The organism is Shewanella sp. GD03713, assembly GCF_029843705.1.
Lineage (GTDB): Bacteria > Pseudomonadota > Gammaproteobacteria > Enterobacterales > Shewanellaceae > Shewanella.
This window is the reverse complement of the sequence record NZ_JAOCIW010000001.1, coordinates 4,611,043-4,668,464: the sequence shown is the minus strand read 5'-3', so window position 1 is coordinate 4,668,464 and position 57,422 is coordinate 4,611,043. Positions and strand designations below refer to the sequence as shown.

The following is a 57,422-nucleotide window of genomic DNA, read 5'->3' as shown; positions in this document are numbered from 1 at the left end:
GATCAACAACTCTATCTGGCGAAGCATCATGGCCGTAATCAAGTGGTTGGTGTCGATATCGAACCGGCGCAATAGTCTAGTTTGTGTGTCGAGTAAGGCTACTCGGCATGGTTAAACCCGTGGATAGTGAGTTATGAAAGCGCATTTGATCACCCGCCAAGGCTGGATGACCTTAGATAAAGAATTGAAATACCTGTGGAAGGAATATCGTCCGCAGATCACGCTTAAAGTGCAAGAGGCCGCCGCCCAGGGCGACCGAAGTGAAAACGCGGATTACACTTACAATAAAAGGCTTTTACGCCAAATCGATAGCCGTGTCAGATACTTAGTCAAACGCCTCGAAGAACTTAAAATCGTCGATTATTCTCCCCAACAAGAAGGCAAAATTTACTTTGGCGCTTGGTTCGAGCTTGAAAACGAAGCGGGCGAGCGCGTGCGTTATCGTATTGTCGGCAAGGATGAGCTCGACACTAAACTGGGCTATATCACCATAGACTCTCCCATGGCGCGGGCACTGATCGGCAAACAGGTCGATGATGAAGTGGTCGTGCAAACCCCCTCGGGTCCAAAGGAATGGTATATCAACGACATCCGCTATACCCCATTCGAGACGCCGCTCGAGGGCGAGCCAGAATAACCTTTAGTAGATCAAACTCTCGTCGATTTTCATGCTGAAATCGAGAGCATCATATGAAATAACGACTGCGCCTGTGGTATCTTGGGCGCAATTAGGATCAATCAAACCGTTAGGCACGATACTTTATTTATGCAGACTATTGCCCAAATTATTGCTCAGGAACTGAATGTTCAGGAGCATCAAGTCACTGCCACCATAGATTTGCTCGACAATGGTGCTACCGTTCCCTTCGTTGCCCGTTACCGTAAAGAAGCGACTGGGGGCTTAGATGACACCCAGTTACGTACGCTGCACACTCGTTTAGGTTATTTGCGCGAGCTGAATGACAGACGTCAGGTCATTTTATCCAGCATTCAAACCCAGGGTAAGTTAACGCCTGAATTGCAAAGGGAAATTGAAGGCGCCGACAGCAAGACCCGTCTCGAAGATCTGTACCTTCCCTTCAAGCCTAAGCGCCGTACTAAGGGGCAAATTGCGATTGAAGCGGGACTAGAGCCGCTTGTTGAAGCCGTGCTCGCTGATCGCAAGGCGGATATTGAAGCATTAGCTGCGGGTTATCTGAATCTCGAAGCGGGCTTTGCCGATACCAAAGCCGTGCTGGAAGGTGCTCGTTATATTCTGATGGAACGTTACGCCGAAGATGCGGAATTACTGCGTAAAGTCCGCGAACACCTGAGCCAAAACAGTGTGTTAGAGAGCCGCGTTATCGCCGGCAAAGAGAAGGAAGGCGCTAAGTTCCGCGACTATTTTGAGCACAGCGAACCTCTGGCGAAAGTGCCATCACACCGTGCCTTGGCGATGCTGCGTGGCCGCAATGAGGGCTTCCTGTCGTTATCGATGAATGCCGATCCTGCTGCCGAAGCGGGTCAGGGCAGTTATTGTGAAGTGATCATTAGCGAGCACTTAGGCCTAAAACTCGGCGATAGCCGTGTTGATCAATGGCTTAAGACCGTTGTGACCGCCACATGGCGGATTAAAATTGCCCTACAGATGGAAACCGAGTTTATCTCGCAAATGCGTGAGCGCGCCGAAGCAGAAGCCATTAAAGTGTTTGCCCGCAACTTAGGCGACTTACTTATGGCCGCACCAGCGGGCGCTAAGGCGACTATGGGTCTAGACCCGGGGCTACGCACAGGCGTTAAAGTGGCCGTGGTAGATAACACGGGTAAGCTGGTCGCACACACGACTATTTTCCCCCATGCGCCGCAGAATTTGTGGGACAAGTCGATTCGTACCTTAGCCAACTTAGCGCAAATGCATAAGGTGGAATTAATCGCGATTGGTAACGGCACTGCATCACGCGAAACTGACAAGTTAGCGGGTGAGTTGATTGCCAGCCTTAAGGATAGCCAACCGCAACTGACCAAGGTGATGGTGAGTGAAGCGGGTGCTTCCGTGTATTCCGCCTCGGAACTCGCCGCGCTGGAATTCCCTGAGCTTGACGTGTCTATTCGTGGTGCTGTTTCAATTGCTCGCCGTCTACAGGATCCCTTAGCGGAACTGGTGAAGATTGAGCCTAAATCTATCGGTGTGGGTCAATACCAGCACGATGTAAGCCAAAGCCAGCTGTCTAGCTCGCTCGAAGCCGTGGTCGAAGACTGCGTAAACGGTGTGGGCGTGGATTTAAACATGGCGTCAGTGCCTTTGCTGTCGCAGGTGGCGGGGTTAAACAAAACCTTAGCGAAAAACCTGGTCGACTACCGCGATACCAATGGCGCCTTCAAAAACCGTAAAGAATTGCTGAAAGTGCCACGCTTAGGCCCTAAAGCCTTTGAACAAGCTGCGGGCTTTTTGCGGATCCGTGATGGCGACAATCCATTGGATATGTCGGCGGTTCACCCCGAAGCCTATGCGCTGGTCGAAACCATTGCTAAGACTAAGCAAGTGGAGTTGGCGAGCCTTATCGGTAATTCTGAGCTGCTACGCAATATCAAGCCGCAGGAGTTTACGACCCCTGAGTTTGGTTTACCGACAGTGACCGACATCCTCAGCGAGCTGGATAAACCGGGTCGTGACCCCCGTGGTGAGTTTAAAACCGCCAAGTTTAAGGATGGGGTGGAGGAACTTAAGGATCTGAAACCTGAAATGATCCTCGAAGGCGTTGTCACCAACGTGACTAACTTTGGCGCCTTTGTGGATATCGGTGTGCATCAAGATGGTTTAGTGCATATCTCGTCATTAACCGACAAATTTATTACCGATCCCCATACAGTGGTCAAAGCGGGTGATGTAGTGAAAGTGAAGGTGATGGAGGTCGATGTCGAGCGTCGTCGTATCGGTTTGAGTATGCGTCTGGATGAGGCTATCGATCAGAGCAAGGCTCAAACTCGCGGCCCATCCCAAGGTAAGCCACAGGCTCATAAGGGCAATGCCCAGCATAAGTCTTCGCGCCCTGCGCCAAAAGCGGCACCTGTCAATGCGGCCATGGGCAATGCCTTTGCCGACGCTTTCGCAAAGCTGAAAAAGTAATCTGACTCAGGTCGACTCGGATACACACCTGTGTTCGAGTCGACATTTTTTACTTGTTAGCCACAAAATTGTTGCATATATGCTGTCCTAGGTAATATAAAGTCGGCATTTAATGCAACGTTAAGCAAAATCGGTTGTCATACCACAACTTTTTCACCGATTTTTTTCAAATTGACACTCCAAAGCTGAGTGGAAGTTTAATGTTTTGGGGTTATACATGCAGTCAGGTTCATCCGCTCGTGGACGCCAGTCCGCCCATGGGCCATTTCGCGTCATTCTTGTTTTCAGTCTGTTAGTTCTCGCTATTGCTACGGCAAGCCGTATCGGCTTAGGTCTGTGGCAGGGCGAACGTGTGGCCGCCGTTGACGGTTGGTCGCATCTGCTACTACAAGGTATTCGTGTCGATATCGCAACCCTGTGTTGGTTATGGGGCATCGCCGCCTTAGGTACGGCGTTGTTTTCGGGTGAACACCTGCTTGGCCGCATTTGGCAATGGGTGCTGCGCCTATGGCTAACCTTAGGCCTGTGGGCCATTGTGTTCCTTGAGGTTTCAACGCCAGCCTTTATTGAGGAATACGGCATTCGCCCGAACCGCTTGTATGTGGAATATTTGATTTACCCCAAAGAAGTGCTGTCGATGCTGTGGGCGGGACGCAAGCTGGAGCTGATTTTCTCTGTGCTGCTTACCCTAGCGACGCTGTGGGGCGGTTGGAAACTCAGTGGTAAGTTAACTAAAAATCTGCGTTTCCCCCGTTGGTATTGGCGTCCTGTGTTAGCTGTCATGGTGATCGTCGTGACCCTATTGGGCGCGCGCTCAACCTTAGGCCATCGTCCAATCAACCCCGCGATGGTGGCATTTGCCGACGATCCATTAGTGAACTCCCTCGTGATTAACTCTGCTTATTCGTTAGTGTTTGCAATCAAGCAAATGGGTAGCGAAGAAGACGCCTCTAAGGTGTATGGCTCATTAGATAGAGATGAGATCATCAAGACCATCAGACAAGAGAGTGGTCGCCCCGAGAGTGCCTTTACCTCGAGCGATATCCCTTCATTGAGTTTTAACCAAGCTAGCTACAGCGGTAAACCGAAAAACCTAGTCATCCTGTTACAGGAAAGCTTAGGCGCCCGTTTTGTGGGGAGCTTAGGCGGTATGCCCTTAACGCCGAATATCGATGCGCTCTCACAGGAAGGTTGGTATTTCGATAATCTTTACGCCACTGGCACACGTTCAGTGCGCGGAATCGAAGCGGTCACCACAGGTTTTACCCCAACGCCGGCCCGCGCCGTGGTGAAACTCGGTAAGAGCCAGACGGGCTTTTTCACTCTCGCCGAATTGCTGAAAAACCACGGTTACACCACCCAATTTATCTACGGTGGTGAGAGCCATTTCGACAACATGCGCAGTTTCTTCCTCGGTAATGGATTTAGCGACATTATCGACCAGAAGGATTATAAGTCTCCGGCCTTTGTTGGCTCTTGGGGCGCATCCGACGAAGATTTAATGCGTAAGGCGAATAGTGAGTTCGAGCGTCTTCACAGTGAGGGTAAGCCATTCTTTAGCTTGGTGTTTAGCTCGAGTAACCACGATCCATTCGAATTCCCCGATGGCCGCATTGAGCTGTATGAACAACCTAAGCAAACTCGCAATAACGCGGCCAAATATGCCGATTATGCGATTGGTGAGTTCTTCAAACTGGCGAAAAATGCCGACTACTGGAAGGACACTATTTTTATCGTGGTCGCCGACCACGATAGCCGCGTTGGTGGGGCCGATTTGGTGCCAGTATCGCGCTTCCGTATTCCGGGGTTAATCATTGGGGATAATGTTGCGCCAAAACGCGATCACCGTATTGTGAGTCAAATCGACTTGCCGCCAACCCTGTTATCTTTGATTGGTATTTCAGACTCTTACCCTATGTTAGGTCGTGACTTAACTCAGGTCAGCGAGGATTGGCCGGGTCGTGCGCTAATGCAATACGATAAAAACTTTGCCCTGATGGAAGGTAAAGATGTGGTTATCCTGCAGCCAGAGAAAGCAGCGCAGGGCTTCCAGTACGATGAAAAGACCGAGCACTTAACGCCTTATGCCCCTGCGGCGCAGGCGTTGGAGAAAAAGGCCTTAGGTTGGGCACTGTGGGGCAGCCTAGCCTACCAGCAAGAGCTGTATCGCTCGGGTAAATAACCGAATGAAAAATGCCGCTGATTAGCGGCATTTTTATTTTGAAACTTATCCTTAAACCAGCAGATTTTAAATCCAAGCCGACATAGCAGGTTCGGCTTCGGGCTGAGTTTGCTGCGCATAATATTGCCCAATACGCTGTCCAACTTGTTGATAAAACTGAGGGGATTCCCCTTGCATCGGCTGACGCGCCGCCGCAGTCGTGGTTTTCGCCGTGGTATTGGCTGGGCGGGGAGTATTTTGGCCGACCTTTAACCGAATATCCTTACGTTGCAGCGCAGCTGGGCCGCGCACTGGCACTTTAAGGGTTTTAGGGAGCGCACGATCGGCAGCAACTAGGGGCGCTTGTTTCTCTTGCTGTTGCTGGCTCTGCTGCTGTGAAGACTGCTGCTGTTGCTGTTTGTCTTGAACTTGTTGCTGATTTTGCTCGAGCAAACGTGCCTGTTGCTGAGTTTGATCTGCAGTACGCTCATTTTGCGGATTAAAGGCACGTTCTTCATGGCCCTTAGTCGCGGCCTGTGGCGGAATAACGACGGGCTTGAGCTGATTGTCGACCCGAGCCGAGTCCGTCGCGACATTTGTCGTCGCTATCGGAACTTGGGGGTAGTTACTGACAAGCAGCATGAAAAATTCCTTGTAGCCTTAATGGTTAAATACTAGCCATTTATTGCACAAAGATAAAGCACTAGTCCTTGAATTGCGCCAGCCAAGGTGTGATTGTCTGCAAGAATTCTTCCCTGTGGGACACAAACGGTGCGTGGGATGCCTTGGCAAGCATGACATCAGTGATATGACTGGCGGTGGGCATTTGAGGTTGAACGCGTTTGGGCACGAGTCCATCGAGTCGACCCCAGATCCGTAGCCAAGGTTGCTGTATCGCCGACAGCTGTGGCCTAAGATCGATTTGATTCAACATATCCAAACCTTGAGTTAAGGCCGCTGCATCGGGTAGCGGGCGTGCTAAGACTAAATCCCGCAGCTGCTTAATATCGTCTTTGGCGGTTTCGCTGCCCATGGCCTGAATCGCTAAAAAGCGCTCAATCGTTTTTGGTAAATTTTGCCCAAGCTGCTCGCCAAACATGCTGAGCACCTGCGGTGGAATGCCGGGCCATGCTTCTTCCTCCCTTGCCATAAAACAGGGCGAGGAGGCGATAGTCATTAATCCTCTGACATGGGATGGGTAGCTTATGGCGGCTTGGGTGGCTACTAATCCACCCAGTGACCAGCCAGCCCAAATCGCATTGGCGGGTAAGACATGAATTAGCGCATCCACCCAAGTCGATAAACCACCCGCGATTGGCTGGCTTAAGCCAAAGCCCGGCAGATCGACATAGTGGACTCTATACTCAGAAAGCTGCTCATGGAGCGGCGTGAAGACGGCGCTATTAACGCCCCAACCGTGAAGCATGACCAGATCCGGCCCTTGGCCTCGGGTGTCGATATGCAGTTGCGGATGATGGGCTGGCGTCGCAGAGTTCACTAAAATACCTCTAATAGGAAGTTGTATGTCGGGCGATAGCAAATGGACTTGGTCGCAACAGGGGGCGAAGCTGTTACGCATAGTTTCGCATTTGGGGCAGCGTTACTTGGCGGGCAGTTTACCTAACCGCTGCTTACTGTGCCACCAATCCCTCAATGCAAAGGAAGCCGGATTTTGTCAGGTATGCCTGCAAACGGGCTTATATCGCAGCCCAATTTGTTTAGGTTGTGGAAAATCCATGCCGCTTGAACTCGAATATTGTGGTGAGTGCCTAAGGCATCAACCGCGAAAAGTCATCGCACCTTGCAGTTATCATCAAGGCTTTGGTCCTTGGATAGCGGCCATTAAATATCAGGGGCAACTCGCCGCTCTACCCATATTGTGCCAAGCCTTAGCGGCGCGCATTGGTCAGCTCGAACAGCAAGGATTAATCACTCTTCCGCAGGCCATAGTGCCAGTCCCTTTACACCCTAATCGGCTGCGCCAACGTGGATTTAATCAAGCATGGTTAATTGCCCATGAATTATCGAAGCAGCTCTCGCTGCCACTGGTCAGTGACGGATTAATTCGGCGGCAGGATACCCGCCCACAAGCCGGACTCAATGGCGCACAGCGCCGGCGAAATCTACAGGATGCTTTTGAGTTAAATGCCGATTTTGCCTATCAACGGATTGCGCTGGTGGACGATGTGGTCACCACGGGGACCACAGTGGCAGAAATTGCCCGTTTGTTCGAGGCGCGATATATACAAGTGCAAATATGGTGCCTAGCCAGAGCCGAAGCACCGGGTTTATTGGATGATATTACAGGTGAAAACGACATGCCGCGTTAGCTATCCGTTAGTGATCTACAGGTTAAGTTGTTGCATTGAAAGCGTGATGGATTTTGCAAAATTCCAGAACTTGCTACCCTAGGGACTACAAAGCGCGTGTGAGTAGGAGTATCATACGCCTAATTCTTACTAAAACACTCAGGTATCCCCTGACGGAGCTGGTTTCCATGATTACTATTTCCGATGCGGCTCAGGCCCATTTTGTAAAGTTGTTAGCCGATCAACCTGAAGGCACTCATATTCGCGTATTTGTGATCAGTCCAGGTACCGCACAAGCCGAGTGTGGCGTGTCTTACTGCCCGCCTGACGCCGTTGAAAGCGATGATATTGAATTAGAATTCAATGGCTTTAGCGCTATGGTTGACGAGAAGAGTGCGCCTTTCTTAGAAGAAGCCTCAATCGACTTCGTGACCGATCAATTAGGTTCGCAATTAACCCTTAAAGCCCCTAACGCTAAAATGCGTAAAGTGGCTTCAGATGCGCCTTTAGCCGAGCGTGTTGAGTATGTGATCCAATCTGAAATCAACCCGCAACTGGCAAGCCATGGTGGTAACATCATGTTGGTTGAAATCACCCAAGAAGGCGTAGCGGTACTGCAGTTTGGTGGTGGTTGTAACGGTTGTTCGCAAGTTGATATCACCCTAAAAGATGGTATCGAGAAGCAACTACTCGATATGTTCCCAGGTGAACTCTCTGGTGTGAGCGATGTGACCGATCACCAACACGGCGCGCATTCTTACGCTTAAGCTGGTGTTGAACTGAATAAAAAACGCGACCTGTGAGTCGCGTTTTTTTATGGCGTTTTGTGGCTACAGTTGGGTTTTCAGATTGTCGGCTAAAAACTTATCGAGCGCCTTGAACGTAGTTAGCCTATGGTCATTGTTACTTAAGTAATGGTCGCCATTTTCGAGTTCAATATATTCGACGTTTTTCTTACGTGATTTCAGTTCATCGAACATTTCGCGGCTATGTTGCACCTTAACCACTCGATCCTTATCGCCATGCAGTAGTAATACCGGGATAGTAATCTTATCGGCTTTACTAACGGGTGAGCGTTCATAGAGGGCGCTAAAATCATCACCAATTTGTTCTTTAACGACTTCATAATTGGTGAAACGGCGACTGGATTTTACCAGGTAAGCCACGTCTGTTACGCCTGCCACACTGACCGCGCAGCGGTACAGATCAGGTGTCATCGCTGCGCCCATTAAGGCGGCATAACCACCATAACTCGCGCCGACGATACAGATACGTTGTGGATCGCTAATACCTTGATTGATTAAGTAACGTGTACCATCTTCCACATCGTTTTGCATTTCGAGTCCCCAGCTTTTGAGGCCAGCCTTCATAAACTCATAGCCGTAGCCCGCCGAGCCCCTAAAGTTCATTCGAAATACCGCGTAGCCACGATTAGCGAAAAACTGCGACCAATAATCGAAGTCGTTACTGTCGTAACTAATCGGTCCGCCGTGGGGGAAGATAATGGTGGGGAGTTGCTTGGCTTCGAGGCCCTTTGGCACTGTCAGGTAAGCATCGATTTTGAGTTTATCCCGCGCTTCGTAGCTCAGATATTGAGTGTCGGCGAGTTGCTCGCTGCTTAGCTGGCTATATCTATCGGCAATCGGAAACAGCGCCTTTTCATCCCTATCGCCAAAGTAATAGGTGCCAGGTTGAGTCGAACTGGTGGAGTAGACGATATAGCGGCGTTCATCCGCGCTAAATTGGGTGATGTAGTTATGGGCATTGGGCAATACCGCTTTCAACCCATTTTGCAGACCCGCATATTCAGGATCCCAAAAAGTATATTCTTCACCGTCGCCTTCACTAATCCCAATGACTTTTTTCTTGAGTTCTGAATAGATGAGACTGCCTTCAACATCGGTATCTTCGTTGGCGTACACCAGCTCTTTCGTGAGCTTAGGATCGGTTAAATTCACCTTGAAGATAGCTTCAAAGCCTTGGTGGTAGGCGCGTACAAATAAGATGTTGGGGTCGGCATCGAAGCCCAGTGGCCAGACGCTCTCGTCGGAGAAGGCTTTAAAGGTCCAGAGTAAGCGTGGCTCTGCCTTTTGTTCTGGTTGCTCGTAGATCCTATATTCAGTGTCATCGTTATAGATGGAGATACGGACCTTATGTTGCCTGTCGGTAATCCAGCCGATGATTTTACGTTTAGAGTTTTGAATAAACGCGGATTTTCCCTGCGAGAGATTGACTCTCAGCACGCTGTCTTCACCCACTTCTTCGCCCATACCATCGAGGGAGAGCAAGATATTATCGGGATCATCCGGCATCATATCGATAATCTGTCCCTGATGTTGGGGGATCCAACTGAGTCGGTCGATGACGCTACGGGCGAGTACGCTCGTGGTTTTTCGCGTAGTTAAATCGTACTTCACCAACCGAGTTTCGGTGGTCGGTGTACCGTAGCGGTTTGCCGGGAACTTAGCGCTGATCAGCAAAGTAGTGTCATTTGCCCACTGTAATGACAGCAGGACAAACTTCTGGTTATCGGTGTGAATCGCGTAGTCTTTGTTGCCCGTTTCTAAATCGAGAATACTGACCACAGTGCCCTTAAGTTTGGGCTGTTCGACCCGAACGATAGAGGCAATTTTTTTGCCATCGGGCGACAGTTGGACTGAGCTGACATCGGGAATACTGGCAAAAGCCTCGACCGGAAGCTGTGGTACCGTTTGAGCAAGCAGTGGCAGACTTAGCCACAGGAGTAACAAAGGTAAAATCCTTTTCATAGCGCATCACAATTTTATTACAATAATGCTGCGTATCTTAATGGGATAACCTTAAGTAAGCTACTGTCTTTACAGAACTAATTAAGAATAAATGCCTTGCTAAAGCGGTAATGTGTCGCTAGGGTGAGGCTGCGCGCTAGCATAAAGGCCGTCATGGCCGCCCACAGTGCATGGTTAGCTTGTTCGGAAGGCAACAGCGATTGCAGCAAATACCATGTCGGGAAGAAGGCGCCAAATGTGGCGATAATCATGCTATTGCGCATGACTTTGCCCTTAGCGGCGCCAATATAAACCCCATCAAACAGATAGGAACTAAAAGACCAAAGCGGCAGTAATATCAGCCAAGGCAGATAAATTTGCGCTGTGGTTCTCACCTCATCAATATTGGTTAGCAGCCCGATGATATGGTCTCCAAAAAGATAAAATATCAGGCTAAAACCTAGGGCTGTGATGGCTGACCAACACCAAGCGAGGAGTACTGCTTCGCGCAGTGACTGTGTGCGTTGTTGCCCGTAGGCTTTGCCCACTTCCGCCTCGGCATAATAGGCTATGCCATCGAGGGCGTAGGCGATTAATAACAGTAAATTCAATAAGACCGCATTGGCTGCGACCGTATTATCCCCAAGGCCTGCACCGTGAAAAGTCATAAAGGCGAAAGCGGCTTGCAGGCATAGGCTGCGGATAAAAATATCGGTATTGAGCCTGAGCAGCTGGCCGTAACCCGACAAGTTCAGGTGAACTCTAATATCGGCAAATTGGAATCGAGGTATTAACTTAAGCTGTTGTAATACAATGTAGAGCGCAACGCTAAAGGCGGTGATATCCGCACATACTGAGGCAAGTGCAGCTCCTTTGACTCCCCAGCCTAAACCTAAGACAAAGAGCACATCGAGGATAATATTGGCCAAATTGGCGAAGATGAGCTGCCACATGGCCGCCTTGGGCTGTTGTCTGCCAAGGAGCCAGCCTAGCATCACTAAATTGAGCAGGGCGAATGGCGTCGACCAGACTCGGACCTGAAAATATTCTCGGCAATAACGCTCCACTTCCACACTCGCCTCGGAGAGGCCGAGCGCTAAATTCAGTATCGGGATCTGTAATAGGATCACCGCGATACCCAGCCCAGTCGCCAACATGGCGCCTTGGACCAGCAACTTTAATTGGCGCGCGGTATCGTTTGCGCCATAGGCCTGTGCGACCAATCCGGTTGTCGCCATCCGTAAAAAGCCTAATAACCAAATGATTAATGTGATAATCGTTGACCCGAGTGCGACGCCCCCTAAATAATAGGCGTCACTTAAATGCCCGATGACGGCCGTATCTACCAATCCCAACAGCGGAACCGTGATATTGGAAAGGATCATCGGCAGGGCAAGCGCGAGCAGCTGGCGATTCTTGGTGCCATTCAACAGGAGCGCGAGTGCGGTGGATTTTGCGGTAGTCATTGATTTCAGAGGTATTCACATTATGGTTAAACGTGCGTTATTGGCACTCTTAGGGCTGATGACTTTCTCGGCCCATGCTGTGGTCATTTTACAGTATCACCATGTGTCAGAAACCACGCCGGCGGCGACGAGCGTCACGCCTGCACAATTTCGTGAGCAAATGCAGTTTCTGGCGGACGATGGTTTTAAGGTTATTCCCTTATCCCAAGTGGTTGAGGCGATCAAAAACAAGCAAGATTTACCCGCAAAAACGGTGGCGATCACCTTCGATGATGGTTATCGCAGCATTGCGACCACAGCGCACCCTATCCTAAAGGAATTTGGTTTTCCCTACACCCTATTTGTGGCGATTGAGCCGATTAAACAAAAGTTTACCGAGATGATGACCTGGGAAGATCTGATTAAGCTCTCCAAGGAAGGGGCCGACATTGCTAACCACAGCTGGGCTCATGAGCATCTGATCCGCAGGCTAGACAATGAATCCCAAAGCCAATGGCTGGCACGAATTAAAGCAAATATTCAGGACACCGAAAACGCGATTCGTGAGGCGACGGGGCAGAGCTTTAAAATGCTGGCCTATCCCTATGGCGAATACAATCAGGCGATTCAAGATATGTTGACCGAAAATGGCTTCGTTGCCTTTGGCCAGCAGTCAGGTGCGGCGGGGCCTTATTCGCCCCTCACGGCGCTGCCGCGCTTCCCGGTGGCGGGGCAATATGCGGATCTAAAAAGCCTAAAAGCCAAGTTATACAGCCTCAATATGCCAGTGCTTGAGCAAACGCCTAGCGATCCTGAGCTTAAGGGCGGACATTGGCGCCCCGAGCTTAAGGTTAAGCTCGATATGAGCGATATTTCGGCCAAGCAGGTCATGTGTTATATCCAAGGGCAAGGCGCTAAAACGCCGACTTGGAGCAGCGACAATGAGTTTAGTATTCAAGCAGATTTAGCCCTGCCAGCGGGGCGTTCACGCTACAATTGCACGGCGCCAAGCAAGACACGCAACGGCTATTACTGGTTTTCGCAGGCATGGGTGAGACCCAAAGACGACGGCACTTGGGTTAAAGAATAATGCCTTTGCGAAGCTATTTAGGTTTGTAGCTTTTGACGATTTTATCGAAGTCGCTGATCAAGGCGTCGTTGAGTACTTGAGGGGATTTACCTAAGGCTGCCGTGGGTTTAAACACTGCGACCCGCGTGCCTTGGGGAGAAACCAGTACATAGCCAGCACTATGATCGACTTGATAATTATCCCCTTCGCCGACCATGGCATAGGTGAGGCCTAGGCTGCGGGTGAGGGGGAAGATTTGGGTTTGCTCACCCGTCACTGCCTTAAACTCAGGATTAAAGAAATTCACATAGGTGAGGAGTTTCTCTGGGGTGTCCCGCTTCGGATCTACGGATAAAAACACGATTTGAATGGGCGCAATTTTTTTCAGCTCAGGATAGGCGGCGGCGAGTTTGTTTAAGGTGGTCGGACAGACATCGGGGCAATAGGTAAAGCCGATAAAGAATAGGCTCCATTGGTCCTTCAAATTGGCATTGGTAAAGGGTTTCTGCTGTTGATCGACAAGCTCAAAGGGCGCTAGCTCGAACGCCTCGGGAAACAAAAAACCACTCTCTAACTCAACGGGCTTAGGTGGATTGAACTTCACTGCAAATAGTCCACCCAATCCTATTAATAGAATCGCTATCACTAAGATCTTGTTGGAGATTCTTGTTTGCATATTTTGTCCTTTGACCATCGCTCGTTGCACATTAAGCCCAAAGATAGTGGTCGAGCAGTAATGCCATGAATAACAACATTAAATGATAAATAGAAAAACGAAACACCTGCATCGCCAGCCCTTCGCTGTCCTGATACTTTAACTGCCACGCTTTATAAATAAATCCCGTGCTGAGCAAGCTTGAACACACAAAGTAGAGTGGTCCACTCATCCCGACTAACACGGGCAATAGACAAGCAATCGCCAGCAAAATCGTATAGAGCAAGATACAGGTCTTAGTAAATTCTACCCCATGAGTCACGGGCAGCATGGGAATATCCACTTTGGCATATTCTGCGCGTCTGTGAATCGCCAGTGCCCAAAAATGCGGCGGCGTCCACAGGAATATGATGATGACGAGCAATAGAGCATGACCATGGAATTGATTCGTCACCGCCGTCCAACCCAAGAGCGGCGGCATCGCGCCCGCTAAACCGCCAATAACAATGTTTTGTGGCGTGGCCCGTTTTAAATAGGCGGTATAAATCAAGGCATAACCAATCAAGCTGGCAAAGGTCAGCCAAGCGGTGAGTGGATTAGTAAAAACATAGAGGATCACAAAACCTAGGCTGCCTAAGAGTGCCGCGAACAACAACGCCCTCGTCGCCGAGACTCGGCCCTTGGGCAGTGGTCGGTTATAGGTGCGTGCCATCATGCCGTCGATTCGCCTATCAATCAGATGGTTTAAGGCGGCGGCCGAACCCGCCATCATGGCGATGCCGAGTAAGCCTGCCACTAAAGGTTTGACTGGCAGTATGGTGGGCATGGCTAAACACATGCCGACTAAGACGGTGAGCAGCATTAAGGCCACTACCTTAGGTTTGGTCATCTCGAAATAGGCACGCCAAGCTAAGTGAACACTGGGGTGACTGCTGATAGAGAGTGGTTTTGCCATGATAAATCCCCCGATGATTAAGGTGCCCTGCGCCAAAGGAAATAGTTAATCGCGACTATGGTGAGTAGTAACAGCGCCGCGCCGCCGTTGTGGGAAACGGCAATCCCCAGTGGTAAATGCATCACCACGTTTGAAATCCCTAAACTGACCTGCAGTATCACTAAGGCGACCAACAATAGGCTTAGGGCCTTGAGCTGGGTGCTGAAAAATAACCGATAGGCGAGCAACAACAATAGACTGGCGGTAATGATGGCGCCGACGCGGTGGGCGATATGAATGGTCATGCGGGCATGGTAATCCAATACGCCAAATTCAAAGCTTGGGTGTTGCCCTTGGAAAGGGGAAAACGCATCGGCAATCGCGAGATTATCCATCCAATTTCCTTCGCAAATCGGCAGAGCCGTACAGGCGAGGGCGGCATAGTTGGAGGAGGTCCAAGCGCCGAGCATTATTTGACCTATCAGCACCACCAGACTCAGCAACGCCAGTTTCGGTAAGTGTTTACTCTGGCCGAGAAATTTAAGGCTCGTGCCTATCCGCGAACCATGGGCGCCATTAAATCCTACGCTCGCAACACGCTGATTGTGAATATCAGCGGTTTCGAAAATTCGCCTCGGACGCGTTCGCAGATACAGCAAGAGCAGGAGCGAGAGCAGGCTAAAGCCGCCAATTAAATGGGACATCACGACAATCGGCATTAACTTCATCGTCACAGTCCACATACCCAACGCCGCCTGAAAGATGATGAGTAACACTATGGCAAAGGGGAGCTTTTTTGGGGCTTGGGATGTTTTCAAGCAAAGGATCAAAATCAGTAATACGAGGATGCCCAAGGCGCCCGCGATATACCTGTGGATCATTTCGAGCCAGGCTTTTTCGGGATGGATATCGTGGTCTGGAAACAGGGTTTGGGCATGGGAGATCTCATGGTCGTGGGTGGGCACTTTGATATGGCCGTAACAACCGGGCCAATCTGGGCAGCCAAGTCCTGCGTCCGAGAGCCGAGTGTAAGCCCCCATTAAAATCACTAACAGGGTAAAGACTATAGTGACGCGTAGGAGCCAAGTCAGTTGCATTAGTCTACCCTCGATAGTTTTAATAACTTACGGAGATCCGCGACCAAGGCCTTACCCTGAGCTAAATGTGCCGTCTTGCCTTGCACTTGGGGATAACGCAGCACGAGTGCGCCGAGTGGATCGACAATAATCAGCTGCTGTTGGTCAAGCCATTGGTTGAGGCTTTGGCTGGCGGGCTGAGTGTTGAAGCTAAAGGTGCTTAATGCGCTTAAGTCACTGTCGGGATTCAGCAGAATAAGCGGTTCGACACGAGCCTGATCTGGCCCTAAGGCGGTATGACTCTGACGCAGGATATATAAGCGCTCGCGGCAAGCCTCATCGCACTTTGCGGGCAATAAATACAGCAGTTGCCATTCCTTAGGCTGAGGATTGTTAAGGCCAAGACTGGTATAACTGGTTTCTGGGCTGATGAGCTCACCGTGGTTGGTGGAGCCGCCTTGATACCAATGCATGCTCAGCACTAACTTAGCGATGACCACAGGCGCGATAAAGGCCAGTAGCAATAACCCCAATGCGCGGTATTTGGCTGTTTGTTGGGAGTCCATATTTGCTCCTCTTATTGTCCTTAATGCTTTGTTTTATTGTTTTTTATTAAAATCTTGCAGGTATCTGTTACTCGGTCTTAGTCGCTTCCTTATCGGCTTGATGCCGTTGTCGTGATTTTTTGAGGTATTTCATTGCTTGCCAACCCATCAGCCCCGCAAACACAGTTGCCATGGCAAACCATTGCAATGCATAACCCCAATGCTTTTGTGCCGAGAGGGGGAAAGGTTGCCAAGGGTGGGGCAAGGCCTGCGCTGGTTGTAATTGGGGTAAGGTATCGGGTTGTAACACCGCGGGCAGGATGGGATGCCCTAACATCTGTGCCATCTCGGGCAGATTGAGATTTTGAAACCGAATCCGTTCACCTTGTTCCGTGGTGAAGGGTTCTGCTAATAAGTGATGGCTCAAGGGATTAATCTGTTTTTGATAGAGGCGGCCTGTAAGAGTCAATTCACCAACTATGGGGCTGACTTCGGGCAAGGCATCTCGGTGGGATTTAGCGGCAATAAAGCCGAGTTCGAGTAACAGCCAAGGTTGCTCGCGATTATTTGCCAGATTTGCTGACGTTATTTGCAGCAATTGAAAGGCGAGATAGCCCACTTGTCCTTGATAGACCTGATTGTCGAGTAACCAGATTTGTGGATTAACGGGGCTGGCTTGAACCTCAAGGCGATAGCCAGTAACGCCACCTTTAGCTAATTCAGCTATGAGCTGTTCAGGATTGAGTGCGGCCGCGGATTGTCTTGCTTCCATTTGTGCGAGTAGTTCGGTTTTTTCAGCGGCCCTGTCCATTTGCCACAAACCCAGCTTGACCAAAATCACGAATACCACCACAGTCAATATCAGCAGTAACAACATTGCCCTATGCACCCAGATATATCTTGGCAACCCAATTAATTTGGTCAGCAAAACATAAGGATAGCGTATGAACATCCCGTTCATTTTTAAGTGTGTTTTAGTACTGCTGTTACTGTTTATCATTTTTAACCTAGGCAGAGCCTTAATCATTATGGTTAAAGGTGACGATCAAACCGCTGATCACCCTGTGCCTATGAGCCGCTATTTGGGCCGTAGGGTGATGTTTTCCGTACTGGTTATCCTGCTCTTGCTGGTGGCTTTAGGGACTGGACTGCTTGGTCTCAATCCCACGCCTTAAGCTTTCAACTAATTGTTTTAATGAATCTTTAAAGCACATAAACAAAGATAAACAGGCAGAGCCAGACTACGTCGACAAAGTGCCAGTACCAACTACCCGCTTGGAAGGCAAAATGCTTATCCGCACTAAAGTGGCCCTTTAACACTCTGAAAAACAAGACTAATAGAAAGATGGTGCCCAAGGTGACATGCATGCCGTGGAAACCCGTCAGCAGGAAAAAGGTGTTGCCATACACGCCCGAGGTGAGCGTTAGCCCCATCTCATGGTAGGCATGGCTATATTCCTCCGCCTGCAAAGCAAGGAAGCTAATTCCGAGCAAAATCGTGAGTCCGAGCCAAAGGGTGATGGCCGAACGCTTACCCTTTTCTAAGCTGGTATGGGCGAAATGCAGCGTGACAGAGGAGGTTAGCAGCACAATGGTGTTGACTAGCGGTAGTCCATTCCATGGCATGGCTTCGGTTTTGGTACCATCTGGCGTGGTGAGGAGTGGCCAAACAGCCTCGAAGTGTGGCCACAGGACTTCGTGGGTCATGGCATTGTTGGATGCACCGCCGAGCCAAGGTACTGCGACCATGCGGGCGTAAAATAAGGCGCCGAAGAAGGCGGCGAAGAACATCACCTCGGAGAAGATAAACCAGCTCATGCCTTGGCGAAACGATCTATCCATTTGATGGGAGTAGAGGCCCGTCATCGATTCTTGGATCACGGTTCTAAACCAGCCTACCAGCATAAACAGGATGACGGCTATGCCTGCTAGTAGAATATAGCCGCCACCCGAAGCGCCAGATTTGAGTTGATGTACAAAATGTCCTGCCCCAAAGGCAATTAAAAACAAGCCGATAGCACCAACAATCGGCCAAGCACTCTGGGCGGGGACGTAGTAAGTCTCATGTTTAGTGGTCATTTTACAGCTCCTTGCTCTATGGCAGACGCTAACTGCTTGTCGGTAATGTCGTAGAGGGTGTAAGAGAGGGTTAAGGTGTGGATAGACTCGGGTAATTGAGGATCCACAAAGAAGATCAACGGCAGTTCGGCGCGACTCGCCGCGGCTAAGTGTTGTTGGTTAAAACAAAAACATTCGGTTTTATTGAAATAAGCCGCACCTTGTCCGGGCGAAATAGAGGGAATCGCCTGGCCCACAGTCGCTCTATTCGAGACGTTTTGCGCCAGAAATGCCGTGTGTATGAGCTCTCCCGGATGCACTTCGAGCCGCTTCGTTTGTGGCTCAAATTTCCACGGCATTCCCGTCTGTACCTGCGAGATAAACTCCACCGTTACCACGCGGTTCTTATCCACAATGATCGCTTGATAACTGCTGGCGGTATTGGAGGTTTTGCCGTTAATACCCAGTTTTTCGCACAGCACATCGTAGAGCGGTACTAAGGCGAACCCAAAACCAAACATCGCAAGGCAGCCCAACACCAGTAGGCTGATAAGCTTACGGTTTGACTTGATGTTAGGCTGATGGGGTTGGCCTTGCATGTTATTTCACCTCGGGTGGCGTGGTGAAAGAGTGGTAGGGTGCGGGGCTGGGTAGGGTCCACTCTAAGCCTTCGCTGCCTTCCCAAGGTTTGGCGGGCGCCTTTTCACCGCCCCGAATGCACTTAATCACCAGCACGAGGAAAATCAGCTGAGATAGACCGAAGGCAAAACCTCCAATCGATACGATTTGGTTTACATCGGCAAATTGAATCGAGTAATCGGGAATACGCCTTGGCATACCCGCAAGACCCAAGAAGTGCATCGGGAAAAACAGCACGTTGACCGAAATCACCGAGCACCAAAAATGCCACTGGCCGAGCTTTTCGCTGTACATATGGCCGGTCCATTTAGGTAGCCAGTAATAGGCCGCCGCCATGATGGAGAAAATCGCACCCGTGACTAACACATAGTGGAAGTGAGCCACCACAAAGTAAGTATCGTGGTATTGGAAGTCGGCTGGTGTGATGGCGAGCATCAAACCCGAGAAGCCGCCAATAGTGAACAGGATAATAAAGGCCACCGCGAACAACATTGGGGTTTCAAAACTCAGTGAGCCGCGCCACATGGTCGCTACCCAGTTAAACACTTTTACCCCAGTCGGCACGGCAATCAGCATAGTGCAGTACATAAAAAACAACTCGGCAAACACGGGCATACCGGTGGTGAACATATGGTGCGCCCACACGAGGAAGGACAGAATCGCAATACTCGCCGTGGCATACACCATGGATGAATAGCCAAATAATGGTTTACGGCTGAAAGCCGGAACTATGGCGGAGATAATGCCGAAGGAAGGCAGAATCATGATGTAGACTTCGGGGTGACCGAAGAACCAGAAGATATGCTGGAACATCACAGGGTCGCCGCCGCCTGCCGCCTCGAAGAAGCTAGTACCGAAAAACTTATCGGTTAACACCATAGTGACGGCGCCTGCGAGCACTGGCATGACGGCGATCAGCAAGAAGGCGGTAATCAGCCAGGTCCAGACAAACAGCGGTAACTTCATCCACGTCATGCCGGGAGCGCGTAGGTTGACTATGGTTACGATCACGTTGATGGCGCCCATGATCGAACTTATCCCCATGATATGAATCGAGAAGACAAATAATGCTGTGCTGTCAGGGCTGTAAGTGGTCGAGAGTGGTGCGTAGAAGGTCCAACCGAAGTTAGGGCCGCCACCTTCCATAAACAATGAGCTCAACAATATGGTAAAGGCGAAGGGAAGGATCCAAAAACTCCAGTTGTTCATCCGTGGAAGCGCCATATCGGGCGCGCCAATCATCATGGGGATCAACCAGTTAGCCAGCCCTGTAAAGGCTGGCATCACGGCGCCGAATACCATGATTAGCCCATGTACTGTGGTCATCTGGTTGAAGAAGTTAGGTTCAACGAGTTGTAATCCGGGCTGAAAGAGTTCGGCGCGGATCACCATGGCCATAGCACCACCAGTTAAAAACATTATGAAACTAAACCACAGGTACAGGGTGCCAATGTCCTTGTGGTTGGTGGTGAGTAACCAGCGCATGATGCCTTTAGGTGCACCGTGATGGTGTTCATCATGGGCGGCAATTTGATCTTGAGTCAGTGTGCTCATCTTAATCCCCTACTGTCCATGGCGAGCAATATCAGCGGGTTGCACTGTATCGCCGGTATTATTGCCCCACGCATTGCGCTCATAGGTAATGATGGCGGCAAGCTGTTGTGGCGTGAGTTGTGTGCCAAATGCCTGCATCGCCGTGCCCGGTTTACCGTGCATCACTATGTCGATGTGATTGGCGATCGGACCCGTTGCGATAGCGCTACCAGCAAGGGCGGGGAAGGCGGGAGGCATACCTGCACCCGTTAGCTGGTGGCAGGCGGCGCAAATCGTGGCATAGGTTTTTTCCCCTTCGGCCATTAGTTCATCATGGCTAAGCGTGGGGAGACTCGCGGGGTCGACACTGGCGGTAGGTTCTGTCGCTGGCTTAGGCGCATCGGTGGTTGCGGGGGGCGGAGTCGTTGCTACTGGTTCGCTATTGGTGCCACCGGATTTATGGGCATCAACGTCTTTGGCTTGCACCGCATCACCCGTGTCATTGCCCCACGCATTACGCTCATAGGTAATCACGGCGGCAATTTCTTGGGCCGTTAATTGTTTGCCAAAGGCTTGCATAGCCGTACCTGCTTTACCATTGAGCACGATTTCAAGATGGCCGCTCAGTGGCCCGGTTGCAATGGGGCTGCCTTTGAGGTGTGGGAATACCCCCTGTAAACCTTCACCGTTAGGTTGGTGACAGGCTGCGCAGTGACCGAGGTAAACTTGCTCACCCTGAGCCATCAGCTCTTCTTTAGTCAGTGTTTGCGATAACGCGGCTTGTGCGGCTTGCGCTGCGGCATTGGCGGCTTGTTTTTGTTCTTCAACCCAAGCATCGAACTCGGCTTCGGGTAATGCCTGCACCACTATCGGCATAAAACCATGGTCTTTACCGCAAAGCTCGGCACATTGGCCACGGTAAATACCGGGTTTGTCGATACGGGTCCACGCCTCATTGATAAAACCTGGGTTAGCGTCTTTTTTAACGGCAAAGGCGGGCATCCACCATGAGTGGATAACATCCTCTGAGGTCATCAAGAAACGGATTTTACGATTGACCGGTAATACTAGGGGTTTGTCGACCTCGAGTAAGTAGTGCTCACCCTTAGCTTCACTACCTTCGATTTGAGGTCTTGGGGTTGCGAGAATGCTGTAAAAATCAATATCTTGATCGAAGTAGCTATAATGCCATTTCCATTGAGAGCCAGTGACTTTTACTGTGAGATCGGCATTGCTGGGATCTTCCATGGCAATCAGAGTTTTCGTGGCAGGAATCGCCATTAAGATCAGAATGACAAAAGGAATAATCGTCCACGCGATTTCGACTTTTGTACTCTCATGGAAGTGAGACGCGACCGCGCCCTTTGATTTCCTGTGGTTGATCATGGCATAAATCATCACGCCAAAAACCACTAGGCCTATGGCGCAGCAGATATACAGAATCGTCATGTGCAGGTGATAAACCTTGTCACTGATTTCTGTTACGCCGGGGGTCATGTTGAACCGCATGTCCGCTGCGGCCAACTGTGGGGCGAATAGCACCACGAGTAAACAATACAACCATTGCTTCACAAGACTTCTCCTCTGCCAATTGCGAATAGCAACTACAAAGAAGAGCAACACAGTAAGTCTCAACTCTATGCAAACTCTTCAGTTCCCAAAAAAGCTTCTCTGACTTCAACGTGCGTTGGCGGCTTACTTTTGATTAAGTATTGTTACTGCTGGTATTAGCCACACTGGCACATACTGCTGAATAAACCCATTATTCTCGATTTTTGTGGGCAAGAGATATTCGATAAATCGTCGATATTTTTTGCCTAAACGGGCGATATATTATGCTCGTCTGAATCAAACATACTTGCTGTTTAAAAATTGATCAAGATCACTTCTTTTTCTAATTGTCTGAAAAATTGCCAAAAAAAAGCCCCACATTCACAGGTGAGGCGGCTTTCAAGGCTAAATACGCAGTGCAAAAATTTTAATGAACAGAGCTAAAAAAACTACCTTGGGCAAAGTGAGCGGGTTGCTTGAGTGTCGCGTCCGCAGTCGAGTGATTTACGACACCTTCGAGCACTATTCCCATGGCGCGAGCGCTCTTGGCCACAATTTGCAAACGACGATTGTCGCGGGCATCGAGTGAGTGGATCCAAGTAATTACTGCGCTTGAAGTGCCACTGGTTAAGGCTTTTTCCATGGCCCACAGGGTTTCGACTTCATCTTTCGCATGGACTAAGAGAACTCGGTCCATACGCACGCCAGCGTTGGCCAGTAACTGCTTGTAGCCAATACTCGGAGGGTTGATGAGCACGACCCAGCGGCCTTGTTGGCTCAATTGTGCTAACTGCTTGCTAAGCTGCATCAGCTCTTGGCGCCCTTGGCTCTCGGTGGGCATAGTGATAATAGGCGTATGCTGCCAGTCAGTATCGGTTTCGCGTACCGCATCGAGCCATAAACCGGGGTGACGCGGGGCATTACCTAGTAGTTTGTTCATAGCCAATCTCCATTGCGGATCACCCCTACGGCGAGCCCTTCTATTGTTAGACTTTGGAAACTTAAATCGACTTTAATTGGGGAGTAATCTTCATTCTCTGCATGTAGATAAACGAGATTCCCTTTCTTTTCAAAGCGTTTAACTGTTACATCATCGTCAACGCGAGCAACAACTACTTGGCCATTGCGCGCTTGCTGTACTTTATGAACGGCGAGCAGATCCCCCTCGAGGATACCGATGTTCTTCATACTGTCACCTCTGACACGCAGTAAGAAATCGGCGGCAGGGTGGAACATGCTAGGGTCGACTTGGTAGTACTGTTCGACATGCTCTTGGGCGAGAATAGGTTCGCCCGCAGCCACTTGGCCAATCAGTGGTAAGCCTGATTCGCTGTTATCTTCTTCCTCAACGGGGAGACGGATCCCGCGGGAAGTGCCAGGCATGATCTCGATGCAGCCTTTTTTCGCCAATGCCTTAAGGTGTTCTTCGGCAGCATTTGCACTTTTAAAACCCAAACGGGTGGCGATTTCGGCCCGGGTGGGTGGCATGCCAGTCTCGGCAATATTACGTTTAATCAGCTCTAAAATTTCGGCTTGGCGTGGCGTCAACGGTCTCATGTTCTTTCCTGTTTTTCTATACAGTTACTGTTAGTATATACAGTATTATTCGTAGTGCAAGTATTAACCACTTTTTAACGCGATTGGAGAGTATTAGCGAATGTTCCCTAGAATCTGGTATTCTATGGGGCTAATGAACGTACTTACATTGCATAAGAATAATGCCTAAACAAGACTCTCTTTGGTTGAAATCATTACGCTGGATCCAAAAACACTTAGTGCACACTATTGTTGTGCCGCAGGATCCCTTTGCCGATCTGAATCTGGACGCCTCCAGACCGCTTGCTTATGTAATGAAAACAGAATCCCTGAGTGATATTGCTGCGTTAAGCGAGATCACCACTAAGCTGGGTTTGCCAAGCCCCTACGAGCCGCTCGTGGTAAATGGCGTTGTCGCGCCCCGCGTCGTTTGTCTCGAAGGGCGTAAGCCTTTGTTTGGCGAACGTGCCAGCAATGAGCCATTCCTCGAATGTTTTATGCGTTTGTTGGCTGTCCATAAGGAAAAGCCAGAGTTAGATATTCAGCTGGTGCCTGTGAGTCTGTATTGGGGCCGTACCCCGGGTAAAGAAGACGACACCATGAAGGCGGCTGTGCTTGAGCGCGAGAATCCAACTTGGTTACGTAAGTGCCTGATGATCCTATTTTTAGGCCGCCACAACTTTGTTCAGTTTTCTAATGCGGTATCGCTGCGTTATATGGCCGACGAACACGGCACCGATATGGGGATTGCCCATAAACTGGCGCGGGTGGCGAGAGTGCATTTCCGCCGTCAACGCAAGGTGATGACAGGGCCTGTGTTGCCTAATCGGCAGGCGATGTTCCACTCTCTGTTGAAATCCGAATCCTTACGCAAGGCGATTCAGGAAGAAGCGGCGAGTAAGAAGATTTCCGAAACCCAAGCTCGTGAAACAGCAATTGAATATCTTGATGAAATTGCAGCGAATTATTCCGATAGCCTAGTGCGTATTGCCGAGCGTTTCTTAACTTGGTTATGGAACAAGCTCTACAGCGGTATCAATATCAAAGGTGCCGAGCAAATCCGCCAGCTTCACCATGATGGTCACGAGATTGTGTATGTACCTTGCCATCGCAGCCATATGGATTACCTGCTGTTATCCTACATTTTGTATTACCAAGGCATGGTGCCACCGCATATTGCGGCGGGGATTAACCTAAACTTCTGGCCTGCTGGTCCGCTGTTCCGCCGTGGCGGGGCTTTCTTTATTCGCCGTAGTTTTAACGGCAATAAACTCTATACGGCCGTGTTCCGTGAATACCTCGATCAGTTGTTTGCTAAGGGATATTCGGTGGAGTATTTCTCTGAAGGTGGCCGCTCTCGCACCGGTCGTCTATTGGCGCCGAAAACGGGCATGATTGCCATGACGATCAACAGTGTGCTGCGTGGCATCGAACGCCCTGTCACCTTAGTGCCTGTGTATTTAGGTTATGATCACGTGATGGAAGTGGCGACTTATCACAAAGAGTTGAGTGGTAAGAAGAAACAGAAAGAATCTGTATGGCAAGTCTTTGGTGCTATTCGTAAATTAGGTAATTTTGGCCAAGGTTATGTCAACTTTGGTGAGCCGATTACACTGCAAAACTTCTTGAATGAGACGGCGCCAAACTGGCGCACTGAAGTGGCCGACGATCCCGAACAAAAACCGACTTGGTTAACCCCTGCGGTGAACGTGTTAGCGAATCGTGTGATGACCCGCATTAACGATGCCGCCGCCGCCAGTTCAATCACCTTGACCAGCTTAGTGCTATTGGCGTCGGAGCAAAATGCCCTAGAGCGTTGCTTGCTCGAGCGTCAGTTAGATTTGTACCTGACGCTGCTCAAGCGTGTGCCTTACACTTCGTTTACATCGGTGGCCGAAGGTGATGGCAAGCACTTAGTGCAGCAAGGTTTAGAGCTGAATAAGTTCTCCATCAATGCCGATCCTCTGGGTGAGATAGTATCTATTGACGCGAATCAAGCGATTTCAATGACTTACTATCGTAACAATATCATCCACTTATTTATTATTCCGTCGTTGATTGCTAGCTGCTTAACCAACAATAAGCAGATTTCAAGAGCCCATATCCTAGGGATTGTGAGTGACTTCTATCCGCTACTGAAGGCGGAGTTATTCATGGGTATCAAGGACCTCCCAAGTTATGTGAATCAAGTGCTGGATCTGTTTATTGAGCAGGGTCTAGTGCAGGAAAGCGATACGCTGTCGGTGGTGACCGAGCACACCAGTCAAATGTTGTTGCTGGCCGGAAGCGTTAGCGAAACCTTGCAACGCTATGCGATTATCTTCAATCTGCTGGCCCACAGACCTAAGATGGAGCGTTCGGAGCTGGAGTCTGAAAGCCATCTGCTGGCCCAACGTTTAGGGGCGCTGCATGGAATTACTGCACCAGAATTTTACGACAAGAAACTCTATAACACTTTGAGTGTTAAGCTTAAAGAGTTAGGTTATTTTTCCGAGAAGGAAGATAAATCCGACGTCGAGCGCATTCGCGATCAAGCCAATAGCTTACTTCGAGCCTCAGTGAGACAAACCATAGTAGCGAGCGTGACCGCGGAGCATATCGTTTAATGGCTAACCATATGAATGCGGCGAAGAATAAGCCGGTGGGCAAGTCTTTGCTTGGTGGTGCCATGATTATTGCTGGCACCACAGTCGGGGCGGGGATGTTTTCTTTGCCCGTTGTGGGCGCTGGCATGTGGTTTGGCTACTCGGTACTGATGTTACTCGGTATTTGGTTCTGCATGTTGATGTCGGGGCTGTTACTGCTCGAAACCAACCTGCATTTCGAGCCGGGGGCGAGTTTCGATACCTTGACCAAGGAGACCCTAGGCCAGTTTTGGCGGATCGTGAATGGGGTATCGATTGCCTTCGTGCTCTACATCTTAACCTACGCCTACATCAGTGGCGGCGGCTCGATTGTTAACCATAGCCTACAGGGCATGGGGATTGAGTTACCCCAGAGTGTCGCCGGGTTAGTGTTTGCGGTTGTGCTCGCCTGTATCGTGTTGATCAGCACCAAGGCGGTGGATCGTATTACGACCATAATGCTCGGCGGGATGATCATCACTTTCTTCCTCGCGATTGGTAATTTACTGATCGAGATCGATGTGACTAAGTTGCTTGAACCGGATGGCAATCAAAGCTTTATGCCTTATCTGTGGGCTGCTTTGCCCTTTGGCTTGGCAAGTTTTGGCTACCATGGCAACGTGCCGAGTCTGGTGAAGTACTATGGCAAAGATTCATCGACCATCATCAAAGCGATTTTCGTCGGCACTTTCATCGCACTGATCATTTATGTCTGCTGGTTAGTCGCCACTATGGGCAACATTCCCCGCAGCCAATTTAGTGAGATTATTGCCCAGGGTGGCAATATGGGGGTGTTAGTCGGCGCCTTGTCGAAAGTGATGGAAAGTAGCTGGTTAAACAGCATGTTAACTCTGTTTGCTAACTTGGCTGTGGCGTCTTCTTTCCTTGGCGTGACCTTAGGCTTATTCGATTATTTGGCCGATTTATTCGGGTTTGACGATACGCGCTCGGGGCGGATGAAAACGGCAATCGTCACCTTTGTGCCGCCGACCATATTAGGTTTGCTGTTCCCCGATGGCTTTTTGGTTGCCATTGGTTTCGCAGCCTTAGCGGCAACCGTTTGGGCCGTGATAGTGCCAGCACTGATGGCCTATAAATCGAGACAGCAGTTCCCTAACCATCAAGGTTTTAGAGTCTTTGGTGGCACGCCCTTAATTATCCTTGTGGTGTTATATGGCGTGGTGACAGGGGCTTGTCATCTACTCGCGATGGCGAATTTATTGCCGCAGTTCTCCTAAGTATTTTGCCTACGAATCAAGCCCTCAAATTGAGGGCTTTTTCTTTATATTCATCTTTTTATCGCCAAAACTGGACAGTTGCTCAAACTCCAGCTTAACTCGAACACATTATCTGTTTGATTGGAGTCTGCAATGAGGATTACTCAGTATGCACAGGGACAGGCCTGTTGGGTCGAACTGGCGAGCCATGACTGGCAGGGCGCACAGACGTTTTACCATGCACTATTTGGCTGGAATGCGGTGGAAATGGCGATTCCTAATGGTCATTTCTCGCTGTTCAATCTGGAGGGGGACGATTTAGGGGCCATGTATCAAATCCCTGAGTCGGAACCACAGATCCCCAGCCATTGGCGGATCTATTTTGCGGTTAAGGATATCGAGGCGACGGTTGCCGCCATCCTGGCTGCGGGTGGGCAATTACACATGGGCCCGCATGTGGTGGGTGAAGCGGGCGTGATGGCGCAGGTGAGCGACCCCGAAGGAGCACGCTTTGCCCTGTGGCAAGCAAAAAATCACTCAGGCTCGCGTCGCCAAGGTGAAGAAAATACCCTGTGTTGGGTGGAGCTGGCCTGCCGCGAACCTAGCGCCGAAGCCAGTTTTTACACTCAAGTGTTTCCTTGGACCGCACTTCCTAGCCATGTACCCGGCATCGATTACACCGAGTGGCAAATCGACGGTCAGTCTATGGGAGGCATGATGAAAATGATGCCGGAATGGGGCGAGATCCCCGCCCATTGGATGCCTTATTTTGTGGTGGCGGATTGTGATGCCTTTGCCGCTAAGGCGCAGGGGCTAGGTGCGCAAATATGCGTGCCGCCAAGCGATATCCCCGATGTGGGACGTTTTTCGGTAATTGCCGACGCGCAAGGGGCAACCTTCGCGGTCATCAAGTTAAATGCGCTATCTTAAACTGGCGAGGAGAGATTTCAGCATAAACGACAATAAAACCTAGGTTTATTGAAGTCATACCTAGGTTTTATATGGTCTTATGTCGATGCGCTTATTTCTTTATCCGCTACTGGCTACACCTTAAACTCACTCACTAAACCATCCAGCTGTTGACCTATCCCCAGCAAGCCATTGGCAGAGCTTGCTGCCTGTTTAACCCCCGTCAGAGTGCGGTAGGCGCTGTCATTCACGCTGTTGATCGACATATTAATTTCTTCCACCACGGTAGACTGCTGCTCGGCAGCGTGGGCCATTTGTGAAACCGAGTGGGTGATCGACATGACCATTTCGGTGATAGTCGAGAGGGCCGATTCCACTTGGGTCACTTGCTCGACCGTGCTGTTGGTGGCTTCTCGGCTTTGTCCCATCATGGTCGCCGCTGAGCCCGATCTATCCTGCAGTGTTTGGATGATTTGCTGGATTTGCTTGGTCGATTCTTGCGTTCTGCTGGCAAGTGAACGTACTTCATCGGCAACCACGGCAAAGCCTCGTCCTTGCTCGCCTGCCCGAGCCGCTTCGATGGCCGCGTTGAGCGCCAACAGATTGGTTTGCTCGGCAATGGCGCGGATCACATCCAGCACGGCACCAATCTTATCGCTGTCGTTACGTAACTGTTCTATGGTCGTGGCCGAGGCTTCGACTTTGCTCGCCAGTTCCCTCATCGAATGAGTGGCGCGGGTAACAGTCTCGCGGCCGAGGAGGGCTTGTGCTTTGGCATCTTCTGAGAGCTTATTGGCAGTATCGGCACTGGCGGCAACTTCGACGGCACTGGCGGCCATTTCGGTGATGGCCGAGGCGACGAGTTGGGTTTCATTCTGCTGTGAACTCATGTCTTGAGTTGCACTGTGAGTCACACTGTTTAACTGGGTTGATGCGCTAACCATTTGAACAGTCGTGTCTTTGACTTCGGCCACTAACTGCTGGATCCGCAGCACAAAGCGGTTAAAGTTTTTGGCAAGTTGGGTCAATTCGTCATGGCCGTTTACGGGGAGGCGCTGGGTGAGATCTGCCTCGCCATCGGCGATTTCATTCAGTAGCGCCACCACTTCACGTATGGTGCGCAGCAGGCTTTGGGTCACTATCACGGTAATAAAGGCGGAAAGCAGAATCGCGATCAGCAGGATAATGTTGATAAAGATGATTTTTTGGCTGACTTCCTTGGCGGCGATATCGCCCGCTTCGGAGAGAGACTTCATGGTATTGTCTTGCAGATCTGAGGTTATCTGCGCCATTTCGATGCCGATATTATCGAGTTGCACTATGGCTTGATTGCGGTTGTTAATCGCCTCAAAGACCCCGTTGGCCGCTTGTTCATACTCCCTAAGCAATCCGGCGGCTTGCTTGACTTGTGATTGGTAGCTCAAGTTATCGAGCGCGGCGGCAAGCTCATCCATAGTAGTATGAGTGTTGACGATTTCATCCCGAAAACGCTGTGACTGCTCGGCTTGGTTATCGAGGAGAAACTTGCTGACATAGAGGCGAGCCAAGAGCAGTTCACGCAGATTTTTACCGGCGAAGAAGGCGCCCTGTACATCGCCATCGGTAAAAGATGACTGCATGATCTGGGAGATAATTTTCTCGATTTCGGGCCCGTTAACGTCGAGTATGCCGGTGACTAGCTTGGCTCTTTGCTGCTGATTAGTCACGACTTGGCGATTAAAAATATCCACATACTCTTTTTCATGGGCAATGATCTGCTCAAGCATTTGAGTTCGCTCAGGATTATCTATATGGGCTTTGGCCTTTGCCAATATGTCGCGGGTTTTGCTGTCTTGGGCGCTAAATTCGGCTGCCGTCTCGCTGGAGCCGGTTTTGACATAGGTTTTTACCGTGAGGCGCAGGCGATAAATTTCCTGTAACAGGCTACTGGTGAGATCGCTTTCTGGGGCAAGATCTTCAGTAACGGCGCGCATCCGACTATCAATGTCGGTCAGGGCAAAGTAGCTTAATACCCCTAAAGTGATAAGCATGGCAACGAGAAAGACAGGAACGATTGCAAGCTTTTTAGTGAGCGTTAACTGATTGATAGAAAACATAGTTACCTCAGAGTGAACTTGTCTTCCATGGCTTGGATTAAAGCGCTAGCTCCTGTACTAGGCACGGCTTGTTTGAGTATAGGAGACATATCCTGAGGTAAAGGGACTGCTTAAATGAAGTTTCGTTAATATTGGGCGAGGGCGTTTGGGAGGGATAACCGTTTTTAGCCTCTTGGTTTATAAGCGGTTGCCAGTGGCGATATGCCCCGCCACTGGCTGTATGCGGTTAGTTTGGATTGTCGATAAACAGTGTGGCCGGGCAATTGGTTTTTTTCGCCTTCGGCGCCTTCGCGAGCAGACTCGGCAAAGAGTCGGAGTTGTTGATGACTTGAGGCAGGTTAATGCGGATTTCACTCAAGAGTCCTTTGGCGCAGTCTAGGGTGACTTTAGTGTGCGCACCTTGGCCAAAGCTGGCATCAAAGCTCTGATTTAGCTCCTGTTGAGTCACTTTTTTACCGATTCTTTCATGGATAAATTGTTGCACCCATGCGGAGGCATTCACTTCCTGTGTCAGCTGAGTCGCTAGTAAGAAGTAGTCATTTGGGTCTTGGTTGCGACAGGTGCCATGTTTCCACCATTCATGTCGCTCTAAACAGCTGCCGTAGCGGGCGCTTGGCATCACTTCCTCGAGATTTTTTTGAACGGAGGCATTGAGCGGCACCTCGGGATAATCACAAAAATCACTCGGTTGTTGTTTCACGCTGCTGCAAAAGCCGTAACGGGTGCCACATTGCTGGCGATTCGGCCAGAGGCCATGCAGGCTAAAGTGTTGCCACTGAGGCGCATCACTGTTCTGGCTTAAGGCGCGGCACTCGGGTTTACGGCTGCCATAGAGTTCGCAAAAGGTGCTCTGCCAACTCAGGGCGAGCACATTGGAGTCGTAGTTATCCTCGATTTGGCACACATTGCCTTGGCGCTTCTCTGGCGTGCCACGTTCTTGCGGTTTTTCACTCTTAACTGCCGTGCTCTCGCTAGTGAGGCTTGTTTGCGCGGGCTCGACATTCGCGGTGGGCTGAGCGGTCGCTATGGATTCGGCGGGCGCTGTAACTGCGGCATTGTATTGTCCGCAATCACCTTTTATCCAACGCAGTGGCGAGCTGTTGGCATTGGTTCGCACCCTGAGCCAATCGGGATTACTGCTATTACCTAAAATTTCGGCAACGGGATAATGCTCGCCAATATTGCTCTGCCAATCATCGGGATTGGTTTGTTTATTTTTAGACTGAAACAGTTCGCAGCGCTTGCTAGCGACAAACTCTCCCGAGGCAGGTGTGGCATATGCGGGTGCTGCTGACATGATTAGTGAAGAACACAAACTGAACGAAGCGAGTAAAACATGTAATCGTTTTTTCAGGAAAAGTTTTTGTGACCATATTTGGCTGATGATTAAACAAGATGGCTTAGTCATGTGATGGCATCCTTTCTACAGCAGTAAGTCGAGTCAATTTTGTGGTGCGCTGCGTTAATGGTACATATAAGCGTTGTAAACTGAGAGGCTTATTTTGTGGATCGCAAACATCAGTGTCATTAGGGTGTCATGCATTCGTCTTATATTCGGGTTTTATTTATAAAACTTTTGAATATAAAGAGGTTATTCATGCATAAGGTCATAAATCTCAATGTTGTTTTATTATCGTCTCTAGTGGTGCTATCTGGTTGTAATTCTGACTCTGATAAGACTGAACCTACACCCATTGAGCCCAGTGGGCGTTGGCTAAAAGGTGACTTACACGTTCACACTGCGGTTTCGCAGGATGCTCGTGAAACCCAGTCTGATATTCTGAAATGGGCCTTTGGTGACTTCGGTTTAGACTATGTTTCATTATCAAATCATATGCGTAACAACAGTCAAGATAATGATGATAACGACGTAGGTGGATTACTGTTTTACGATGCGTTAACTCAGTATGAAATTCCCGGTTTAAAGAAGAGCATGCCTAACTATGGGGGCAAGATTGCTTATTCAAGTTTTGAGTGGGATATGCCAACCCATGAGCACTTTAACATTGGTATTTTAGGTGATGAAGCCAAAGTTCTGTCTGCGGTTAAGACCTTTGAGTACAGATTTAGTAGTAAAAATGATATTACAAACTTTGATCCCAAAGATGTTGCTGCATGGACGGCTGCGGGGGATACCCGTCAAAATAAGACTCACGAGGATGCTGTTGCTGCTTTGAAGTGGTTAGAGACTCATTATCCAGACAGCAGTTACGGGATGCTAAATCATCCCCGTCGTTATTTATCCAGCTATACGATTCAAGATGTTAGGGAGCTGAACGATGTTGCTCCGAATGTTTTCTTTATGGTTGAAGGTCTTGTCGGTGGGCAGTTCAGTGGTAACCGTGGTGACTATGGTGAGAGTAGTAGTGGTGTGTACGGCGGCGTTGATCCGGTTGTTGCTGAGGTCGGTGGCTGGTGGGATGCATTATTGGGTGAAGGTCGTAGAATTTGGAACATGGGTAACTCGGATATCCACTTTAAAACACGTACTCCCTACGCTAGTAGTTATTATCCGGGTGAATATGCGAAAAGTTACACTTGGGTTGATGGCAAAGATACTACAGCGCTTTTGAAGGGATTACGCTCGGGCAATAGCTTTTCTGTGTTTGGTGATTTGATCGATGCCTTGGATTTTAAGCTTGAAAATGGCAATAAGAATAGTGTAACCATGGGACAAACTTTAGTGGCTAAACCTGGTGATAAGTTAACACTCACTATTCGCTTTAAAAGTCCGGCGTTGAATAATAAAGAGTCTGATATAGGTAATGAAATTTACGCTGGAATTAACCCTGGTGTAAACCACATAGACTTGATAGCGGGTAATGTGGGTCAGCGTGCTGAGCCTGGGACCGCGGCTTACAGAAAAGAAACAAATGATTCAACCTTAGTCGTTAGAACCTTTACTAGTGCCGACTGGCATAAAGATACCGATGGCTACTACAGTATGAGTTACAGTTTTATCGCGGATCAGCATCAATATTTCCGTCTGCGTGGGACGAATTTAGATTATAACCAAGCTAATCTGACGGAAAGAGGTAATCCTTTGAAATCAGCAGTGATTAATCAAGCTGAAGATGAATCCGTACAGTCTTGGTATAACAAGATTAATGATCGTAACTATAACGACCTGTGGTTCTATTCTAATCCTGTGTTTGTTAACACAGTTCAATAACTCTTTTTTTAAATGCAGTTGAATAAAAATCCCCCAGACTATTATGGTTTGAGGGATTTTTTTATGCCTTTGCTATCAGTGAACTGCGTCTTGCTTTAATTTACGTGAGTAAATGAGAAGATACAGTGCAGGCAGAACAAACAGCGACAATATCGGTGCTGTCACCATACCGCCGACCATAGGTGCGGCGATTTTTTGCATTACATCGTTACCCGAACCTGCGCCCCACATGATGGGCAAGAGGCCGAAGAAGATGGTTGCTACTGTCATCGCCTTTGGACGGATCCGCATGACCGCACCTTCAATCAAGGCTTCTTTTAAGTCCTCGACCGTGTGGTAGGTGTTTTTCTCTTGCCTATGCTTAATGGCGTTATTGAGGTACACCAACATCACCACCCCGAATTCGGCGGCGACCCCCGCAAGGGCAATCATCCCTACCGCTACGGCGACCGAGATGTTGTAGTCGAGCAGATACAACAACCAAGTGCTACCCACGAGGGCGAAGGGAAGGCTGAGCATAATAATGCTGGCCTGCATGGTCGAGCCAAAGGTCATCATCAGTAGGATAAAGATTACCCCGAGTGCCATAGGGATCACTTGCTTGAGTTTAGCGTCGACCCGCTGCATGTACTCGTACTGACCCGCAAAGCTGTAGCTGTAACGAGCTGGGACCACGAGTTCCTCCTCCAAGGCTGTTTTGGCGGCCGCGATATATTCACCAATCGAAGTGCCTTCGATATCGATAAACACCCACGAAATTAAGCGGCCGTTTTCACTCTTAAGCATAGGCGCGCCATCGGTAATTTCGATGTCGGCCAAGTTACGCAGTGGCAAATAATGGCCAGATTTAGTGATCACCGGCAGTTCGCGCAGTTTCTCGATATTGTCACGCAGTTCGCGTGGGTAACGCAGGTTGATGGGGTAACGCTCTGAGCCCTGCACCGACTCACCAATATCCATACCGCCAATCGCGTAACGTACTACATCTTGGATATCCTGTAGTGTCATGCCATAGCGGGCGGCTACATCGAGTTTGGGGCTGATATCAATATAGCGACCGCCACCACTGCGTTCGGCGTAGGCCGATTTGGTGTGCGGCACTTTACTCAAGATAGCTTCAATCTTAGCGCCTAGGGTTTGTAGCTCATTGACATCGGCGCCAGTGATCTTAATCCCCACGGGGGTTTTAATCCCCGTCGACAGCATATCGATACGAGTTTTAATTGGTTGCACCCAAGCGTTGGTTAGGCCGGGCACTTTTACCGTTTGTTGCAGCTGATTGATGATGCCGTCTAAGGTCATGCCCTCACGCCACTCTTCATGGGGTTTAAGCATAATCGTGGTTTCGAGCATGGTCAGCGGCGCGGGATCGGTTGCGGTTTCGGCGCGGCCGACTTTACCGAATACGCGGGCGACTTCAGGGACGGTTTTAATCAAACGGTCAGTCTGTTGCAGCACTTCGGCGGCTTTACTGGCGCTGATCCCAGGCAGTGCCGTTGGCATATAGAGTAAATCCCCCTCTTCGAGGGCGGGCATAAACTCACTGCCCATGCGCGTCATAGGATACCAAGCACTCGCTAATGCCACTAAGGCAAGCACAATGGTGACTTTAGGGAACTTAAGCACCAGTTTTAATGCCGGTTGATACAGGGCAATCAGCACGCGACTGATAGGGTTACTGCGCTCGCTTGGGATTTTCCCACGGATAAAGTAACCCATAAGAATCGGCACTAAGGTAATAGATAAAAACGCGGCCGCGGCCATAGCAAAGGTTTTGGTATAGGCGAGCGGTGCGAATAAGCGTCCTTCTTGCGCTTCTAGCGCGAAGACGGGCACAAAGCTTAAGGTGATGATAATCAGCGAGAAAAATAGCGCTGGGCCGACTTCAATCGAAGCCTCGGTCACAATACGCCAATGCTCTTTTACCGAAGGCTCACGGTCGTGCTCGGCTTTAAAATGCTCCAAATGTTTGTGCAGGTTTTCGATCATCACGATGGCACCGTCAACGACCGCACCGATAGCAATGGCGATACCGCCAAGGCTCATAATGTTGGCATTCACGCCCATTTTGTTCATCACGATAAAGGCGATGAGAATCGACAGCGGCAAGGTGATAACGGCCACTAAGGTTGAGCGCGCATGCAGCAAAAACAGCAGACACACTAAGCCCACGACCAGCATTTCTTCGACCACTTTGCTGAATAGGTTATCCACGGACTTTTGGATCAGTTGCGAGCGGTCATAGGTTGGAATGATTTCCACGCCGTCAGGCAGACCGGTTTTTAACTCTTCAAGTTTGGCTTTAACCGCATCGATAGTCGCGAGGGCGTTTTCACCGTAACGCATGACCACAATGCCGCCCACGACTTCGCCTTCGCCATCTAGCTCGGCAATACCACGGCGAGAAGCAGGGCCTTTACGGACGGTCGCAACATCCTTAAGCAACAAGCCTGTGCCGGATGGGCTAGTGATCCCTAAAGGAATTTCACGGAAATCCTCTAAGGTTTGGCGATAACCCTTAGCGCGCACCATGTACTCTGCTTCGGCCATTTCGACCACTGAACCACCTGCCTCGCTGTTGGCTTTATCGATCGCTTGCTTAACGGCGGCGATATCGAGCTTGTAAATCGCCATTTTGTCCGGCTCAAGCACGATCTGATAGGTTTGTTCCATGCCGCCAACGGTCGCAGCTTCGGAGACGCCTGCAACACTTTGTAGCTCGAGTTTGAGATACCAATCTTGCAAGCTTTTCAGTTGCGACAGGTCTAAGTTGCCGGAGCGATCGACCAGTGCGTACTCAAATACCCAACCCACGCCTGAGGCATCGGGGCCGAGTGATGGTTGTACTCCTTGAGGTAAGCGACTGCTGATCTGGCTTAAATACTCCAACACCCGCGAACGCGCCCAATAGATGTCGGTGCCATCTTCGAAGATAACATACACATAAGAGTCACCAAACATCGAGAAACCCCGCACGGTTTTTGCACCGGGCACGGCTAACATGGCGGTTGAGAGTGGGTAAGTTACTTGTTCTTCAACCAATTTTGGCGCTTGACCCGGATAAGGAGTCTTAATGATCACCTGCACGTCGGATAAGTCCGGCAGAGCATCGAGCGGCGTTTTACGCAGCTCCTGTATCCCCCAGACAGTGATCATCATGGCGATAATCAACACCATGAGCCTTTGTCTGATCGAGGACTCGATAATATATTTCAACATAATCCGCTCCTAGTGCTGATGGCCGCTGCTTAAACGCATTAAGCTGCCCTTGAGGCTGGCCTCGGAGTCGAGTAGGAATTGTCCCGATGTCACCACGCGTTCACCTTCACTGAGACCCGAGACTATCTCGGCCTTACCTTGGCTCATCATGCCGACCGTCACGGCCTTAGCGGTAAAGCTGTCGTCGGCCTGTTTCACTATCACGCGGTTTTCTTTACCCGTTTGGATCAGGGCTTCCTGCGGGATCACTAACACATCTTTATTGGGCCCGCCGAAGAGCGAGACCTTGGCAAGCGTCTTAGGTCTGAGGGATACATCGGTATTATTCAGCACCACACGCACTCTTAAGCTGCGGGTGATGGGGTCAAGCTCTGGGTAGATATAGTCAATGGTGCCTTCGATACCACTGATATTCATGGCGGGCACAGAGACTTCGGCTTTTTGCCCTAGGGCAATCCAGCTTTGCTCGTTTTCAAACACATCGGCGATCACCCACACTTTGGAAAGGTCGACAACCGACATCACCTCAGTAGACGGTTGGATATACATGCCATCGCGCACATCGAGTGCTTTGACAATGCCATCTTGCAGGGCATAGAAAGGCACGCGGTACTGGGTCTGACGTGAGTCGGCAAGTTGTTGAATTTGCTTTTCATTCATTCCAAGTAGTGACAAGCGTAATCCCGCTTTACGGACTAAATCCTGATAACGGCTACCATTACCCGCAGACTTAGCGGTATCGAGCGCTAATAGATAGTCATCCTGGGCGTTAATCAGATCGGGTGAATAGATCTCGTATAACAGCTGGCCTTTTTTGACTGAGTCGCCAACGGATTTGATCATCAACTTTTCAATCCAGCCAGTAACACGGGCGTGCACATGGTTGATTTGGCTCTCGTCGTAGTCTATTTGGCCCACTGTTTCGACAAATTTCCATAGGGTATCGCGTTTAACCTCGGCCACTTTCAGGGCGAGTGCTTGCTGCATGCTGCCAGAGACATTGAGGTTGATTTCTTGGGTATTACCGCCGGTTTCAACCTTTTCTAAATTCATGCCGCAGATAGGGCAAGTGCCTGGCACATCACTAATAATGTGGGCGTGCATAGGGCAGACGTATTTTATGGTTGCCCCTGAACTTTGATTCTTGACTAAGCTATTGGCTTTAGGCGTTGGTGTATCAAAGACTTGCGCCGCATTTTGGCTTGCGCCACTGGCTTGATGATCCGCATGTTGGCCGGCAGCGCTTGCCTCTTCCTCTTCTTCCTTCTCAACGAGGAACATATTACACTTAGGGCAACGACCGGGTTCGTGACTTTCAACCTCGGGGTGCATTGGGCAAGTGTAGGTTTTGACTTGATTTGCGCTGTTAGTATCGTGCGCATGTTCGTGGCCCGCTTCAGCTTGTGTTGCAGCATTAACGAGCTGTGCTTGGGTTAACCAAGGCGTTCCCATCAGTAGGCTGCTGAGTATCAATACAGCCTTAGGGCCCGGCTTTTTTACTTTATTAAATTGCTTCATATGCCTCATCTCCAGCCTAGCTTAGTGGTGCGCGTGGTCTTTGTGCATTGCACCGTCAGCCATTTTTTCTTCAGTCGCTTTTGGCTCTAAATTCATGCCACATTTAGGGCAAGTGTCACCTTTGTTACCTGTCACTTCTGGGTGCATAGGGCAAACATAGGTTTGAGCTTGTTCCTGTGGCGCAGCATTGTCATGGTGGTGCTCATGGGGCGTTGCCGTAGCAAACACACTGGTGCTGGTCATTAAAAATGCAACTAAGGCAAGATTAGTTAAGGTTTTCATATTGTTCACTCCATCGGGTTTGGTAGCCGAATATGAGTGCATAAAACGTGACTGGTATTATTCTGCGCCGATAACCTGCGCGAATAGGGCTGCCATAGCGGTCAGCGGGATCAGTACTACGCTTTTGCTTTACTCTGGGTGCTGAGTTGTTGGTGCACCACAATAAACGGCGAAATAAATTGTTAGCTTTGTTCGCCCTGAAAAAAGGGCACAATGAGGCTAGGCTATCGGCGGTTTGAAGGCCGAAGACAGGGAGATAGAGTGGAAATGAGGCATAGGAGTGGCCACTGGGGTATCACTCAGTCCAACACTGGGCCAAAGGTGTGGGCTGAAAAGAGTGCCGGCAACTGAAATCGTTAAACAATGTCCACAGTCATTAAGACAAGATGTGGTGCCATCACAGCAGTGCTGCTTCGCGCCGGGAAGCATTTGATCGTTACAGCAATCTGTACTGGCCATTGCACCTGAATCAGCTCGGTTCTCTGTGTTCATCTGCATCATGGCGGCATGGTCCATTCCTTGGCTGGAAGGGTTATGAACCATAGCGCTCATTTCCATAGAGCGCATCACCATCGCGTGACCATTAGACGCAACACTTTGCCCGACGAGTGCGAGTAAAGTGAATATGACTAATAGTGAACGACCTAGTGTGTGATGCATAAATATTCCAAATAATGAACGGCTCGATTTTAGCATAGAGGCATTATCCTGCAATGAGTTAACTCACATTTCAGTTAATGCCCCCGCTTATAAACTCCTACGGTTTAATTATTTTGAGGGATGGTTTTTCAACATATCCGCCATTAATTGGCTGTGGTTTTGCAATGGCTGTGGCTGTGGCGTCGCATCATCCACACTTAATTGAATGCTGGGATTTTTAATAAAACGTCTCGCATCCGCCTCAATGACTAATTTAGGCGTGCTAATTTGGTAATTAGACTGAGATGCAACATCTAAGGTAAAGAATAAAGGTTCCGACTTCACCCAAGTGCCGCTGTCGTCCGCACGGTAGTTGAATACATCTTGATATTTAACTTCAACCAGTACTTTACCTTCGGGCAGTTCAACGGGTTTAAACGCTTTAGTGGCTTGGCCATTAATGCTGACAACATTGAGTGTTTCTGTACCTTTTAGGGTTGCTGCGTTAGCCGTCATGCTAATCGCCAGAGTGCTCATGATTAAAGTCGCGCCAACTAAGGTTTTGTTGATTAAAGTGGTTTTCATAATAAACTCCAAAAATTTGCTATATCGCGTGAGCGCGCAATCGTGGCGTCATCATCGCGGAATATTGAATCGATTTAATTGCTAAAACTTAAAACAGATCGGTTACAGCAAATTGGAGTTGGGAGGGGGTGTGGTTAACCCGAGATCGGCCGTTTGAATCGCCCAGCTTTGGACTGCAATACGCTTACTCGCATGGTTCATCAGTGCGAGTTGGGGTTGTGACGTAGAGAGATAAAGTTGTGCGAGACAATGGGTTTTACAGTGGTTGGTGAGGGAGTCTTGGCAATGCAGCATGCATTCGTCCGAAGGACAATCGGGCATAGTACACTTCATCTTGCCATCGACCATCTGCATGCTGGGCGTATCGTGGAAGTCATTCATCGCTGAAGTTGGCATAGCATTCACCATCGCCGATTGGGCGATAAGTGAAAATAACAGTGCTATGGTGATCCAAAACTTAGCCATAAAAACTCACTTAAAATAATATCTACCTCTAATGACCATTAAAGTTGATGAAAAGTTTCATACTCATTTTGTTTTTTTATGTATCACACTGTGGCTTTGCAGGTTAAATGTCGTCTTGATCACATTTTTGTATTCTAAAAATGATTTCATTGCCTTAGCTTCATAAGGTAGTACTTAATCATTGGTCGCTTAGCATAATGATTAATGTATTAGCGTGAGTTGAAGTACCCTCAAGCTCTGCTAAGCTGGGTTGAGTGAGTTATGTATTAAGAGTTAGACCTAAGTCTCATTTTGCACTTTTAAGTTTAAATTAATGGGCATTTTTAGGCTTAAAATCAAATTTCTAATAAATGAAAAAATATAAAATAGTCTTATAAAAACTAATTTTGACAATATTTTTTGGAGATAGAGTGATGAACTGGCGTGCACTATTTAAACCAAGCGCAAAATATTCCATCCTGGCGCTGATCGTCGTCGGTATTGTTGTCGGTGTTGTGGGCTACTTTGCAACCCAGCAAACCTTACATGCGACAAGCGAAGACGCATTCTGTATGAGCTGCCATAGCAACCACTCATTGAAAGATGAAGTGTTAGCTTCTGCCCACGGCGGTGGTCGTGCGGGTGTGACAGTACAGTGTCAAGACTGCCACTTACCACACGGTCCAGTGGATTACTTAATTAAGAAGATCATCGTATCTAAAGACTTATACGGTTTCTTAACGATCGATGGCTTTAACACTCAAGCTTGGTTAGACGAAAACCGCAAAGAACAAGCAGACAAAGCATTGGCTTACTTCCGTGGTAATGACTCTGCAAACTGCCAACACTGCCATACTCGTATTTACGAGAACCAGCCTGACACTATGAAGCCAATGGCTGTGAGAATGCACAGCAACAACTTCAAGAAAGATCCTGAAGCAAGAAAGACCTGTGTGGATTGTCACAAAGGTGTCGCTCACCCCTATCCAAAAGGATAAGGTTTAGCGCTTCAATAGCTTAATATGAAAATTAAAAGCCCTCGGAAGAGGGCTTTTTGCTTGCCGAGCATTAATTGGATTGGGATAAAACCAGTTTGCGAAAAGCCAAAAGGCTAAACACACCGAAGATAAACACTTGCAGATAATCTTGCTTGCGCAGTGTTAGCAGGTTTTTAAACAACATATGGAAGATGGCAACTTGGAAGCAATGCATCAAGCAAGTAATGCCGAGCAAGATATTGAGAATAATGCCGATATTGCCTGCAAAAGGCATAACAAGGTTATAAGCCATCATTAGCCACGCGATTAAGGTAATGGCTTTGCCCATATTGATCAGAAACGACATGCTATTCCTCGGTGTTAGCCTGAAAGTCCTCGGCCTGGTATTGATATAAGCGATAGCTGACTTGCCCTGCTGTCTTGTCTTTGAGCGGTTGCCAAGTCGCAGGGACTGCCATTTGAGTTAATTCCGACTCAATCTCAACATAAATTAGCGCGCCATCATTAAGCCAACCTTGGCTGTCCAAAAGTTGAATGGTTTTTTCTGCCAAGCCTTTACGGAAAGGCGGATCGATAAACACCACGTCAAACCCTTGCTCGCAGCCATTTTGCAGCACGACTAGAGTATCGGCGTTGAGTACCTCGGCATTGTCGCACTTGAGGGTATTGAGATTCGCTTTAAGTTGCATGGCGGCAGGACGTTGCAACTCGATAATCTTGGCATAACTGGCGTAGCGTGAGAGAGACTCAAGCGCCAAGGCGCCACTGCCACCAAAGCAATCGAGCACCCTTGCATGGGCAATATCATTGGCAAGCCAGTTAAATAGGGTTTCGCGGACTCTATCTGTGGTCGGCCGCAGGCCGTCTAAATCATGGATGGGCAGTTTGCGCGAACGCCATTGCCCGGCAATGATCCGCACTTGGCCACTACCGGCTTTCTTATTGGCCGTTTGACTCTTGGTCACTTGCTTGTTGTTTGCACGATTATTAGCCAAAGAGCCCCCGTGATTTTGCCTGAAGAAAGAAAGTGGTAGACTATGCCACCTTAATAAAGGCCACTATTTTATATCAAACTCCTAGTAAAAGGTGAGAAGGCTGATAGAGCAGAACTAATTGCCGACTTTTTGGGCGTAATTGCCGCGGTAATCTGGTATAACGGCAGGGTCTTATTTTAAATTCAACACTGAAGTAGAGCGCTGGAATTACACATGGCAAAGAAAGGTTTTTTCTCCTGGTTTCGTAAAGATAAATCACAAGATGAGGTTGTCGAGCAAACCCCAGTCTCTACTCCATCGCAAACCGAGCAAGCCGAAGCATTAGCAAAGCAGCAAGCTGAAGAAGCCCGTCTCGCGGCGGAACAGGCAGCCGCCGAACAGGCTCTAGCCGACAAATTAGCGGCCGAAAAAGCAGAAGCGGAAAGAGTTGCAGCAGAACAAGCTGCAAAGGCTCAAGCAGAAGCAGAAGCCCAGCGTGTTGCCGAAGAGCAAGCTGCACGTATAGCCGAACAACAGGCCGCCGAAGCCGCGCATTTAGCGGCGGAGCAAGCTCTAGCAGAGCAGTTAGCCGCTGAACAAGCGCAAGCGGAAAGAGTTGCAGCAGAACAAGCGGCAAAAGCTCAAGCAGAAGCAGAAGCAGAAGCCCTGCGCATTGCTGAAGAGCAAGCAGCACGTTTAGTCGAACAACAGGCCGCCGAAGCCGCGCGTTTAGCGGCGGAGCAAGCTCAGGCAGAGCAGTTAGCCGCTGAACAAGCAGAAGCCGAGAGAGTTGCAGCAGAACAAGCCGCAAAATCTCAAGCAGAAGCAGAAGCCCTGCGCATTGCCGAAGAGCAAGCTGCACGTTTAGCCGAACAACAAGCCGCCGAAGCCGCGCGTTTAGCGGCGGAGCAAGCTCAGGCTGAGCAGTTAGCCGCTGAACAAGAAGAAGCCGAAAGAGTTGCTGCAGAAGCCCAAGCAGAGCGAGCTGCTGCTGAACAGGTCCAAGCTGAACAACCCCTTGAGCAACAACCCGAACCTCAGGCAAAACCCGCCAAAGAAAGTTTCTTCGCGCGGTTAAAGCGCGGCCTGATGCGCACTAGCGAAAATATTGGTAGCGGTTTCATCGGGTTATTCCGTGGTAAAAAAATCGATGATGATCTGTTTGAAGAGCTGGAAGAGCAGCTATTAATCGCCGACGTGGGGGTTGAAACCACTTCACGCCTTATCCAGAGCCTGACCGAACATGCGTCTCGCAAGCAACTAAAAGATGCCGAAGCGCTCTACGATTTGCTGCGTGATGAAATGCAGAAGACCCTCGATCCTGTCGCTATCCCTTTAGTGCCTGAAAATGCTAACGGCCCTTATGTGATTCTAATGGTTGGCGTTAACGGTGTGGGTAAAACCACCACTATCGGTAAACTGGCGAAGCAATATCAGCGTCAGGGCAAGTCTGTGATGTTAGCGGCGGGCGATACCTTCCGTGCTGCAGCGGTTGAGCAATTACAGGTTTGGGGTCAACGTAATAATATTCCCGTGGTGGCTCAGCATACGGGCGCAGACAGTGCCTCGGTACTCTTCGATGCGCTGCAAGCGGCCAAGGCCCGTAAGATTGATATCTTGATTGCCGATACCGCCGGTCGTCTGCAAAACAAGTCGCATCTGATGGAAGAGTTAAAGAAAGTGGTGCGGGTGATGAAGAAGCTCGACCCTGAGGCGCCACACGAAGTGATGCTGACCTTAGATGCGAGCACGGGCCAAAATGCCATTAGCCAAGCGCAGCTATTCCAAGAGGCCGTTGGCGTTACTGGCATGACCATCAGCAAGCTCGACGGTACCGCCAAAGGCGGCGTGGTGTTTGCGATTGCCGATAAGTTTAAAATCCCGCTACGTTATATTGGCGTGGGTGAGCAAATTGATGATTTGCGTACCTTTAATTCTAAAGAATTTATTGATGCCTTGTTCACTCAAGAGAAAGCGGATAGCTAATTTATGATTGATTTTCAGCAGGTCAGTAAGATTTATCCTGGTGGCCAAATGGCACTGGAAGAGGTGAATTTTCATCTACAAAAAGGTGAAATGGCATTCTTAACCGGCCATTCGGGCGCGGGTAAGAGTACCCTGTTGAAATTAATCACAGTGATCGAGCGCGCAACCACTGGCCGGGTGGCGATTAATGGCCACGATATTGCCAAAATCAGCCCTAAACACGTGCCCTATTTGCGCCGCAATATTGGAATGATTTTCCAAAACCATCATCTATTGATGGACAGAAGCGTATTCGACAACGTCGCCTTGCCATTAGTGATTGAAGGTTTTTCCCACGGTGAGATCCGCAAACGTGTCGCTGGTGCGCTGGATATGGTGGGTTTGTATGGCAAAGAGCGCCATAACCCCATCATGTTATCCGGTGGTGAGCAGCAACGTGTCGGTATCGCCCGCGCCATTGTGAATAAACCGCCACTATTGCTGGCCGACGAACCGACGGGTAACTTAGATCCTAAGTTGTCGATGGATATTTTGCGCTTATTCGAAACCTTTAACGATGCAGGCACTAGCGTGCTTATTGCTACCCACGATTTGGGGCTGATTGCGCGGATGAAGTACCGCACTTTTACCCTGAAACAAGGGCGTATGCTCGGCGCACAGGAATTACACCATGGACACGCGACGGCTCGAGGTGATGCGCAATGAGTGACAACGCTAAATTAACGCGCAGCAAGTTGCCTATCTCTGGGCGTATCGTGATGTTTTTTATTCGTCATGTGCAGCAAGCCATGGCGAGTATGGGTGAGTTGTGGCGCAGCCCAGTTTCTTCGCTGATGACCATGGCGGTTCTCGGGGTGAGTTTAAGTTTACCTGCGGCGCTGCAAGTGTTAGTGAAAAATGCTGAGACTATTACTAGCTCATGGAACAGCGCGGCGGAGATTTCACTGTTTATCGATGAAAATCGCAGCGAGCAGACGATTCAAAGTTTACTGACCCGCATCCGAGCCTATGCCGAAGTGGAAAAGGTGCAGTATATCGACCGCAATCAAGCGCTTGAGGAATTTCAGCGCCTTTCGGGGTTTGGTGAGGCGTTAGCCTATCTCGATAAAAACCCTCTGCCAGCGGTGATTACCGTGACGCCGACCCAGCGTTATTCCACCCCAGTGGGTGCCCGTGAGTTGTTGTCTAAGCTGGAGCGCGAGCCTGAAATCAGTTTTGGCCGTTTAGATATCGAATGGCTAGAGCGTCTGCAAGCCGTGGTGCGCTTACTCGAACGTACCGTGATGGCGATTGCTGCCCTACTGGTACTCGCCGTGGTGTTGGTGATAGGTAACACCATTCGCTTAGCGATTATGAACCGTCGCACCGAAATTGAAGTGATGAAGCTGGTTGGCGCCACTGAGTCCTTTATTCAGCGCCCCTTCCTTTATACGGGCATTTGGTACGGGGTCATTGGCGGTGTATTGGCTTGGCTTATCATTAACCTATTGGTTTGGTATCTAGATTCAGCCCTCGCTGAGCTGCTCGGTTTGTACGGCAGTCAGCTAGAGATGAAATCTCTGACCTTTACCGAACTGCTACAATTAGTGGGCTTAGCCTCCTTCTTAGGTTGGCTGGGTTCTTACCTTTCGGTAAGGCAACATTTAAGAGCGATTGAACCCTCTTAATGATCAATCATTTATCGTTTAAAAATGCGAGTAGATAAGGCAAGCGATGAACTTTTGTTCACTTGCAATGTCTATTCAACGGGGTTAAAAGTAACACCCTAGACGAGCGAAGGTTGACATACTCTGTCAATTAGCCGATAGTTCGTCAGCTCATCCTCAAGGTGTTTTGAGTTAAACCACAGGATGAAATCGACTTATATTTGATAAGTAGTAAGAGAGTAGGAGCGCGAATGACCTTTCAAACGCAATCAATGGCACTAACAGTCCCTCAGGGCAGCAGTAGTTTAGAAGCTTATATCCATTCAGTGACTAGCATGACAATGTTAGACGCTGAGACTGAGTATGAGTTAGCCAAGCGTTTGCAGGAAACGGGTGATCTGCAAGCGGCGAAGCAACTGATTATGTCGCACTTACGTTTTGTGGTGCACGTTGCTAAGGGCTACTCAGGTTACGGTCTGCCACAGGCGGATTTGATCCAAGAAGGCAACATCGGTCTGATGAAAGCGGTTAAGCGCTTCGATCCCGATGTGGGCGTCCGTCTAGTGTCTTTTGCTGTGCACTGGATTAAAGCCGAAATTCACGAATATGTGCTGAAAAACTGGCGCATTGTTAAGGTCGCAACCACCAAAGCACAACGTAAGTTGTTCTTTAATATCCGTAAAGCGAAAACTCGCCTCGGTTGGTTTAGCGATGATGAAGTCGCAATGGTGGCGGAAAACTTAGGTGTATCTAAGGCCGATGTGACTGAGATGGAATCACGTATGGCGGCGCAGGATCCTGCGTTTGACCTCAGCAGTGATAACGATGATGAGCAGGATTTTGCCCCTGTGCATTATCTCGAAGATCATTCGTCGGATTTAGCCGAAAACATCGAAAACGATAACTGGGAATCCAATGCCCAAGGTCGTTTATTATCGGCCATCAAAACCTTAGACGAGCGCAGCCAGCATATTCTGCGTGCCCGTTGGTTAGACGATGATAAAACCACACTGCAGGAATTGGCAGAAACCTATCAAGTCTCGGCTGAGCGCATTCGCCAGTTAGAGAAAAACGCCATGAACAAGCTTAAGGCTTGTATGGAAGCCTAATTAGGCTCGGCGTGATAACATAAAAAACCTGCTACGGCAGGTTTTTTTGTGGCCGAATTTATCAAGAGTTACCAAGAGTTATCAAGATTCGGATTGAATAGCGGCAATAAGTCGCTTGCGATTCACTTTTAAACCCGTTTGCTCGACATGCTCTGGCCAAGGGTAATAGCGACGTGGTCGTTTAAAGCGAGCGATTTTGTCGGCGAGAAAGACTTCAAGTTCAGCCTCTATTGCGCTTATCTTTTGGCTTGTGTTGTTGCCGACAGTTCCGCTGCTGAGAATATCGCCACGAATAATGGCGGCGGGGAGTTGGCCGAAGGTCACGTCAGGCTGAGGAAAGACGATCGCCTCATCAATTAGCGGATGCAGTTTTAGCGCGGCTTCAATTTCCTCTGGCTGAATGTTTTCGCCACCACTGATAAACATATTATCGACACGGCCCAAGATCTTAAGATTGCCGTTAGCATCCCATTCGCCCCTGTCTTTAGTGTAAAACCAACCTTTGGCATCCAGTGGTCTTTCAATGTTATTATCCGTGAGATAGCCCATAAATAAGCAATCTCCCCGTACCCAAATCACCCCATCGACAATTTTGAGCTCACGCCCTGGGAGTAATTTGCCACTGGTGCCATCGCTTAGCGCGGGGCCTGTGGTGATTTGCGAGCCCATTTCCGTCATGCCGTAGCTGGTAAAGCTGGCAATATGCCGCTGTTCCAGCTGCTTAAGTAAATCGATAGAAATTGCGCCACCGCCGAGCAGCAGGGCTTTAATGCTCTTGAGTGAAGCCTGTTTGTCGGCGAGTAGATTGAGTAACTGTGTAGGCACGAGGGAAGCATGGGTTAAGCCGTCGCGCTCGATTTGCGCCTGTAGCTGGAGAGTCGGATCCGGCAGCACTACCGTCGCCGCCACTAGGGCGCAGCGGTTGAGAATGGCGAGGCCGCCAATATGAAACAGAGGTAACGACAACAACCAAGCATCACCAGTGACCAGCGGGATAAGACTGCGGGCGCCCTCGGCATTGGCAATATGGTTCGCAAGATTGTGCACGGCCGCCTTGGGAAAACCGCTGGAGCCAGAGGTTAAAATCACATTACTTGGACGATAAATATCAAAAGCTGTCGCGGCGAGGTCGGTGCTAGGGGCCGTATCGAGGCTAAAATCCAGCGTGAGTTGATGACTGCCTGACAAGGCCAGCGCCGCTTCGCTCCAATAGAAAGGAATGTGGTGGTTATCGATAAGCCCTTGAACTTGCGCCAGCGGAAAACGTGGCGAGATAGGAAAGAAGATTGCGCCAATATCCACACAGGCCCAATACAAGCAAATCATCTCTAGATTATTGCGGCTGATACATGCCAGTGGTTGCCCAGGGCCTACGCCGATGCGCGTGAGCTGTTCACCCAAGCCCAGCACCATATGGCTTAAGCGGGCGTAGCTGATGTCCTGCCCATTACACTTAACCGCCGTTTGTGTGGGTGAGGTGAGCGCCGCGCTATGTAATGGCGAGATACCTTGCTGTGCAATGGATTGGGATGGTGCCAGTGTTTGAGATTCGGACATTGGCGATTAATCCTGCTGCGTACTAGCGACAAGTTTAAGTTGATGAAGCTTTAAGCATTGGGGCTTACCGCTTGGTACGATTAAGTCTTGGCTGAAGGCGCTCAAAGTATCGAGCCCTGGGATTTCATCGGGCGTCAGTATGGCGGCTAAGTGGGCCAAGTCATTGATACCTAAGCTGGCCTCAAGGCTTGAGCTTAAGATACAGCGCACGCCATGGCTGTGGGCCTCGTCGATAAGGCGCTGAAGTTTTTCAATACTGCCAAGTAGCATGGGTTTGATGATGAGTGCCGTGAGTCCCTCGTGCATCACAAATTGATAATCCGGGTCATTGAGGGATTCATCTAAGGCGTAGGGCAGAGGAATAGCGCGATACAGGGTTTGATTATCCTGCGGATGCTGGCAAGGTTCCTCAATATATTCAATGCTCTCTAGCGGTAAACAAGCGGCAAAATCGAGGGCTTGTTCTAAGCTAAAGCCGCGATTAGCATCTAAGCGCAGCTTTAGATCGGGTCTCTGGCCTAAGATGCCATAAATCAAGCTCAATTCATCTTCCATTGAGGTTTGCGCAACCTTCACTTTGACTGAGTGCACCCCGCTATCAAGACTCGCAATGTTAGCGATCAATTCGGTTTTAGGCGCATCCAACGGCTGATAAATCAACGGCACAGTGGCGGTGACAGGCCGCACCGACTCGAGTTTTCCGCTAAATTTGGCGTGCAATAGGCTCAAGCCAAAGGCAATGGACGGATAGGGGCTTGCTTCGGCCTGCTCGAGCAAGTAATCGATAGGTTGATTTTGCAGCTTGGGCAATAGCATCACTAAGGCCTGTTGTACTTCGTCTAGGCTCTCGCGGCTAAAGCCGGACAATGGCTGTTGGTCGATATCAAACCCTGAGAGCGGCGCGATTTCAACAAGTTGCTCGCTTTCTTCGCCCTCTGCTTGTGCCTTTGCCTGCAACACTAAGCCTGCTCTGTGGTCGATGCGTTGTTTCCCCACAGGTAAAAAGCGGTCTAAGGGCAGGCGATATAAGTACAAGCTGAGCGAAGTTAAGATCATATTTTCCCTAAATTTATCTGTATCAAGTCATCGATTTTTTAAGCTTTAGCGCGCTTAAGCAGGCAACTAATGCCGTGGGATTGGCCTGATGTATGTTATGCCCAGCCTGTTCAATCTGATGCAAGATGATGGGTTGTTGTGCTTGCCAATCCTTTGCTATGGCAGTGAATTTAGCATCTTGGCTGCCAGCAAAAAAATGGCATTCACAGCCAAGGCTTTCAGGTACATCCCAGAGAGAGGCTTGGCGAGCCAGCGATGTGGCCAAAAAGATCTGTTTTAGTGTCTGCTTGGGATGTTGGTCGAGCAGCGACGCACGTTTTGCTACCAAGGCATGCCGTGCCTTGTCGGACATATCGGCAAACACCGCTTGCTGGTACCAAAGCTGTAAAAAATCCCGACTGCTTAAGCTGAGTAAGCGTTTGGCCCACAAGTTGTCGTTTTTACTGCGTGCGGCTTGCTCTGCGGTATCGATTAGCCCGGGATGACAGGACTCTAGCCATAAGCTTAAAACGCGCTGCGGATACGCCTTGGCAAGGTGCAGGGCGATGCGGCCGCCGAGGGAATAACCGTAGAGATAAAAGGATTCAATACCAAGGCGATCGAGGCGACTGATAATGTCTTGAACGCAATGCTCGAAACCATTGGCGAGCGTCGATGGCAGCTCGTGCTGATTATCGCCGTGTCCGGGTAAATCGAGGCAGATACAGTGAAAATGCTGGCTCAGTGCGGGGATAAGCGGCAGCCAATCGGCCTTAGTCCCTAAAAAGCCGTGAAGCAGGACTAAGTTTGGTTGCGAGACTTCCCCGTAACGGGCCACGGTTGGCATTAGCTTTGTTTCACCCATAAATTCAGCGCGGCGATCTGCTCGCTGGCTTGGTGTTGGCTTACACTGACTTCGATCACTGAGGCGCCCTGATAATCCAGCGCTTCGTGATAACAGCTTTGGAAGTCGGCTAAATTATCCACTTGATTATATGGCAGATTAAACATAGCAGCGGCATAACCAAACTCTAGGCCATGGCTTAAGCGGTAGTAATCACTGCGCAGCTCCTCGTTAGGAACGGGCAAGAGATTAAAGATATTGCCGCCGTCGTTGTTGAGAATAATGATCACCAACGGGCTGGTTAAGCTGCGGGCAATGGCAAAAGAGTTGAGATCATGCAGTTGGGATAAGTCCCCAATAATCAAGCTCGTGGGTTTACCTTGATGCGCGGCAATGCCGCAGGCGGTGGCCAGTAAGCCGTCGATCCCCGATGCGCCGCGGTTGGTATAAGTGGTGGCCGTGCAACAACTCACAGGAGCGTACATATCGTATAACCGCACGGGCAGACTATTGCCGATAAACAATTGCTGCTCTAACGGCCGCGCATTGGCAATGGCGCGGATAACCTGCGCCTCACCAAACTCACCTTGATCGATATTACGTACAAATAAACTATGTAATTCATCGTTGTAGGTGACTAAGGTGTTGGCCCAATTGGCCGAAGAGGAACGATACCAATTAAGTTGAGCAAATTGCGCTGCGTTGGCGTGCCAAATGTGTTTGGCATTATGGCTTGGGTCGAGTCTGTCCTGTTGTGGCAGCACTTGCCAGTAACTGTGCCAGTTTTGCTCGGCAAGGTAAGCAATCAAACGCTTGGACAATAAGCGCCCACCAAATACCAGCACGCGGTCCGCCTCTTGCAATAGATTGCGCGCCTTAGGGTGTTGCAGTAGTTGGTCAATATTGCCTATCGCCGCAGGATGTTGCCGAAGTTGCGACTGTGCATCAGTCAGTAATGGCCAACCAAGCTTTTGTGAGAGGGCGATGAGTTGCTGTGGATCTTGCTCCGGCGTGAGTGTACCCGCGATGATGACGCCCTTACCGTGGACGAAACGCATAATGGCATCATCGCTCGGGCTGCTGAGCTGTTCACTCTTACCGTATTGAGTGTAGGGTTTGGCGTGTTGCAGCCAGGTTTGTAGTGGCCTCAGATAAGGCGATTCGCTATCGAGAATGGTGCCACTCATCTCACTCGGATATAGAGGTTCGCGGTACATGCAGTTGATGTGCACTGGGCGTGTTTGGTTTGCCACCGCCTCATCGAGGGTTGTGAGTAACATCTGCGGCGCAATGTGCGCATCTGGCGTGGGCAGGTTTACTTGCTGGGCATAATTGGCAAAAATCGCCGGCTGCACTATGGCTTGGTTGGCGCCGCAACCGAGTAACTCTGGCGGCCTGTCACCGCTTAAGACAATCAAGGGCACATGGGTCAACCAAGCTTCGACTATCGCAGGATAAAGGTTGGCGACGGCCGTGCCTGAGGTGGTGATAATCGCCACGGGGGCGCAGCTGGCTTTGGCTAATCCGAGTGCCATAAAACCTAAGCCACGCTCATCGAAATGCAAGTGACGTTTAAGCTTGGTTTGCTGAGCCGCGGCTAAGGTTAGCGGTGTCGAGCGTGAGCCCGGCGCCATGCAGACATGCTGCACACCAAGACGTGCTAATTCTTCCAGAATAAGTGCGCCCCACATCAGGTTCAGTGTGGCTGTGTTTTCGGTTCGCATAGCAAGATCTATCAGGATAAAGATGGGCTTAGTGTAACGTGTTTGGCGGGCAAGATGTATGCCTGGCTTAACAAAACTTGGGTCGACATTGTGGGGGGATGAGGTGGAGCCTAAGCTAAGGCAGAGTATGCCTATCACCTCGTATTACAAGATGAAAATTCAGGTTCAGGAGCCGCTAAATAATATGGTCGACAATTTTCTTTATCTGTCCGCTTAGCCAGAGCAAGTCCTCATTCACCTTATTCGGTTGGTTTTTTTGCACGAGGAAAATCGTTGGCGCTTCGGTGTGGGCGTACAAACGTTCGGCCTCCAGTTGCGACAGCTGACAAGTGTGTAACTCGGGAATATCGCTCACCATCTCGTAGACCACTCGATAGGGCAGTAATGAAATTGTCTGGCTCTCGCCGAGATATTCAAACAGGCTAGAAATACTGGTAATGGTAATTTCAGTATTGAGTTTTATGCCATTTTTAATACAGAACTCCTGATATGGGCTGAGGCGAGTGCTGGGGTTGCCAAGATCTGTATTGACATAGGGATACTCGGCGATGCTCTCAAGCGTGATTTCGCGTTTAAAAATCGGATGGTTACGGCTGGCGATGAGGTAAACCTTGTCCATGCGTTGCAGCGTCGTGGTTTGCAACTTATCACCAAAGGCCGCCACATCGGCGGTGCTCTTATTACAGCAAATGCCTAAGGCCACATCGCCATTGATGATGTCCTGTGTCGTGTGCAGCGACCAAGGGGTGATATTAATCTGCATCGGCTTTTGTTCTTCCTTAATGGCCTGCATTAAGGCTTTAGGAAACGCATAGGCAATGAGGCCCGGCGCAGCAATTTCAACATGGGTTTTGACTTGGCTTGCATTTGCCGCGCGCACTTTTTGAAATTTATCCGAGCATTCTATGGTTTGTTTCGCAATAGGATATAAATGAGTTACAAACTCATTTGGAAATAAACCGTATTTTTTACGAATGAAAAGTTCATCGCCAAATGTTTCCCGCAGATTTTTTAGGCTGCGACTTATTTTGGGGGCAGGGATATCTAACGCCTTTGATACATAGGTTGCAGATTTGTTCTCATATAATGAAACCAATATTTTTAAACTCAAAATATCGAGGTTGTCCATGTTATTAATATGCATTTTTTATATTCCTTAATATTGGGCAAGCACTAGATAAGCAAGGAATTATTATGGTGTTGGTAATTAAAATTAATGTGAAACCAGTCTCAAGTCTAGCACCTTTTTTCTATCTATGTGTAACAGGAAATTTAGATTTGAATTTTTTATTTTTCAAAAAACATCTTTAATTTAATTTGAAATTTTAGTTTGTGATATTTGACTATTTGAATTTCAATTTATTAATTAACCATTATCAATATGTGCATTTTAGATTTATGTTAAACGGTAATGTGTTCTGTATCTTAACTTGTTGTTTATGTGTAATTTTGTATTTTTAAATGTGATCTATGTCAAAAAAATAAATGGGATTAACAATAATACTGAAGCTGCTTTAAAGGAGAAAACAAAAATATAATTGTGTTATTGGAGGCGTATATGAACACTTCAGTCATTCTCAGCTATGCGTTTATGTACTTTGTACTATTCGTCGCAGTTCCATTCGTGTTTGTAATGTTTGTCATGACTTGCATTAAGTTTTTTAGAGCAGATCCTGATGACGCTCATCATGAAATGAAACTCAAACCAGTGTTATTTGATGAAGAAAGCTTCAGCTTTTTTAAATCACTCAAAACTGTCGTAGAAGGTAAATATGATGTCTGCTGCAATGTGCCGTTAGACACTGTATTTGATATGGACCAGCATGATGCTGATTTAAATCACGAATGCCGTCTCGACTATGTGTTGATTGACCATGACTCTTCTGAAGTCAAAATGGTGATCAGCCACGCTGGTAAGCAAATTAACTCACCCATGAAAAAGCTGTTCAGTAAATTCAATATTGGCTTTATTGAAATGAACCAGCATAAACAGTGGGATACCCAAAGCCTTAAGCAAGCTTTAGCCGTCTGACCACGACTGTCGGGTTCGGAGCCTTCCGAACCCTGACTTCCTCTGTATTTCCCCATCTATCAATATGAGGACTCGCTATGTCTACACGACAATGGCTGTGGTCATTACGCTTGGGTGTCGTTGCTGTACTGCTCAGTTTTTCTGCGATGAGTGCTGAGCCTGCTAGGCAAATCAACAGTGATGCTTGCATGAAGTGTCATAAGCGTAATGGTCAAATGTTAGGGCATCACGGCCAGGATGCCATGAAAATGACCTGTTCCAGTTGTCACGGTGAAAAGGGTGATCACCCTAAAAAACCAAATGATTTAGTGGTTTTTGGATTAAATGAGGCATCCGAAACCACAGTGCAATTACAGGCATGCCAAAAATGCCACAGGCCCGCCAAACTCAGTTCCCAAGAGTGGACGCATAATGTGCATGCGCAAAAAGTGGCGTGCGCCGCTTGCCATAAATTACATAGCCCAACTGAACCTATGGCCGACATGACGCCTAAGGTTCGCAGTGAGCTGTGCCGTAACTGTCATACAGGCCAGCAGGAGTAAGGTTATGGAAAATTCAAAAAGAAGATTTCTCAAAGGGACATGTGCGCTGTTGGCCGGCGCTTCGGGAGCGACCCTACTCGCGACTGTCAGTGCTTCGAATGAGGCGAAGGCCGAACCCAGCGTGAAGTATGCGCTGATCCACGATGAGACTAAGTGCATAGGTTGCAAAGCCTGTGAGGTTGCATGCCGTGAAACCAACCAGGTGCCCGAGGGCGTGGCGCGGCTGAAGATAGAACAAACCGGACCTTACGGAGAATATCCAAACCAGTTTTATCACTTTAGCCGTAAGTCTTGCCAGCACTGTGAAGATGCGCCCTGTGTCAATGTCTGCCCGACTGGTGCCGCTTTTATCGATAAAGAGACGGGGATCGTGTCGGTGGATGCGTGGAAGTGTGTGGGCTGTCAGTATTGTATTGCGGCTTGTCCCTACAAAATTCGCTTTATCAATCCCGTTACCCATGCCGCGGACAAGTGTGATTTTTGCCGTGAGACTAATCTGGCCCAAGGTAAACAGCCCGCCTGCGTCGCGGCTTGTCCAACTAAGGCCTTAGTGTTTGGAAACTTAAAGGATCCGAGTTCACAGGTGGTACAAGTGCTGAAGGCTAACCCGACCCAAAGGGCTAAGGTTGACCTAGGAACGCGGCCAAAACTGTTCCGCATTGTGGCCAAATCAGGGGAGGTAGCAATATGAGCGCCCTACATTTTGATACGCTAGTGTGGCATTGGCCGATCGCGATTTACCTGTTTTTAGCGGGCGCATCGGCCGGCGCCATGTTCTTTGCGGTGTTACTCAAACATTTTGTGTTAAAGCATAACGCCTACCAGTCTGGCTTTGTACAAGCGGCCTGTATTGTGGCGCCCGTGGCTGTGATGGCGGGTTTGGGCATCTTAGTCTTGGACTTAACTAAGCCCTTCGATTTTTGGAAGATCTTAGTCTTCTATAATCCCAAGTCAGTGATGTCGATGGGGGTATTGATTCTGCTGATTTACCAAGTCTTTATGTTTATGTGGATTGGCTTGTTATTCCGTAAACCTATTGATGCTTGGTGTGAGAGTCGCTTCCCCATAGTGCTGAAGTTCACCGCTTGGCTGAGCCGTTTCGAGGCAACGATTACTGGTTTGTTGGTGATCTTCTCCCTCGCGCTCGGGGCTTATACCGGCTTTTTACTGTCGGCCTTACCCGGCTATCCGATGTTGAAAAACCCAGTGTTGCCACTGCTATTTTTGGCTTCAGGGCTTTCATCGGGCGCCGCATCTTCCCTCTTGGGTGGCGTGCTACTTAATGCCAACCCCAATGCCAAGGAAGTGCACTTTATCCATAAAGTTGAGATCCCATTAATTTTGGTGGAGATAGTGTTGATTTTCACCTTCTTTATGGGGCTCGTCTTATCGGGAGGTCAGAGTAAGTTTGCCGCCTTCAATGCGATAGGTTATGGCTTCTGGGGATGGATCTTCTGGATTGGTATTGTCGGATTGGGGTTGTCTGGCCCATTGGCGATGAACCTGTTTATGACGGCCACTTCAAAACGTAAGTGGGCTTATGTTGCAGGCACTGCATGCTTAAGTCTCATTGGTGTGCTTCTGCTGCGTAACTTTATTCTCTACACGGGGCAAATGACGGTCGTTTAATTGGGCAGGGTTCGCCCAAGGTTATAGATAAGAAGGAATTACGGTGAATGGCGAAGCGGTGTCTAAGGAAGCACCGTGAGCTAACTCCCTTTAATCACGCTGGCTGAAGTAATTAAAGGTGTGTTGTCTTGTCGCGATTTGCTGTCACAGGGAGGTTATTGGGAAGGGAAGCCATATTTGATATTTAGGTATTGTTTGCCCTGCCTCCACAAGGGCCTCGCCACCTTTATTCCTTAGGGGTGGCGTTTCTAGTTTGGGGGCAAAGCACGTTTATTCACCCATATTATTTATCCACTCGCTCATCACCACATGGGTTTTGATTTTAATGATGTCCGTGTGGGTATCGATATATTCACGAATTTCATGCAAGCGGCGCATCGACGGGGCGTGCACATACACCAACAAATCCATATCGCCAGAGATACCACGGCAAGTGATCACCTCGGGGATGGCATGGAACACATGCACCACATCGGCGCAGCGCGGGCATTTATGCTGGATTTCGAAATAGGCCGACACGCCTTCCTTTTGCGATTCGCTCAGCAAAACCTGATAGCCGCGGATCACCCCAGTTTGCTCGAGTTTTTTAATCCGCTCGGCAACCGCACTACGGGAAAGGTTAACCTGCTCAGCGATACTGGAGACACTCTGGCGTGCATCTTGTCGCAGGCTGTGGATGATGGCGGTATCAAACTTATCCAACTTGAGCTCCGATAAAAACGGGTTGTAAAAAAGCGCGAGGCACATCGCCAAGGCAGGCTTAAGCACCCTGCGCTGGGGCTGCGCCGTCATTTTGCCGGAAATATGCATTTTTGCCGTCATTTTGCCGGTGTTTGCCATGAAGAACACTGAGATTGACGGCAGATTGCGGCGTAAAATCTCACTATACTGACGGCTTCAAAACCACTGAATTTTAACAGATGAACTCACATAGCGGAACTATAGGACGTTGGCAAGGCGCAGGCTTGATGGCCACCACTTTGCTGGGCACAGGGGTGTTTATTCTCCCGCAAATGACAATCGACAAAGCCCAGGCTGGCGCGCTTATCGCGTGGTCACTCCTGACCTTAGCCATTATTCCGGTGGCACTGATTTTTGGCCGACTGGCGAGTGTCTTTCCCCATGCAGCGGGTCCCGCTTATTTTGTCGAAAAGGCTTTTGGTCGCACCGCTGGCCGTACTATTGGGCTGATTTTTTTACTGGTAGTGCCCATGGGCGCGCCGGCCGCGATTTTGATGACCTTCCAGTTCGTTAATGCACTCATCCCTTTAGATGGC

53 protein-coding genes (2 of these 53 only partly in view) are annotated in these 57,422 nt (G+C 49.3%); 22 read left to right on the top strand and 31 right to left on the bottom strand.

Going from position 1 to position 57,422, the window contains the following annotated elements; translation table 11 throughout:
• The 4 genes from N5E87_RS20425 to N5E87_RS20410 form a co-directional block, all read left to right on the top strand.
• Positions 1-75: the 3' end of a diguanylate cyclase gene (locus N5E87_RS20425; protein WP_086902458.1), read on the top strand. Its footprint begins 870 nt before the window's first position; the window shows 75 of its 945 coding nt (coding positions 871-945); the start codon falls outside the window, past its left edge; it ends in the stop codon at positions 73-75.
• A gap of 58 nt (positions 76-133) precedes the next feature.
• Positions 134-637, top strand: a complete 504-nt coding sequence (gene greB, locus N5E87_RS20420) for a transcription elongation factor GreB (RefSeq protein WP_011624531.1) — start codon at positions 134-136, stop codon at positions 635-637.
• A 129-nt stretch (positions 638-766) separates the two neighbouring features.
• Positions 767-3,106 carry a Tex family protein gene (locus N5E87_RS20415; protein WP_279775813.1) on the top strand — a complete coding sequence of 780 codons (2,340 nt, stop codon included), beginning with the start codon at positions 767-769 and terminating at the stop codon, positions 3,104-3,106.
• 217 nt (positions 3,107-3,323) lie between these two features.
• A complete protein-coding gene (locus N5E87_RS20410) occupies positions 3,324-5,288 on the top strand; it encodes an LTA synthase family protein (protein ID WP_086902456.1) in 1,965 nt (654 codons plus the stop codon).
• A gap of 66 nt (positions 5,289-5,354) precedes the next feature.
• On the opposite strand, the gene N5E87_RS20405 is transcribed toward N5E87_RS20410, so the two are convergent.
• Together N5E87_RS20405 and bioH are read right to left on the bottom strand one after the other, a co-directional pair.
• Positions 5,355-5,909: a hypothetical protein gene (locus N5E87_RS20405; RefSeq protein ID WP_023266455.1), complete on the bottom strand. Its 555-nt coding sequence runs from the start codon at positions 5,907-5,909 to the stop codon at positions 5,355-5,357.
• Positions 5,910-5,970: 61 nt separating this feature from the next.
• Positions 5,971-6,765, bottom strand: a complete 795-nt coding sequence (gene bioH, locus N5E87_RS20400; RefSeq protein WP_086902455.1) for a pimeloyl-ACP methyl ester esterase BioH — start codon at positions 6,763-6,765, stop codon at positions 5,971-5,973.
• Positions 6,766-6,790: 25 nt separating this feature from the next.
• On the opposite strand from bioH, the gene N5E87_RS20395 reads away from it, so the two are divergent.
• Both N5E87_RS20395 and nfuA read left to right on the top strand, forming a co-directional pair.
• Positions 6,791-7,597 (top strand): ComF family protein, encoded by an 807-nt coding sequence (locus N5E87_RS20395; protein ID WP_164717904.1) that lies wholly within the window; start codon positions 6,791-6,793, stop codon positions 7,595-7,597.
• A gap of 167 nt (positions 7,598-7,764) precedes the next feature.
• Positions 7,765-8,343 carry a Fe-S biogenesis protein NfuA gene (gene nfuA / locus N5E87_RS20390; protein WP_011624525.1) on the top strand — a complete coding sequence of 193 codons (579 nt, stop codon included), beginning with the start codon at positions 7,765-7,767 and terminating at the stop codon, positions 8,341-8,343.
• A gap of 63 nt (positions 8,344-8,406) precedes the next feature.
• Here nfuA and N5E87_RS20385 read toward each other — a convergent pair whose 3' ends face one another.
• Both N5E87_RS20385 and N5E87_RS20380 read right to left on the bottom strand, forming a co-directional pair.
• A complete protein-coding gene (locus tag N5E87_RS20385; RefSeq protein ID WP_086902454.1) occupies positions 8,407-10,344 on the bottom strand; it encodes a S9 family peptidase in 1,938 nt (645 codons plus the stop codon).
• A gap of 77 nt (positions 10,345-10,421) precedes the next feature.
• The gene (locus N5E87_RS20380) at positions 10,422-11,789 is read right to left on the bottom strand and encodes an MATE family efflux transporter (protein WP_086902453.1); all 1,368 of its coding nucleotides are present in this window, start codon (positions 11,787-11,789) and stop codon (positions 10,422-10,424) included.
• Between the two features lie 22 nt (positions 11,790-11,811).
• On the opposite strand from N5E87_RS20380, the gene N5E87_RS20375 reads away from it, so the two are divergent.
• A complete protein-coding gene (locus N5E87_RS20375; protein WP_086902452.1) occupies positions 11,812-12,858 on the top strand; it encodes a polysaccharide deacetylase family protein in 1,047 nt (348 codons plus the stop codon).
• A 13-nt stretch (positions 12,859-12,871) separates the two neighbouring features.
• Here the strand turns inward: N5E87_RS20375 and N5E87_RS20370 are convergent, their stop codons facing one another.
• The 5 genes from N5E87_RS20370 to N5E87_RS20350 all read right to left on the bottom strand — a co-directional run bounded on the left by N5E87_RS20370 (position 12,872) and on the right by N5E87_RS20350 (position 17,047).
• Positions 12,872-13,501, bottom strand: coding sequence for an SCO family protein (locus N5E87_RS20370; protein ID WP_279775873.1), 630 nt, complete (start codon positions 13,499-13,501; stop codon positions 12,872-12,874).
• Between the two features lie 43 nt (positions 13,502-13,544).
• Positions 13,545-14,447, bottom strand: a complete 903-nt coding sequence (gene cyoE, locus N5E87_RS20365) for a heme o synthase (protein ID WP_133181680.1) — start codon at positions 14,445-14,447, stop codon at positions 13,545-13,547.
• A 17-nt stretch (positions 14,448-14,464) separates the two neighbouring features.
• Complete coding sequence (locus N5E87_RS20360; RefSeq protein ID WP_279775812.1) at positions 14,465-15,523, bottom strand: COX15/CtaA family protein; 1,059 nt, start codon at positions 15,521-15,523, stop codon at positions 14,465-14,467.
• Entirely contained in the window at positions 15,523-16,068 is a 546-nt protein-coding gene (locus tag N5E87_RS20355) for a hypothetical protein (RefSeq protein WP_279775811.1), read from the bottom strand. The genes N5E87_RS20360 and N5E87_RS20355 overlap by 1 nt, the downstream gene beginning before the upstream one ends.
• Positions 16,069-16,135: 67 nt before the next feature.
• Complete coding sequence (locus tag N5E87_RS20350) at positions 16,136-17,047, bottom strand: SURF1 family protein (RefSeq protein WP_279775809.1); 912 nt, start codon at positions 17,045-17,047, stop codon at positions 16,136-16,138.
• Between N5E87_RS20350 and N5E87_RS20345 the strand changes: the two genes are divergently transcribed.
• On the top strand, positions 16,992-17,222 hold the full coding sequence (locus N5E87_RS20345) for a DUF2909 family protein (protein WP_041412864.1): 231 nt from the start codon (positions 16,992-16,994) through the stop codon (positions 17,220-17,222). The two genes, N5E87_RS20350 and N5E87_RS20345, sit on opposite strands and share 56 nt — an antisense overlap.
• 28 nt (positions 17,223-17,250) lie before the next feature.
• Here N5E87_RS20345 and N5E87_RS20340 read toward each other — a convergent pair whose 3' ends face one another.
• The 6 genes from N5E87_RS20340 to lexA form a co-directional block, all read right to left on the bottom strand.
• Entirely contained in the window at positions 17,251-18,126 is an 876-nt protein-coding gene (locus tag N5E87_RS20340; RefSeq protein WP_133181674.1) for a cytochrome c oxidase subunit 3, read from the bottom strand.
• Positions 18,123-18,704 (bottom strand): cytochrome c oxidase assembly protein, encoded by a 582-nt coding sequence (locus N5E87_RS20335; protein ID WP_279775808.1) that lies wholly within the window; start codon positions 18,702-18,704, stop codon positions 18,123-18,125. The genes N5E87_RS20340 and N5E87_RS20335 overlap by 4 nt, the downstream gene beginning before the upstream one ends.
• A gap of 1 nt (position 18,705) precedes the next feature.
• Positions 18,706-20,298, bottom strand: coding sequence for a cytochrome c oxidase subunit I (ctaD, locus tag N5E87_RS20330; RefSeq protein ID WP_011624513.1), 1,593 nt, complete (start codon positions 20,296-20,298; stop codon positions 18,706-18,708).
• A gap of 9 nt (positions 20,299-20,307) precedes the next feature.
• Positions 20,308-21,849 (bottom strand): cytochrome c oxidase subunit II, encoded by a 1,542-nt coding sequence (gene coxB, locus N5E87_RS20325; RefSeq protein ID WP_279775807.1) that lies wholly within the window; start codon positions 21,847-21,849, stop codon positions 20,308-20,310.
• Positions 21,850-22,255: 406 nt separating this feature from the next.
• Entirely contained in the window at positions 22,256-22,768 is a 513-nt protein-coding gene (locus N5E87_RS20320) for a SulA-like leucine-rich domain-containing protein (protein ID WP_279775806.1), read from the bottom strand.
• Complete coding sequence (lexA, locus tag N5E87_RS20315) at positions 22,765-23,385, bottom strand: transcriptional repressor LexA (protein WP_011624510.1); 621 nt, start codon at positions 23,383-23,385, stop codon at positions 22,765-22,767. Before lexA ends, N5E87_RS20320 begins: the two co-directional genes overlap by 4 nt.
• Before the next feature lie 161 nt (positions 23,386-23,546).
• Between lexA and plsB the strand changes: the two genes are divergently transcribed.
• From plsB to N5E87_RS20300, 3 genes are all read left to right on the top strand, one after another.
• A complete protein-coding gene (gene plsB / locus N5E87_RS20310) occupies positions 23,547-25,970 on the top strand; it encodes a glycerol-3-phosphate 1-O-acyltransferase PlsB (RefSeq protein WP_086902444.1) in 2,424 nt (807 codons plus the stop codon).
• The gene (mtr, locus tag N5E87_RS20305; protein ID WP_086902443.1) at positions 25,970-27,226 is read left to right on the top strand and encodes a tryptophan permease; all 1,257 of its coding nucleotides are present in this window, start codon (positions 25,970-25,972) and stop codon (positions 27,224-27,226) included. Before plsB ends, mtr begins: the two co-directional genes overlap by 1 nt.
• 132 nt (positions 27,227-27,358) lie before the next feature.
• Positions 27,359-28,135: a VOC family protein gene (locus tag N5E87_RS20300; protein WP_086902442.1), complete on the top strand. Its 777-nt coding sequence runs from the start codon at positions 27,359-27,361 to the stop codon at positions 28,133-28,135.
• Between the two features lie 113 nt (positions 28,136-28,248).
• Here N5E87_RS20300 and N5E87_RS20295 read toward each other — a convergent pair whose 3' ends face one another.
• The gene (locus tag N5E87_RS20295) at positions 28,249-30,210 is read right to left on the bottom strand and encodes a methyl-accepting chemotaxis protein (RefSeq protein WP_279775805.1); all 1,962 of its coding nucleotides are present in this window, start codon (positions 30,208-30,210) and stop codon (positions 28,249-28,251) included.
• A 226-nt stretch (positions 30,211-30,436) separates the two neighbouring features.
• Positions 30,437-31,618: a ribonuclease T2 gene (locus N5E87_RS20290; RefSeq protein WP_086902440.1), complete on the bottom strand. Its 1,182-nt coding sequence runs from the start codon at positions 31,616-31,618 to the stop codon at positions 30,437-30,439.
• A 189-nt stretch (positions 31,619-31,807) separates the two neighbouring features.
• On the opposite strand from N5E87_RS20290, the gene N5E87_RS20285 reads away from it, so the two are divergent.
• A complete protein-coding gene (locus N5E87_RS20285) occupies positions 31,808-33,382 on the top strand; it encodes a hypothetical protein (RefSeq protein ID WP_086902439.1) in 1,575 nt (524 codons plus the stop codon).
• Positions 33,383-33,457: 75 nt separating this feature from the next.
• Here N5E87_RS20285 and N5E87_RS20280 read toward each other — a convergent pair whose 3' ends face one another.
• The 6 genes from N5E87_RS20280 to N5E87_RS20255 form a co-directional block, all read right to left on the bottom strand.
• Complete coding sequence (locus N5E87_RS20280; RefSeq protein WP_086902438.1) at positions 33,458-36,601, bottom strand: CusA/CzcA family heavy metal efflux RND transporter; 3,144 nt, start codon at positions 36,599-36,601, stop codon at positions 33,458-33,460.
• Positions 36,602-36,610: 9 nt separating this feature from the next.
• Positions 36,611-38,119, bottom strand: coding sequence for an efflux RND transporter periplasmic adaptor subunit (locus N5E87_RS20275; protein WP_086902437.1), 1,509 nt, complete (start codon positions 38,117-38,119; stop codon positions 36,611-36,613).
• A 21-nt stretch (positions 38,120-38,140) separates the two neighbouring features.
• Complete coding sequence (locus N5E87_RS20270; protein ID WP_023266436.1) at positions 38,141-38,401, bottom strand: heavy metal-binding domain-containing protein; 261 nt, start codon at positions 38,399-38,401, stop codon at positions 38,141-38,143.
• A gap of 219 nt (positions 38,402-38,620) precedes the next feature.
• A complete protein-coding gene (locus N5E87_RS20265) occupies positions 38,621-39,097 on the bottom strand; it encodes a hypothetical protein (protein ID WP_011624501.1) in 477 nt (158 codons plus the stop codon).
• A gap of 72 nt (positions 39,098-39,169) precedes the next feature.
• Positions 39,170-39,625, bottom strand: coding sequence for a DUF2057 family protein (locus N5E87_RS20260; RefSeq protein ID WP_086902436.1), 456 nt, complete (start codon positions 39,623-39,625; stop codon positions 39,170-39,172).
• Between the two features lie 102 nt (positions 39,626-39,727).
• Entirely contained in the window at positions 39,728-40,090 is a 363-nt protein-coding gene (locus N5E87_RS20255) for a hypothetical protein (protein WP_011624499.1), read from the bottom strand.
• A 413-nt stretch (positions 40,091-40,503) separates the two neighbouring features.
• Here N5E87_RS20255 and cymA point away from each other — a divergent pair, with 413 nt between their 5' ends.
• Positions 40,504-41,067, top strand: a complete 564-nt coding sequence (gene cymA, locus N5E87_RS20250) for a NapC/NirT family cytochrome c CymA (RefSeq protein ID WP_086902435.1) — start codon at positions 40,504-40,506, stop codon at positions 41,065-41,067.
• Positions 41,068-41,137: 70 nt separating this feature from the next.
• On the opposite strand, the gene N5E87_RS20245 is transcribed toward cymA, so the two are convergent.
• A complete protein-coding gene (locus tag N5E87_RS20245; protein ID WP_086902434.1) occupies positions 41,138-41,413 on the bottom strand; it encodes a DUF1145 domain-containing protein in 276 nt (91 codons plus the stop codon).
• Position 41,414: 1 nt separating this feature from the next.
• Positions 41,415-42,062, bottom strand: a complete 648-nt coding sequence (gene rsmD / locus N5E87_RS20240) for a 16S rRNA (guanine(966)-N(2))-methyltransferase RsmD (RefSeq protein WP_086902433.1) — start codon at positions 42,060-42,062, stop codon at positions 41,415-41,417.
• A 213-nt stretch (positions 42,063-42,275) separates the two neighbouring features.
• On the opposite strand from rsmD, the gene ftsY reads away from it, so the two are divergent.
• From ftsY to rpoH, 4 genes are all read left to right on the top strand, one after another.
• Positions 42,276-44,027, top strand: coding sequence for a signal recognition particle-docking protein FtsY (ftsY, locus tag N5E87_RS20235; RefSeq protein WP_086902432.1), 1,752 nt, complete (start codon positions 42,276-42,278; stop codon positions 44,025-44,027).
• 3 nt (positions 44,028-44,030) lie between these two features.
• Positions 44,031-44,732, top strand: coding sequence for a cell division ATP-binding protein FtsE (gene ftsE, locus N5E87_RS20230; protein ID WP_011624494.1), 702 nt, complete (start codon positions 44,031-44,033; stop codon positions 44,730-44,732).
• Entirely contained in the window at positions 44,729-45,694 is a 966-nt protein-coding gene (ftsX, locus tag N5E87_RS20225; RefSeq protein ID WP_011624493.1) for a permease-like cell division protein FtsX, read from the top strand. Before ftsE ends, ftsX begins: the two co-directional genes overlap by 4 nt.
• A gap of 230 nt (positions 45,695-45,924) precedes the next feature.
• Entirely contained in the window at positions 45,925-46,782 is an 858-nt protein-coding gene (rpoH, locus tag N5E87_RS20220) for an RNA polymerase sigma factor RpoH (protein ID WP_011624492.1), read from the top strand.
• A gap of 81 nt (positions 46,783-46,863) precedes the next feature.
• Here the strand turns inward: rpoH and menE are convergent, their stop codons facing one another.
• The 5 genes from menE to N5E87_RS20195 all read right to left on the bottom strand — a co-directional run bounded on the left by menE (position 46,864) and on the right by N5E87_RS20195 (position 53,086).
• Positions 46,864-48,339: an o-succinylbenzoate--CoA ligase gene (menE, locus tag N5E87_RS20215; protein WP_279775804.1), complete on the bottom strand. Its 1,476-nt coding sequence runs from the start codon at positions 48,337-48,339 to the stop codon at positions 46,864-46,866.
• A 6-nt stretch (positions 48,340-48,345) separates the two neighbouring features.
• Positions 48,346-49,395 carry an o-succinylbenzoate synthase gene (gene menC, locus N5E87_RS20210; protein WP_279775802.1) on the bottom strand — a complete coding sequence of 350 codons (1,050 nt, stop codon included), beginning with the start codon at positions 49,393-49,395 and terminating at the stop codon, positions 48,346-48,348.
• Positions 49,396-49,417: 22 nt separating this feature from the next.
• Entirely contained in the window at positions 49,418-50,221 is an 804-nt protein-coding gene (gene menH / locus N5E87_RS20205) for a 2-succinyl-6-hydroxy-2,4-cyclohexadiene-1-carboxylate synthase (protein ID WP_279775801.1), read from the bottom strand.
• The gene (gene menD, locus N5E87_RS20200; protein ID WP_279775800.1) at positions 50,221-51,942 is read right to left on the bottom strand and encodes a 2-succinyl-5-enolpyruvyl-6-hydroxy-3-cyclohexene-1-carboxylic-acid synthase; all 1,722 of its coding nucleotides are present in this window, start codon (positions 51,940-51,942) and stop codon (positions 50,221-50,223) included. Before menD ends, menH begins: the two co-directional genes overlap by 1 nt.
• Before the next feature lie 175 nt (positions 51,943-52,117).
• Positions 52,118-53,086: a LysR family transcriptional regulator gene (locus N5E87_RS20195; RefSeq protein WP_011718683.1), complete on the bottom strand. Its 969-nt coding sequence runs from the start codon at positions 53,084-53,086 to the stop codon at positions 52,118-52,120.
• 414 nt (positions 53,087-53,500) lie between these two features.
• Here N5E87_RS20195 and N5E87_RS20190 point away from each other — a divergent pair, with 414 nt between their 5' ends.
• The 4 genes from N5E87_RS20190 (at position 53,501) to nrfD (ending at position 56,145) form a co-directional block, all read left to right on the top strand.
• Positions 53,501-53,974 carry a DUF2726 domain-containing protein gene (locus N5E87_RS20190; RefSeq protein WP_279775799.1) on the top strand — a complete coding sequence of 158 codons (474 nt, stop codon included), beginning with the start codon at positions 53,501-53,503 and terminating at the stop codon, positions 53,972-53,974.
• 77 nt (positions 53,975-54,051) lie between these two features.
• Positions 54,052-54,516 (top strand): nitrite reductase, encoded by a 465-nt coding sequence (locus N5E87_RS20185; RefSeq protein ID WP_086903537.1) that lies wholly within the window; start codon positions 54,052-54,054, stop codon positions 54,514-54,516.
• A 4-nt stretch (positions 54,517-54,520) separates the two neighbouring features.
• A complete protein-coding gene (locus tag N5E87_RS20180) occupies positions 54,521-55,207 on the top strand; it encodes a 4Fe-4S dicluster domain-containing protein (protein WP_011624484.1) in 687 nt (228 codons plus the stop codon).
• The gene (nrfD, locus tag N5E87_RS20175) at positions 55,204-56,145 is read left to right on the top strand and encodes a cytochrome c nitrite reductase subunit NrfD (RefSeq protein WP_011718680.1); all 942 of its coding nucleotides are present in this window, start codon (positions 55,204-55,206) and stop codon (positions 56,143-56,145) included. Before N5E87_RS20180 ends, nrfD begins: the two co-directional genes overlap by 4 nt.
• Positions 56,146-56,415: 270 nt before the next feature.
• Here nrfD and N5E87_RS20170 read toward each other — a convergent pair whose 3' ends face one another.
• The gene (locus tag N5E87_RS20170) at positions 56,416-56,847 is read right to left on the bottom strand and encodes an Lrp/AsnC family transcriptional regulator (RefSeq protein WP_086903574.1); all 432 of its coding nucleotides are present in this window, start codon (positions 56,845-56,847) and stop codon (positions 56,416-56,418) included.
• A gap of 218 nt (positions 56,848-57,065) precedes the next feature.
• Here N5E87_RS20170 and yjeH point away from each other — a divergent pair, with 218 nt between their 5' ends.
• Positions 57,066-57,422, top strand: the 5' end (the start) of a protein-coding gene (yjeH, locus tag N5E87_RS20165) for an L-methionine/branched-chain amino acid transporter (RefSeq protein WP_086903538.1). Its footprint extends 912 nt past the window's final position; only the first 357 of its 1,269 coding nucleotides appear in the window; the start codon lies at positions 57,066-57,068; the stop codon falls past the right edge of the window.

Bases quoted from the DNA above. Each gene is read 5' to 3' on its own strand.
- greB (WP_011624531.1), top strand. From the start codon at position 134: ATGAAAGCGCATTTGATCACCCGCCAAGGCTGGATGACCTTAGATAAA.
- N5E87_RS20415 (WP_279775813.1), top strand. From the start codon at position 767: ATGCAGACTATTGCCCAAATTATTGCTCAGGAACTGAATGTTCAGGAG.
- N5E87_RS20410 (WP_086902456.1), top strand. From the start codon at position 3,324: ATGCAGTCAGGTTCATCCGCTCGTGGACGCCAGTCCGCCCATGGGCCA.
- N5E87_RS20405 (WP_023266455.1), bottom strand. From the start codon at position 5,909: ATGCTGCTTGTCAGTAACTACCCCCAAGTTCCGATAGCGACGACAAAT.
- N5E87_RS20395 (WP_164717904.1), top strand. From the start codon at position 6,791: ATGTCGGGCGATAGCAAATGGACTTGGTCGCAACAGGGGGCGAAGCTG.
- nfuA (WP_011624525.1), top strand. From the start codon at position 7,765: ATGATTACTATTTCCGATGCGGCTCAGGCCCATTTTGTAAAGTTGTTA.
- N5E87_RS20385 (WP_086902454.1), bottom strand. From the start codon at position 10,344: ATGAAAAGGATTTTACCTTTGTTACTCCTGTGGCTAAGTCTGCCACTG.
- N5E87_RS20380 (WP_086902453.1), bottom strand. From the start codon at position 11,789: ATGACTACCGCAAAATCCACCGCACTCGCGCTCCTGTTGAATGGCACC.
- N5E87_RS20375 (WP_086902452.1), top strand. From the start codon at position 11,812: ATGGTTAAACGTGCGTTATTGGCACTCTTAGGGCTGATGACTTTCTCG.
- cyoE (WP_133181680.1), bottom strand. From the start codon at position 14,447: ATGGCAAAACCACTCTCTATCAGCAGTCACCCCAGTGTTCACTTAGCT.
- N5E87_RS20360 (WP_279775812.1), bottom strand. From the start codon at position 15,523: ATGCAACTGACTTGGCTCCTACGCGTCACTATAGTCTTTACCCTGTTA.
- N5E87_RS20355 (WP_279775811.1), bottom strand. From the start codon at position 16,068: ATGGACTCCCAACAAACAGCCAAATACCGCGCATTGGGGTTATTGCTA.
- N5E87_RS20345 (WP_041412864.1), top strand. From the start codon at position 16,992: ATGAACATCCCGTTCATTTTTAAGTGTGTTTTAGTACTGCTGTTACTG.
- N5E87_RS20350 (WP_279775809.1), bottom strand. From the start codon at position 17,047: ATGATAAACAGTAACAGCAGTACTAAAACACACTTAAAAATGAACGGG.
- N5E87_RS20340 (WP_133181674.1), bottom strand. From the start codon at position 18,126: ATGACCACTAAACATGAGACTTACTACGTCCCCGCCCAGAGTGCTTGG.
- N5E87_RS20335 (WP_279775808.1), bottom strand. From the start codon at position 18,704: ATGCAAGGCCAACCCCATCAGCCTAACATCAAGTCAAACCGTAAGCTT.
- ctaD (WP_011624513.1), bottom strand. From the start codon at position 20,298: ATGAGCACACTGACTCAAGATCAAATTGCCGCCCATGATGAACACCAT.
- N5E87_RS20320 (WP_279775806.1), bottom strand. From the start codon at position 22,768: ATGAACAAACTACTAGGTAATGCCCCGCGTCACCCCGGTTTATGGCTC.
- lexA (WP_011624510.1), bottom strand. From the start codon at position 23,385: ATGAGACCGTTGACGCCACGCCAAGCCGAAATTTTAGAGCTGATTAAA.
- plsB (WP_086902444.1), top strand. From the start codon at position 23,547: ATGCCTAAACAAGACTCTCTTTGGTTGAAATCATTACGCTGGATCCAA.
- mtr (WP_086902443.1), top strand. From the start codon at position 25,970: ATGGCTAACCATATGAATGCGGCGAAGAATAAGCCGGTGGGCAAGTCT.
- N5E87_RS20300 (WP_086902442.1), top strand. From the start codon at position 27,359: ATGAGGATTACTCAGTATGCACAGGGACAGGCCTGTTGGGTCGAACTG.
- N5E87_RS20295 (WP_279775805.1), bottom strand. From the start codon at position 30,210: ATGTTTTCTATCAATCAGTTAACGCTCACTAAAAAGCTTGCAATCGTT.
- N5E87_RS20290 (WP_086902440.1), bottom strand. From the start codon at position 31,618: ATGACTAAGCCATCTTGTTTAATCATCAGCCAAATATGGTCACAAAAA.
- N5E87_RS20285 (WP_086902439.1), top strand. From the start codon at position 31,808: ATGCATAAGGTCATAAATCTCAATGTTGTTTTATTATCGTCTCTAGTG.
- N5E87_RS20280 (WP_086902438.1), bottom strand. From the start codon at position 36,601: ATGTTGAAATATATTATCGAGTCCTCGATCAGACAAAGGCTCATGGTG.
- N5E87_RS20275 (WP_086902437.1), bottom strand. From the start codon at position 38,119: ATGAAGCAATTTAATAAAGTAAAAAAGCCGGGCCCTAAGGCTGTATTG.
- N5E87_RS20270 (WP_023266436.1), bottom strand. From the start codon at position 38,401: ATGAAAACCTTAACTAATCTTGCCTTAGTTGCATTTTTAATGACCAGC.
- N5E87_RS20265 (WP_011624501.1), bottom strand. From the start codon at position 39,097: ATGCTAAAATCGAGCCGTTCATTATTTGGAATATTTATGCATCACACA.
- N5E87_RS20260 (WP_086902436.1), bottom strand. From the start codon at position 39,625: ATGAAAACCACTTTAATCAACAAAACCTTAGTTGGCGCGACTTTAATC.
- N5E87_RS20255 (WP_011624499.1), bottom strand. From the start codon at position 40,090: ATGGCTAAGTTTTGGATCACCATAGCACTGTTATTTTCACTTATCGCC.
- cymA (WP_086902435.1), top strand. From the start codon at position 40,504: ATGAACTGGCGTGCACTATTTAAACCAAGCGCAAAATATTCCATCCTG.
- N5E87_RS20245 (WP_086902434.1), bottom strand. From the start codon at position 41,413: ATGTCGTTTCTGATCAATATGGGCAAAGCCATTACCTTAATCGCGTGG.
- ftsY (WP_086902432.1), top strand. From the start codon at position 42,276: ATGGCAAAGAAAGGTTTTTTCTCCTGGTTTCGTAAAGATAAATCACAA.
- ftsE (WP_011624494.1), top strand. From the start codon at position 44,031: ATGATTGATTTTCAGCAGGTCAGTAAGATTTATCCTGGTGGCCAAATG.
- ftsX (WP_011624493.1), top strand. From the start codon at position 44,729: ATGAGTGACAACGCTAAATTAACGCGCAGCAAGTTGCCTATCTCTGGG.
- rpoH (WP_011624492.1), top strand. From the start codon at position 45,925: ATGACCTTTCAAACGCAATCAATGGCACTAACAGTCCCTCAGGGCAGC.
- menE (WP_279775804.1), bottom strand. From the start codon at position 48,339: ATGTCCGAATCTCAAACACTGGCACCATCCCAATCCATTGCACAGCAA.
- menC (WP_279775802.1), bottom strand. From the start codon at position 49,395: ATGATCTTAACTTCGCTCAGCTTGTACTTATATCGCCTGCCCTTAGAC.
- menH (WP_279775801.1), bottom strand. From the start codon at position 50,221: ATGCCAACCGTGGCCCGTTACGGGGAAGTCTCGCAACCAAACTTAGTC.
- menD (WP_279775800.1), bottom strand. From the start codon at position 51,942: ATGCGAACCGAAAACACAGCCACACTGAACCTGATGTGGGGCGCACTT.
- N5E87_RS20195 (WP_011718683.1), bottom strand. From the start codon at position 53,086: ATGCATATTAATAACATGGACAACCTCGATATTTTGAGTTTAAAAATA.
- N5E87_RS20190 (WP_279775799.1), top strand. From the start codon at position 53,501: ATGAACACTTCAGTCATTCTCAGCTATGCGTTTATGTACTTTGTACTA.
- N5E87_RS20185 (WP_086903537.1), top strand. From the start codon at position 54,052: ATGTCTACACGACAATGGCTGTGGTCATTACGCTTGGGTGTCGTTGCT.
- N5E87_RS20180 (WP_011624484.1), top strand. From the start codon at position 54,521: ATGGAAAATTCAAAAAGAAGATTTCTCAAAGGGACATGTGCGCTGTTG.
- nrfD (WP_011718680.1), top strand. From the start codon at position 55,204: ATGAGCGCCCTACATTTTGATACGCTAGTGTGGCATTGGCCGATCGCG.